This window comes from Undibacterium paludis, from assembly GCF_022568815.1.
Classification (GTDB): domain Bacteria; phylum Pseudomonadota; class Gammaproteobacteria; order Burkholderiales; family Burkholderiaceae_D; genus Undibacterium.
Genome location: NZ_JAKZHX010000009.1, coordinates 115343 through 173013, shown reverse-complemented (window position 1 = coordinate 173013; position 57671 = coordinate 115343). Strand labels below are relative to the sequence as shown.

At 51.6% G+C, this 57671-nt stretch carries 54 protein-coding genes and 4 tRNA genes (2 of these 58 running past the window's edge); 45 read left to right on the top strand and 13 right to left on the bottom strand.

Annotation, left to right across the window (positions count from 1 at the left end; all coding sequences use genetic code 11):
• A protein-coding gene (locus LZ463_RS16600) for an acyl-CoA thioesterase (RefSeq protein ID WP_241456927.1) crosses the window boundary here: on the top strand, positions 1-74 show its end. It extends 373 nt beyond the left edge of the window; only the last 74 of its 447 coding nucleotides appear in the window; the start codon falls outside the window, past its left edge; its stop codon occupies positions 72-74.
• Between the two features lie 44 nt (positions 75-118).
• Here LZ463_RS16600 and LZ463_RS16595 read toward each other — a convergent pair whose 3' ends face one another.
• Entirely contained in the window at positions 119-679 is a 561-nt protein-coding gene (locus tag LZ463_RS16595; protein ID WP_241456926.1) for a LuxR C-terminal-related transcriptional regulator, read from the bottom strand.
• A 174-nt stretch (positions 680-853) separates the two neighbouring features.
• Between LZ463_RS16595 and LZ463_RS16590 the strand changes: the two genes are divergently transcribed.
• Both LZ463_RS16590 and LZ463_RS16585 read left to right on the top strand, forming a co-directional pair.
• The gene (locus LZ463_RS16590) at positions 854-1555 is read left to right on the top strand and encodes a CoA transferase subunit A (protein ID WP_241456925.1); all 702 of its coding nucleotides are present in this window, start codon (positions 854-856) and stop codon (positions 1553-1555) included.
• A gap of 18 nt (positions 1556-1573) precedes the next feature.
• The gene (locus LZ463_RS16585) at positions 1574-2215 is read left to right on the top strand and encodes a CoA transferase subunit B (RefSeq protein WP_241456924.1); all 642 of its coding nucleotides are present in this window, start codon (positions 1574-1576) and stop codon (positions 2213-2215) included.
• A gap of 102 nt (positions 2216-2317) precedes the next feature.
• Here LZ463_RS16585 and LZ463_RS16580 read toward each other — a convergent pair whose 3' ends face one another.
• Complete coding sequence (locus tag LZ463_RS16580) at positions 2318-2842, bottom strand: DUF3617 domain-containing protein (protein WP_241456923.1); 525 nt, start codon at positions 2840-2842, stop codon at positions 2318-2320.
• A 106-nt stretch (positions 2843-2948) separates the two neighbouring features.
• Positions 2949-3740: a 3-hydroxybutyrate dehydrogenase gene (locus LZ463_RS16575; RefSeq protein WP_241456922.1), complete on the bottom strand. Its 792-nt coding sequence runs from the start codon at positions 3738-3740 to the stop codon at positions 2949-2951.
• Between the two features lie 190 nt (positions 3741-3930).
• Between LZ463_RS16575 and LZ463_RS16570 the strand changes: the two genes are divergently transcribed.
• From LZ463_RS16570 to LZ463_RS16560, 3 genes are read left to right on the top strand one after another with little or no spacing between them, the layout of a single operon-like run.
• Positions 3931-4794 carry an alpha/beta fold hydrolase gene (locus tag LZ463_RS16570; RefSeq protein WP_241456921.1) on the top strand — a complete coding sequence of 288 codons (864 nt, stop codon included), beginning with the start codon at positions 3931-3933 and terminating at the stop codon, positions 4792-4794.
• Between the two features lie 13 nt (positions 4795-4807).
• The gene (locus tag LZ463_RS16565; RefSeq protein ID WP_241456920.1) at positions 4808-5158 is read left to right on the top strand and encodes a RidA family protein; all 351 of its coding nucleotides are present in this window, start codon (positions 4808-4810) and stop codon (positions 5156-5158) included.
• A gap of 5 nt (positions 5159-5163) precedes the next feature.
• Entirely contained in the window at positions 5164-7401 is a 2238-nt protein-coding gene (locus tag LZ463_RS16560; RefSeq protein WP_241456919.1) for a RelA/SpoT family protein, read from the top strand.
• Between the two features lie 78 nt (positions 7402-7479).
• Here LZ463_RS16560 and LZ463_RS16555 read toward each other — a convergent pair whose 3' ends face one another.
• Entirely contained in the window at positions 7480-8415 is a 936-nt protein-coding gene (locus LZ463_RS16555) for a cation diffusion facilitator family transporter (protein WP_241456918.1), read from the bottom strand.
• Between the two features lie 190 nt (positions 8416-8605).
• Here LZ463_RS16555 and LZ463_RS16550 point away from each other — a divergent pair.
• The 9 genes from LZ463_RS16550 (at position 8606) to LZ463_RS16510 (ending at position 16692) form a co-directional block, all read left to right on the top strand.
• Positions 8606-8682: transfer RNA gene (locus tag LZ463_RS16550), tRNA-Val, on the top strand.
• Between the two features lie 227 nt (positions 8683-8909).
• The gene (gene thrS / locus LZ463_RS16545) at positions 8910-10817 is read left to right on the top strand and encodes a threonine--tRNA ligase (protein ID WP_241456917.1); all 1908 of its coding nucleotides are present in this window, start codon (positions 8910-8912) and stop codon (positions 10815-10817) included.
• A 53-nt stretch (positions 10818-10870) separates the two neighbouring features.
• Positions 10871-11407 carry a translation initiation factor IF-3 gene (gene infC, locus LZ463_RS16540; protein ID WP_241456916.1) on the top strand — a complete coding sequence of 179 codons (537 nt, stop codon included), beginning with the start codon at positions 10871-10873 and terminating at the stop codon, positions 11405-11407.
• Between the two features lie 201 nt (positions 11408-11608).
• Positions 11609-11806, top strand: a complete 198-nt coding sequence (gene rpmI / locus LZ463_RS16535) for a 50S ribosomal protein L35 (RefSeq protein WP_162020098.1) — start codon at positions 11609-11611, stop codon at positions 11804-11806.
• Between the two features lie 27 nt (positions 11807-11833).
• Complete coding sequence (rplT, locus tag LZ463_RS16530; RefSeq protein ID WP_162020099.1) at positions 11834-12193, top strand: 50S ribosomal protein L20; 360 nt, start codon at positions 11834-11836, stop codon at positions 12191-12193.
• 130 nt (positions 12194-12323) lie between these two features.
• Entirely contained in the window at positions 12324-13340 is a 1017-nt protein-coding gene (pheS, locus tag LZ463_RS16525) for a phenylalanine--tRNA ligase subunit alpha (protein ID WP_241456915.1), read from the top strand.
• A 76-nt stretch (positions 13341-13416) separates the two neighbouring features.
• Entirely contained in the window at positions 13417-15843 is a 2427-nt protein-coding gene (pheT, locus tag LZ463_RS16520; protein WP_241456914.1) for a phenylalanine--tRNA ligase subunit beta, read from the top strand.
• 112 nt (positions 15844-15955) lie between these two features.
• Positions 15956-16309, top strand: coding sequence for an integration host factor subunit alpha (locus LZ463_RS16515; RefSeq protein WP_489686128.1), 354 nt, complete (start codon positions 15956-15958; stop codon positions 16307-16309).
• 8 nt (positions 16310-16317) lie between these two features.
• Positions 16318-16692, top strand: coding sequence for a MerR family transcriptional regulator (locus LZ463_RS16510; protein WP_241456912.1), 375 nt, complete (start codon positions 16318-16320; stop codon positions 16690-16692).
• Between the two features lie 121 nt (positions 16693-16813).
• Here LZ463_RS16510 and LZ463_RS29230 read toward each other — a convergent pair whose 3' ends face one another.
• Entirely contained in the window at positions 16814-18802 is a 1989-nt protein-coding gene (locus LZ463_RS29230) for a methyl-accepting chemotaxis protein (RefSeq protein ID WP_241456911.1), read from the bottom strand.
• Positions 18803-19125: 323 nt separating this feature from the next.
• On the opposite strand from LZ463_RS29230, the gene LZ463_RS16500 reads away from it, so the two are divergent.
• From LZ463_RS16500 to LZ463_RS16380, 25 genes are all read left to right on the top strand, one after another.
• Entirely contained in the window at positions 19126-19749 is a 624-nt protein-coding gene (locus LZ463_RS16500; RefSeq protein ID WP_241456910.1) for a CerR family C-terminal domain-containing protein, read from the top strand.
• Between the two features lie 25 nt (positions 19750-19774).
• A complete protein-coding gene (locus tag LZ463_RS16495) occupies positions 19775-21223 on the top strand; it encodes an efflux transporter outer membrane subunit (RefSeq protein ID WP_241456909.1) in 1449 nt (482 codons plus the stop codon).
• A gap of 31 nt (positions 21224-21254) precedes the next feature.
• Positions 21255-22472 carry an efflux RND transporter periplasmic adaptor subunit gene (locus LZ463_RS16490; protein WP_241456908.1) on the top strand — a complete coding sequence of 406 codons (1218 nt, stop codon included), beginning with the start codon at positions 21255-21257 and terminating at the stop codon, positions 22470-22472.
• A 9-nt stretch (positions 22473-22481) separates the two neighbouring features.
• Complete coding sequence (locus LZ463_RS16485) at positions 22482-25625, top strand: efflux RND transporter permease subunit (RefSeq protein ID WP_241456907.1); 3144 nt, start codon at positions 22482-22484, stop codon at positions 25623-25625.
• A 340-nt stretch (positions 25626-25965) separates the two neighbouring features.
• Complete coding sequence (locus tag LZ463_RS16480) at positions 25966-26703, top strand: beta-ketoacyl synthase chain length factor (protein WP_241456906.1); 738 nt, start codon at positions 25966-25968, stop codon at positions 26701-26703.
• Positions 26663-27469: a lysophospholipid acyltransferase family protein gene (locus LZ463_RS16475; protein ID WP_489686126.1), complete on the top strand. Its 807-nt coding sequence runs from the start codon at positions 26663-26665 to the stop codon at positions 27467-27469. The genes LZ463_RS16480 and LZ463_RS16475 overlap by 41 nt, the downstream gene beginning before the upstream one ends.
• Positions 27462-27716, top strand: coding sequence for a phosphopantetheine-binding protein (locus LZ463_RS16470; RefSeq protein WP_241456905.1), 255 nt, complete (start codon positions 27462-27464; stop codon positions 27714-27716). Before LZ463_RS16475 ends, LZ463_RS16470 begins: the two co-directional genes overlap by 8 nt.
• A gap of 29 nt (positions 27717-27745) precedes the next feature.
• Positions 27746-28000, top strand: coding sequence for an acyl carrier protein (locus tag LZ463_RS16465; RefSeq protein WP_241456904.1), 255 nt, complete (start codon positions 27746-27748; stop codon positions 27998-28000).
• An 11-nt stretch (positions 28001-28011) separates the two neighbouring features.
• A complete protein-coding gene (locus LZ463_RS16460) occupies positions 28012-28551 on the top strand; it encodes a COG4648 family protein (RefSeq protein ID WP_241456903.1) in 540 nt (179 codons plus the stop codon).
• Complete coding sequence (locus tag LZ463_RS16455) at positions 28544-30295, top strand: ApeI family dehydratase (protein WP_241456902.1); 1752 nt, start codon at positions 28544-28546, stop codon at positions 30293-30295. Before LZ463_RS16460 ends, LZ463_RS16455 begins: the two co-directional genes overlap by 8 nt.
• Entirely contained in the window at positions 30289-31368 is a 1080-nt protein-coding gene (locus LZ463_RS16450) for a class I SAM-dependent methyltransferase (RefSeq protein WP_241456901.1), read from the top strand. The genes LZ463_RS16455 and LZ463_RS16450 overlap by 7 nt, the downstream gene beginning before the upstream one ends.
• Positions 31369-31389: 21 nt before the next feature.
• Complete coding sequence (locus tag LZ463_RS16445; protein ID WP_241457058.1) at positions 31390-32121, top strand: glycosyltransferase family 2 protein; 732 nt, start codon at positions 31390-31392, stop codon at positions 32119-32121.
• Positions 32121-33101 carry a lysophospholipid acyltransferase family protein gene (locus LZ463_RS16440; RefSeq protein WP_241456900.1) on the top strand — a complete coding sequence of 327 codons (981 nt, stop codon included), beginning with the start codon at positions 32121-32123 and terminating at the stop codon, positions 33099-33101. The genes LZ463_RS16445 and LZ463_RS16440 overlap by 1 nt, the downstream gene beginning before the upstream one ends.
• Positions 33088-34644, top strand: a complete 1557-nt coding sequence (locus LZ463_RS16435; protein WP_241456899.1) for an HAL/PAL/TAL family ammonia-lyase — start codon at positions 33088-33090, stop codon at positions 34642-34644. Before LZ463_RS16440 ends, LZ463_RS16435 begins: the two co-directional genes overlap by 14 nt.
• Positions 34637-35071, top strand: coding sequence for an acyl-CoA thioesterase (locus tag LZ463_RS16430; protein ID WP_241456898.1), 435 nt, complete (start codon positions 34637-34639; stop codon positions 35069-35071). Before LZ463_RS16435 ends, LZ463_RS16430 begins: the two co-directional genes overlap by 8 nt.
• Positions 35068-35682 carry an outer membrane lipoprotein carrier protein LolA gene (locus LZ463_RS16425; RefSeq protein WP_241456897.1) on the top strand — a complete coding sequence of 205 codons (615 nt, stop codon included), beginning with the start codon at positions 35068-35070 and terminating at the stop codon, positions 35680-35682. The genes LZ463_RS16430 and LZ463_RS16425 overlap by 4 nt, the downstream gene beginning before the upstream one ends.
• 30 nt (positions 35683-35712) lie before the next feature.
• The gene (locus tag LZ463_RS16420) at positions 35713-38112 is read left to right on the top strand and encodes an MMPL family transporter (RefSeq protein ID WP_241456896.1); all 2400 of its coding nucleotides are present in this window, start codon (positions 35713-35715) and stop codon (positions 38110-38112) included.
• The gene (locus LZ463_RS16415; RefSeq protein ID WP_241456895.1) at positions 38096-38647 is read left to right on the top strand and encodes a DUF3261 domain-containing protein; all 552 of its coding nucleotides are present in this window, start codon (positions 38096-38098) and stop codon (positions 38645-38647) included. Before LZ463_RS16420 ends, LZ463_RS16415 begins: the two co-directional genes overlap by 17 nt.
• A 9-nt stretch (positions 38648-38656) precedes the next feature.
• On the top strand, positions 38657-39850 hold the full coding sequence (locus LZ463_RS16410) for a beta-ketoacyl-ACP synthase (protein ID WP_241456894.1): 1194 nt from the start codon (positions 38657-38659) through the stop codon (positions 39848-39850).
• A complete protein-coding gene (locus LZ463_RS16405) occupies positions 39847-40308 on the top strand; it encodes a hotdog family protein (protein WP_347176276.1) in 462 nt (153 codons plus the stop codon). Before LZ463_RS16410 ends, LZ463_RS16405 begins: the two co-directional genes overlap by 4 nt.
• 2 nt (positions 40309-40310) lie before the next feature.
• Positions 40311-41036 (top strand): 3-ketoacyl-ACP reductase FabG2, encoded by a 726-nt coding sequence (locus tag LZ463_RS16400; RefSeq protein ID WP_241456893.1) that lies wholly within the window; start codon positions 40311-40313, stop codon positions 41034-41036.
• Positions 41033-42271: a beta-ketoacyl-ACP synthase gene (locus LZ463_RS16395; RefSeq protein ID WP_241456892.1), complete on the top strand. Its 1239-nt coding sequence runs from the start codon at positions 41033-41035 to the stop codon at positions 42269-42271. Before LZ463_RS16400 ends, LZ463_RS16395 begins: the two co-directional genes overlap by 4 nt.
• Before the next feature lie 39 nt (positions 42272-42310).
• Positions 42311-42757, top strand: a complete 447-nt coding sequence (locus tag LZ463_RS16390; protein ID WP_241456891.1) for an excinuclease ATPase subunit — start codon at positions 42311-42313, stop codon at positions 42755-42757.
• A 106-nt stretch (positions 42758-42863) separates the two neighbouring features.
• Entirely contained in the window at positions 42864-43475 is a 612-nt protein-coding gene (locus tag LZ463_RS16385; RefSeq protein ID WP_241456890.1) for a hypothetical protein, read from the top strand.
• Between the two features lie 24 nt (positions 43476-43499).
• The gene (locus tag LZ463_RS16380; protein WP_241456889.1) at positions 43500-44141 is read left to right on the top strand and encodes a 4'-phosphopantetheinyl transferase family protein; all 642 of its coding nucleotides are present in this window, start codon (positions 43500-43502) and stop codon (positions 44139-44141) included.
• On the opposite strand, the gene LZ463_RS16375 is transcribed toward LZ463_RS16380, so the two are convergent.
• The 5 genes from LZ463_RS16375 to LZ463_RS16355 all read right to left on the bottom strand — a co-directional run bounded on the left by LZ463_RS16375 (position 44100) and on the right by LZ463_RS16355 (position 47317).
• Positions 44100-44951 carry a polysaccharide deacetylase family protein gene (locus tag LZ463_RS16375; RefSeq protein WP_241456888.1) on the bottom strand — a complete coding sequence of 284 codons (852 nt, stop codon included), beginning with the start codon at positions 44949-44951 and terminating at the stop codon, positions 44100-44102. The genes LZ463_RS16380 and LZ463_RS16375 overlap by 42 nt on opposite strands.
• A gap of 568 nt (positions 44952-45519) precedes the next feature.
• A tRNA-Asn gene (locus LZ463_RS16370) sits at positions 45520-45595 on the bottom strand.
• Positions 45596-45785: 190 nt separating this feature from the next.
• Positions 45786-45861, bottom strand: a tRNA-Asn gene (locus LZ463_RS16365).
• A 105-nt stretch (positions 45862-45966) separates the two neighbouring features.
• Positions 45967-46042, bottom strand: a tRNA-Asn gene (locus tag LZ463_RS16360).
• A gap of 60 nt (positions 46043-46102) precedes the next feature.
• Positions 46103-47317, bottom strand: a complete 1215-nt coding sequence (locus tag LZ463_RS16355; RefSeq protein WP_241456887.1) for an amino acid aminotransferase — start codon at positions 47315-47317, stop codon at positions 46103-46105.
• 98 nt (positions 47318-47415) lie between these two features.
• On the opposite strand from LZ463_RS16355, the gene uvrB reads away from it, so the two are divergent.
• The 3 genes from uvrB to LZ463_RS16340 all read left to right on the top strand — a co-directional run bounded on the left by uvrB (position 47416) and on the right by LZ463_RS16340 (position 50735).
• Positions 47416-49521 carry an excinuclease ABC subunit UvrB gene (uvrB, locus tag LZ463_RS16350; RefSeq protein WP_241456886.1) on the top strand — a complete coding sequence of 702 codons (2106 nt, stop codon included), beginning with the start codon at positions 47416-47418 and terminating at the stop codon, positions 49519-49521.
• Between the two features lie 16 nt (positions 49522-49537).
• Positions 49538-50155 (top strand): hypothetical protein, encoded by a 618-nt coding sequence (locus tag LZ463_RS16345; protein ID WP_241456885.1) that lies wholly within the window; start codon positions 49538-49540, stop codon positions 50153-50155.
• A gap of 94 nt (positions 50156-50249) precedes the next feature.
• On the top strand, positions 50250-50735 hold the full coding sequence (locus tag LZ463_RS16340) for a hypothetical protein (protein ID WP_241456884.1): 486 nt from the start codon (positions 50250-50252) through the stop codon (positions 50733-50735).
• A 361-nt stretch (positions 50736-51096) separates the two neighbouring features.
• Here LZ463_RS16340 and LZ463_RS16335 read toward each other — a convergent pair whose 3' ends face one another.
• Complete coding sequence (locus LZ463_RS16335; protein ID WP_241456883.1) at positions 51097-52410, bottom strand: GGDEF domain-containing protein; 1314 nt, start codon at positions 52408-52410, stop codon at positions 51097-51099.
• A gap of 299 nt (positions 52411-52709) precedes the next feature.
• Between LZ463_RS16335 and LZ463_RS16330 the strand changes: the two genes are divergently transcribed.
• Both LZ463_RS16330 and LZ463_RS16325 read left to right on the top strand, forming a co-directional pair.
• The gene (locus LZ463_RS16330; protein ID WP_241456882.1) at positions 52710-53291 is read left to right on the top strand and encodes a DJ-1/PfpI family protein; all 582 of its coding nucleotides are present in this window, start codon (positions 52710-52712) and stop codon (positions 53289-53291) included.
• Between the two features lie 71 nt (positions 53292-53362).
• Positions 53363-53707, top strand: coding sequence for a ribbon-helix-helix domain-containing protein (locus LZ463_RS16325; RefSeq protein ID WP_241456881.1), 345 nt, complete (start codon positions 53363-53365; stop codon positions 53705-53707).
• 62 nt (positions 53708-53769) lie between these two features.
• Here LZ463_RS16325 and cphA read toward each other — a convergent pair whose 3' ends face one another.
• The gene (gene cphA, locus LZ463_RS16320; RefSeq protein ID WP_241456880.1) at positions 53770-56340 is read right to left on the bottom strand and encodes a cyanophycin synthetase; all 2571 of its coding nucleotides are present in this window, start codon (positions 56338-56340) and stop codon (positions 53770-53772) included.
• Between the two features lie 160 nt (positions 56341-56500).
• On the bottom strand, positions 56501-57671 hold the 3' portion of the coding sequence (locus LZ463_RS16315; RefSeq protein WP_241456879.1) for a cyanophycin synthetase. The gene runs 1007 nt beyond the window's last position; only the last 1171 of its 2178 coding nucleotides appear in the window; its start codon lies beyond the right edge, outside the window — the gene reads right to left on this strand; its stop codon occupies positions 56501-56503.

The following is a 57671-nucleotide window of genomic DNA, read 5'->3' as shown; positions in this document are numbered from 1 at the left end:
GCAAGTCAGTCACTTTACCCGAAGCCATCAAGCAAAAACTGAATGAGCTGAAAGCGGCCAAACGCAAGAATTGAGGGCGGTAACAGGGTACTGGTGGGGCAGTAAGGGGGGCAAGGCGTCAGCGCATGATCCCCAGCAGCTTGTGGACCAGTTCGCTGGAGGTGGCTGAGTTGAATTTGCGCATCAGCTTTGCCCTGTGCATTTCCACTGTCCTGGGGCTGAGGTTGATCTGGCGTGCGATCAGCTTGCTGGTCTTGCCCTCGACCAGGAGAGCGGCAATTTCGCGTTCCCTGGGGGTCAGTTCGGCACTGACCGGACGTTTGGCGCTCAGGTCTTCAAAAGTCCAGATGCCGGCAGCATGAGGGTCGTCTTTGGACAGGCCGCGCCCGGAAACGTGGCACCAGAATAATTCCTGGTTAGCGCGTTTCATGATGCGTTCGTCCGAGTAATAGCCTTTGGCGTTCATGATGGGGGTAATGCGTGCTCCGGTGCGTTCAAATTCATCCGGACTGGGATAAAGCACCAGAAAAGACTGCCCAAGCAATTCGTCTTTTTTATAACCAAACATCTTGGCCAGGTCATTATTGCAAGCCTGGATGATGCGATTCTGCGACACGCACATGCCCACAGGGGCATGCTGGAATATGGATTCAAAATCTATGGGCTGTACAGCATTCATTTCCGTGATCCGCTGATAGGTTTGCACGCAGTTGACAATAAAGGCGTATTTTTACGGTATTGCGCAGTATAACGCAGCATCATATCCTGTAAGGCTAGAGATGAGTTCGGCAAGCACCGGCTTTTTAAAACCAGTGGCTTGCATAACATATTTAAAACCAAGGAAGGGGACAAGATGGACAAGGTTTATCCTGACGCAGCTAGTGCGCTGGCCGATATCATGAAAGATGGCCAGACCATAGCCGTGGGTGGTTTTGGCTTGTGCGGCATACCTGAGGCACTGATCGCAGCCTTGCGCGACTCCGGTGTGAAGAACCTCACTGCAATCTCAAACAATGCCGGTGTTGACGGTTTTGGCCTGGGGCAGTTGCTGACAACCCGCCAGATCAAGAAAATGATTTCCTCCTATGTTGGTGAGAACAAGGAATTCGAACGTCAATACCTGTCTGGCGAACTGGAACTGGAATTTACGCCACAAGGTACGCTGGCTGAAAAACTGCGCGCCGGCGGCGCCGGTATACCGGCATTTTTTACCAAGACTGGTGTCGGCACCATTGTTGCCGAAGGCAAGGAAATCCGTGAATTTGACGGCCAGAAATACGTGATGGAGCGTTCACTGGTGTCCGATGTGTCGCTGGTCAAGGCCTGGAAGGCTGATAAGGCCGGTAATCTGGTCTACCGCAAGACTGCGCGCAATTTCAATCCCAATGTCGCCATGGCAGGCAAGATTACGGTTGCCGAAGTCGAAGTGCTGGTCGAAACCGGTGAACTTGATCCGGATGAAGTCCATACACCAGGTATTTTCGTGCAGCGCATCGTTGTCAATGCCACACCCGAAAAACGCATAGAACAGCGCACCGTACGCCCATCGAATTAAGACAGCAGGAGACAAGACATGGCATGGAATCGTGATGAAATGGCTGCGCGCGCAGCACAGGAATTGCAAGACGGGTTTTACGTTAATCTGGGCATAGGCTTGCCAACCCTGGTGGCTAATCATGTGCCGGCAGGTATGGAAGTCTGGCTGCAGTCAGAAAATGGCCTGCTCGGAATAGGCCCTTTCCCGACCGAAGAAGAAGTTGATCCTGACATGATCAATGCAGGCAAGCAAACGGTAACGACTTTGCCTGGCTCGTCGATATTCAGCTCGGCTGATTCTTTCGCCATGATACGCGGTGGCAAGATCAACCTGGCTATTCTGGGTGCGATGCAGGTCAGCGAGTTTGGTGACCTGGCCAACTGGATGATTCCCGGCAAGATGGTCAAGGGCATGGGCGGAGCGATGGATCTGGTCGCCGGTGTCGGTCGTGTAGTCGTCCTGATGGAGCATGTGGCCAAGGGCGATGCGCACAAGATACTGAAAGCCTGCAATTTGCCTTTGACAGGCGTTGGCGTGGTTAACCGCATTATCACTGACCTCGGTGTCATTGATGTCACCCCGGCAGGTTTGAAACTCGTTGAGCTGGCCACAGGCGTCAGCAAGGAAGAGATTATTGCCAAGACTGAGGCAACACTGGACGTCAGCGCTATTGCCTGATGCCGCTGCCTGGCAGTAAATAGAGAAAACAACAAAAGGCCGGTGCATTCATTCACACCGGCCTTTTGTTATTGAAGACTGTCGAAACTCTCTGCCGAGGATTTATTTTTTTTGCGGCATGGGAAAAGGTTTGGTGTCACCGCAGTCGCTACCCAACCATTTGCCAGTGGTTTCCATATGCTGATTGATCGGTTTGCCGCGCGAAGTGCCGTTGAAATCATAGATTGAATTTACACTGTCTGGTGTCATGCTGCCTTTGACTGTGCCTGTGCCTTTCATGTCCGGGGATTCGCAGACTATTTCGGCTGTGTAAGTGTTGCCCGAGCGGTTAAAACTCTTGTTCTGGCAATGTTGTTCACGACCACTGGCAGGAGGCTTGTCCTGATCAACCATCTCCTTGGTAAAACAAACCTTGTGTACCATGGCGCCATTTTGCATGTCAGGCATTTTGACGCCCATCTGCTTCATTTTTTCCAATTGTTCAGGCGGGATTTTTGGCATGGCTTTCATGGCATCTGACTTGGTTGTCATCTCCCATAGTCCAGGCTTCATTTTGTCCGCTGCAGCGCAAGTGGCGGCATTCAGTAAAATTGCAGAAACCAGGATGATGCGCATAGCAGTGTGCATGGGTACTCCTTATTCATATCAAATGAGTGCTGCAACTATACCTCTGCGCAAGGGGCAGGGCCAGTGAAACACAATGCTTTGTTGTATCCTGGCCCTGGTTTGCGGGCTATTGAGCGACCCAGCCACCATCCATATTCCAGGCTACGCCACGTATCTGATCGGCTGCCGTGCTGCAAAAAAACACCGCCAGGGCACCTAATTGCTCTGGCGTGACGAACTCACCCGAAGGCTGTTTTTCAGCCAGCAGGCGTTTTTTTGCCGTTTCGTTGTCCACGTTGTCTTTTTCGGCGCGGGCATCGACCTGTTTTTGCACCAGCGGTGTCAGTACCCAGCCTGGACAGATGGCATTGCAGGTAATACCTGTTTGTGCAGTCTCCAGCGCCGTGGTCTTGGTAAAACCGACCAGTCCATGCTTGGCGGCCACGTAGGCGGATTTCTGTGCCGAGGCGACCAGGCCATGGACAGAGGCCAGATTGATGATGCGCCCCCAGTTCTTTTGCTTCATATATGGCAGAGCCAGTCGGGTAGTGTGGAAGCATGACGTCAGGTTGATGGCGATAATGGCATCCCATTTGTCGACCGGGAAGTCTTCGATATTGGCGACATGCTGTATGCCGGCATTGTTGACCAGGATGTCTACGCCGCCAAAGCTGCTGGCAAAGTCCATCATTGCTTCTATTTCAACGGCTTTGCTCATGTCGGCATTATGATAGGCGGTGCGGACGCCAAATTCTGTTTCGACAGATGTTTGCAGCTTCTGTATCTCCTGCCTGTCACCGAATCCATTGAAAATGATGTTGGCGCCCTCGGCAGCCAGTGAGCGTGCTATGCCCAGGCCTATGCCAGAGGTGGAGCCCGTAACAAGGGCTGTCTTGGTTGTGAGGGAAGCTGCTGGCATGTCGACTCCTGAATGTTGGTTTTTTGGGATAGCTGCAAAATTTACGCTTTTTTGCCTGAATCGGAATAAAATTGGCATTATTGCAAATATCGTTTTGCTTAATTAAGCCGATTCAGGGCGGATAACAATGATTTTAAGGCCAACGAACGGTAAAATGTCGTAGTAAAAATACTGTTCACAAGGATGATCTATGCAGGCCAGACGCAAAACGCTGCAATGTATCTCGCCTTCCGGCTTGCATACCATGTCGTATAAAGAGTGGGGAGATCCGCTCAATAAGAAAGTCCTGATCTGCGTCCATGGTGTCACGCGGGTGGCGGATGACTTTGATGCCCTGGCTGCTGCGCTGTGTCAGCATTACCGCGTGGTTTGCCCCGATGTGGTCGGGCGCGGTCATTCTGGCTGGTTGCGCAATCCCGTGCACTATCAGATACCGCAATATGTCAGTGATATGGTGTGCCTGCTGGCACGCCTTGATGCCGAGATCGTGCACTGGTTTGGTACCTCGATGGGCGGCCTGATAGGAATGAGTCTGGCAAGCCTGCCTGATAATCCCATCAGCAAGCTGATATTGAACGATGTCGGCCCGGTGCTCAATCCTGAGGCCTTGGCCAGGATAGGCGACTATATAGGCCAGGATGTACGTTTTGCCACATTTGCAGAAGCACAGGAATATATCAAGGCGATTTCGATCTCTTTCGGGCCACACAGTCCTGAACAGTGGGAAAAACTGGCACGTGATGTGCTACGTCAAAATGAACAGGGGCAATGGGTGCGACACTATGACCTTGGCCTTGCAGTGCCAATCAAAGCCAGTACGCCGGAAATGGCGCTGGCGGCCCAGAGTTATCTTTGGGCGGCATATGACGCCATACAATGTCCAACCTTGCTGGTACGTGGTAGCGAGTCTGATCTGCTGACAGCCCAATCCGCACACGAAATGAGCCAGCGCGGCCCCAAAGCGAAACTGGTTGAGTTTGCCGGGGTAGGGCATGCGCCGACTTTTGTGCAAGCGGAGCAGATTGCTGTGGCAGTTGATTTTTTGTTGAACTAAATTTGAGTGAAAAATGAGTATCCAGAGATTTCATGTAGGTCCACGTTTATCTGAAACGGCCATTTTCAATAAAGTCGTCTATCTGGCGGGGCAAATCCCGGATGACGCAACGCAATCAATAGAGGGGCAGACGCAGCAAGTGCTCGCCCATGTTGACCGTTTGCTGGCCGAAGCCGGTAGTGATAAAACACGCATATTGAGTTGCCAGATTTTTCTGAAAGATATCAGCATGATTGCTGCCATGAACACCGTCTGGGACGCCTGGGTGGCCAACGGCAATTCCCCGCCACGGGCAACAGTGGAAGCAAAGCTGGCCAATCCTGAATGGTTGATAGAGATCGTTGTTACTGCAGCCCAGAAATAACAGATATGGTTTCAATCTCGACTACTGCATCAGAATCGGCTCTGCTCGAGGGTTTGTCCGACGCCGATGCCGAACGCGTCATGGAGGCGCTTGAGTATGTCACGCCTCTGTATGCGAACAAAAACGTCGTTACCGAGCAAAATGCCCTGCAGTTTGTCAGCGGCGTGGTGTCTACACTGGCCATGCTGCGTACCGATGTTGATACTCGCATTGCCGCTATTCTGTTTGAACTGCCGGAGCTCAATCCTATTGCTGCCGAACAGATAGAAATTCGCTTTGGCAAGGAAATCGCCGACCTGGTCAGTGGCATACGCCGCCTGATGAAATTGCGGGAGGCGGCATTGACTCAGCATGATGTCGGGCGGGGTAAGGACGCCGCTGAAAAAGCCGCCAGTCAGATGGAAACCCTGCGCAAGATGGTGCTGGCCATGGCCACGGATATGCGCGTGGTGCTGGTGCGCCTGGCTTCACGTGTCACCACTCTCAGGTATTTTGCTGAATGCAAGCGTGAAGATGGGGCAGCACAGCAATACGCCAGCGAAACCATGGACTTGTACGCGCCGCTGGCAAACCGCCTTGGGGTCTGGCAACTGAAATGGGAGCTGGAAGACCTGTCTTTCCGGTTTCTGGAGCCGCAGCAATACAAGCGTATTGCCAAGATGCTTGAAGAGAAACGGCTGGAGCGCGAAAGCTTTGTCGTCAACGCCATCGCCAGGTTGAATACAGAATTGCAGGCCGCCGGCGTCAAGGCTGAAGTGTCGGGTCGACCCAAGCATATCTATAGCATCTGGAAGAAGATGAAAGGCAAGTCAGTCGATTTTGATGAGTTGTATGACGTGCGTGCCTTCCGTGTCATTGTTGACGACATCAAGGATTGCTATACCGTTCTCGGTATCGTCCATAACGCCTGGGTGCCGATACCGAAAGAATTCGACGACTATATTTCACGCCCAAAACCAAATGGTTATAAGTCCCTGCACACCGTTGTGGTCGTGGAGGATGGCAGGCCGCTGGAAGTGCAGATACGTACACGTGAAATGCATCAATTTGCCGAATATGGCGTGGCAGCGCACTGGCGCTACAAGGAGTCGGGCGGCTCGAATTTTTCAGCACAGGAATACGATGAGAAAATTGCCTGGTTGCGCCAACTGCTAGCCTGGAAAACCGATGTGACCGACGTGGTTGTCGAGCATGAAGAATTGCAGCGTGAATGGGTGGAAAAACTCAAGGCTGCCAGCCTAGATGACAGGATTTATGTCCTGACGCCGCAGGCGCGTGTCATCGAATTGCCGTGCGGCTCAACGCCGGTTGATTTTGCCTATCACTTGCACACTGACGTTGGACACCGCTGCCGTGGTGCGCGGGTCGACAATGTCATGGTGCCATTGAATACGCCGCTGAAGAATGGACAAACGGTAGAAATCATTACCTTGAAGGTAGGCTCTTCGCAGGCAGGACCTTCGCGCGATTGGCTGACGCCTGACTATTCGGCCAGTACCCGCACGCGTACAAAAATCCGTGCCTGGTTCAATGCCATCGATCAGGAAGAAACCCTGTCGAATGGCCGCGCCATGGTTGAAAAAACTTTACAGCGCGAAGGTAAAACGGCCGTTAACCTGGAGGAGCTGGCGCGCAAACTCGGTTTTGCTGACGTCAATGATTTATTCCTGTCTGTTGGCAAAGAGGAATTCAGTCTTCGGCAAATTGAAACTGTCTTGCGTGAGAACCCGGTAGAGCCGGAACCGGATGAGGCCAGCTTCACCAATAAAAGCCGTGCTTCCAGTGTCACTCAGGGCGCCAAGTCCGGCGTGCTGGTGGTTGGTACGGATGGCTTGATGACCCAGCTTGCGCGTTGCTGCAAACCGGCACCGCCTGATGATATCGTTGGTTTTGTCACGCGTGGCAAGGGGGTCTCTATTCATCGTCTCAGTTGCAAGAATTTTGCCGAGATGCGTAACAAGGCGCCGGAACGGGTGATACAAACCACCTGGGGTGATCACGGCAAGGATACGGTTTACCCCGTCGATATCTTTGTGCTTGCCCAGGATAGGCAGGGTTTGCTGCGGGATATTTCTGAAGTTTTTTCACGCGAAAAAATCAATGTGATAGGTGTCAATACCCAGAGTGCAAAATCACAGGCACGCATGTCTTTTACCGTGGAGATCGGTGGTACCACCCAATTGCAGAAAGCGCTGACTGTGCTGCATGAAGTCAGTGGCGTTCTGGAAGTGCGCAGAAATTAACCGGCAGTACGATCCGGGAGTTAAAACGTGTGGCATGCCTGCTGGTTAATTCATCAGGCATGCCTGATTTATTCTGATTTATTCGGCAAACTCTTCCAGTTCTGCCACTTCGGCCTGCAGGGTAATATGATCGATTCCATGCTTCTCAAGTAGCATGGCTTTAACACTTTCCAGTATGCGAGGCCAGGCGCTGATGTCTTCAATCTCAAGATGGCCTATCAGTGCGGGATAGCCTGGGGACATTTCCCATACGTGTAAATCGTGGACTGAAAGTACGCCGCTGATGTTTTCCAGGTCATTGCCAATCTGTATATAGTCTATATGATGAGGTACGCCCTCCATCAAAAAGTGATACGACTCTTTCAGTACGCCGAACGTCGATTTCAAGATCAGCAGGGATACAAAGATGGAGAGCAGGGGATCGATCTGCATCCAGCCTGTCTTGTAAATCACTGCGCCTGAAGCAATTGCGGCAATCGAGCCCAGCAAATCGCCCATGACGTGTACCAGGGCAGCCTTGGTGTTGACACTCTCCTTGTCGTGCGACAAAACCCAGGCGACGACTATATTGATGGCCAGGCCTATGCCTGCTACCAGCATGACAGTGCCACCTTGTACGACTTCAGGACTGGAAAAACGTTGTATTGCTTCTTTGACGATCCAGCCTATGACAGCCAGCATCAGCAAGCCATTGACGAAGGCGGCCAACGCTTCTGCCCGGCCAAAGCCGAAAGAATTTTTTGCCGTAGGCGGACGTTTGGCGATGATCTGTGCCATCAGCGCGAGTCCCAGCGCTGCTGCGTCCGTCACCATGTGACCAGCATCGGAAATCAGGGTCAGTGAATTCGACAGGAAGCCAAACAAGACCTCCACACCGGCAAAAATCAGGGTCAGGCCCAGTGCCCAGGCTAGTACTTTCTGACTGCGATTCTCAAAATAATGCTTGTGCTCAGCATCGCCATGGCGGTGATCGTGCAGGTGGTTGCTGTTCTTCTCGCGGGCTTGATGGGACATATTTTTGCTATCAATATTAATTCCCTATAGTGTAGCCGATGATGCATGACCCCATGTTCCCGCATGTTCAAAGCGTGCCTTGAAGGCCAAGGCACGCAAGAGAAAATATCCGATTTTTTGGGGGTAATGAATTTTTTTGCTCGCGGGGACTAGCAATTCCTGTAAAGGCTCTGCTATACTCTTGTTTCTTAGGCGCGTAGCTCAGCTGGTTAGAGCACTACCTTGACATGGTAGGGGTCGTTGGTTCGAGTCCAATCGTGCCTACCAACGGATTTAAAACAATTAAAATATTATAGTTAAGAGCGAGAAAGGCATCTTTGGTTATGACACCGCGAACTACCACGAAACTGGTTTGGGAGCGACTCTAGTCGAGGATATTTTTCGTTTGTAAAAAACTGAGAAAGCACGGCTAGCCGTGCTTTTTTTTCGTCTGCGTTTTTTAAACATAATTTTAGTCTCAATTCTTTCGTATTTTTCCCGCTTTGGAGAATGACATGGTTTCAGTAAAACTTCCTGATGGTTCGCAACGACAATTCGATGCGCCGGTAACGGTGGCGCAGGTTGCTGCCAGCATTGGTGCTGGCCTGGCAAAAGCTGCCCTGGCCGGGCGTGTCAATGGCAAGCTGGTTGATACTTCTTTCCTCATTGAATCTGATTCTGATCTGGCTATCGTGACTGACAAGGATGCAGATGGCCTGGATGTGATCCGTCATTCGACTGCCCATTTGCTGGCGTATGCGGTTAAAGAATTGTATCCGGATGCGCAGGTGACCATTGGGCCTGTGATCGAAAATGGCTTTTACTATGACTTTTCTTACAAGCGTCCATTTACACCAGATGACCTGGTGGCGATAGAGAAGAAAATGGCTGAACTGGCGAAAAAAGACGAACCGGTTACCCGCAAGGTCTTGCCGCGTGATGAAGCTGTTACCTATTTCAAATCCATAGGTGAAGCCTACAAGGCGGAAATCATAGAGTCGATTCCTGCTGATCAGGATGTTTCCCTGTATACAGAAGGTAACTTTACCGACCTGTGCCGCGGCCCGCACGTGCCATCCACGGGCAAGCTCAAAGTATTCAAACTCATGAAGCTGGCCGGTGCCTACTGGCGCGGTGATTCCAAGAACGAGATGCTGCAACGCGTCTATGGTACTGCTTTTGCCAAAAAAGAAGACCAGGAAGCTTACCTGCACATGCTGGAAGAGGCTGAGAAGCGCGACCATCGCAAACTTGGCAAGGCGCTCGACCTGTTCCACTTCCAGGACGAGGCTCCTGGTCTGGTGTTCTGGCATGCCAAAGGCTGGACTATCTGGCAACAGGTGGAGCAGCACATGCGCAAGGTGTATCAGGAATGTGGTTATCAAGAGGTGAAGGGGCCGCAGATTCTCGATAGAAGTCTGTGGGGTAAGACTGGTCACTGGGATAACTATAAAGACAATATGTTTGTCACTGAGTCCGAGAGCCGTGAATACGCCCTGAAGCCGATGAACTGCCCTGGACATGTACAGATTTTTAATTCCGGTATGAAGAGTTACCGTGACCTGCCTTTGCGTTTTGGTGAGTTTGGCCAATGTCACCGCAATGAGCCATCCGGCGCCTTGCACGGCATCATGCGTGTGCGTGGCTTTACCCAGGATGATGGTCATATCTTCTGTACAGAAGAGCAAATCCAGGATGAGGTCATGGCTTTTCATCCGCAGGCGATGAAGGTTTATACAGATTTTGGTTTTGACAAGATTGCCATCAAACTAGCCTTGCGCCCTGAAAATCGTATTGGCAGTGACGAAATCTGGGATACGGCCGAAGAAACCCTGCGTACTGCGCTGCGTTCTTGTGGTGTGGAATGGGAGGAACTGCCGGGTGAGGGTGCCTTCTATGGCCCGAAGATTGAATATCACCTGAAAGACAGTCTGGGCCGTCCATGGCAGGTTGGCACCATGCAGGTCGATTTCTTCATGCCGGGTCGTTTGGGTGCGGAATATGTTGCAGATGACAACAGTCGCAAAGTGCCTATCATGTTGCACAGGGCGATTGTCGGTTCCATGGAGCGTTTTATCGGTATCTTGATAGAAAATCATGCTGGTGCCTTGCCTTTGTGGCTGGCTCCTGTGCAAGTTTCTGTGCTGAATATTTCTGAATCCCAGGCCGAATACAGCAAATCTGTTGCGGAAATCCTGAAGAAACAAGGGTTTAGGGTAAATACTGATTTGCGTAATGAGAAAATTACCTATAAAATACGCGAGCATTCCATTCAAAAACTGCCCTACATCATTGTTGTAGGTGATAAAGAGAGGGATGCCAATACAGTGGCTGTGCGTACGCGTGGCAATCTGGATCTGGGGGTAATGCCTCTGGACGCCTTTATAGCTCGTTTGAAAAACGAAGTTGAAACCAAGGTTTGACAGATTAGCAGCGACCCTGTTTTAGCAGGGTAGCGCAGCTTTTATTATTATTTTTGAAGGAAACTGCAATAGCTACTGACAAGTCACATCGCATCAACGGTGAAATTACAGCGCCAGAAGTGCGCTTATCCGGCGTTGATAACGAGCCACTGGGCATCGTAAAACTGGGTGAGGCCTTTCGTTTAGCCGAAGAGGCCAATGTTGATTTGGTGGAAATAGCGCCGACGGCGCAGCCGCCAGTTTGCCGTCTGATGGATTACGGCAAGTTCAAATACCAGGAGCAGAAAAAAGCTCACGAAGCCAAGCTGAAGCAAAAAGTCATTCTGGTCAAGGAGGTTAAATTCCGCCCGGGTACGGATGATGGTGATTACAATATCAAATTGCGTAATCTGATCAAGTTCCTGGAAGATGGCGACAAGACCAAGATCACTCTGCGCTTCCGCGGTCGTGAAATGGCTCACCAGGAAATTGGTATGCGCATGCTGGAACGCTTGAAGATGGATCTTGATCCATACGGTCAGGTCGAGCAGTTTCCGAAGATGGAAGGTCGTCAGATGATCATGATTCTGGCGCCGAAGAAGAAGAAATAAGCCAGTTAGAATCTGTTTCCGGCCTCAGGTCGTAAACGGATTCCAGGCAAGATTTGTGAGGTTCGCGTGTGCGCGGGCATTACGATAGACCCATCATAAAGACGGGTCACAATAAGTGAGAAGTAGGCATCCAAGAGTAGCGATCGTTGCTGCCACCTACCATCATATAAAAGTGGAGCTGTCCAGAGGACAGATAGTGCTATGCCAAAAATGAAGACGAAAAGCAGCGCCAAAAAGCGCTTTCGCGTTCGCCCAGGTGGTACCGTTAAACGCGGTCAAGCTTTCAAACGTCACATCCTGACCAAGAAAACTACCAAGAACAAACGTCAATTGCGCGGTGCCGTAGGTGTTCATGACACCAACATGGTTTCCGTCATGCGCATGATGCCAACCGCTTAACCTCATACTCATATTTAAGGAGTTATTATGCCTAGAGTAAAACGTGGGGTTACAGCTCGTGCCCGTCATAAAAAAGTTCTGAACCTTGCCAAAGGTTACCGTGGTCGTCGCAGTAAGGTATTCCGTATTGCCAAGCAAGCAGTTATGCGCGCTGGTCAATATGCATACCGTGATCGCCGCAACAAGAAACGTGTATTCCGTGCATTGTGGATCACACGTATCAATGCAGCGACACGTCAACATGGTATGACTTACAGCGTGTTTATGAACGGCCTGAAAAAAGCCGCGATTGAACTCGACCGTAAGGTACTGGCTGACATGGCCGTGACTGACAAACCAGCATTTGCTGCGATTGTTAATCAGGTCAAAGCTAACCTGGCTGCTTAATTCAAGCGGACGGTAAGTCTAGCGACTGGTGCAAGCCGGTTGCAAATATCAAGCGGGGCAGAGGTTCAATCCTATGCCCCGTTTTGTTTTCAGATCATTATTTCAGCTTCATGGTAAGCGGGAACAAGGCATGAACCCTTTAGATCAAATCGTCAGCCAGGCACGTGCTGATTTTCTGGCAGCCAATGATGCTGCCGCATTAGAGAACGCGAAAGCGCTCTACCTTGGTAAGAGTGGTCAGATTACTGAACAGATGAAAAGTCTGGGCAAATTGCCACCGGAGGAAAAGAAAGTTCAGGGCGCAGTCATCAATGCTGCCAAAATGCAGATTGAAGAAGCCTTGACTGAAAGGCGTGAAGCACTGGCCAATGCACAAATGCAGGCTCGCCTGAATGCAGAGGCGATTGACGTCAGTTTGCCTGGCCGCGGCCGCGGTGTTGGTGGCATACACCCTGTCATGCGTACCTGGCAGCGTGTGGAAGAAATCTTCCGCTCCATCGGTTTTGACGTGGCAGATGGCCCCGAAATCGAAACGGACTGGACCAATTTTACGGCTCTGAACAGCCCGGAAAACCATCCAGCGCGTTCCATGCAGGACACCTTTTATGTCGATGGTAAAGATAGCCAGGGCAAACAATTATTGCTGCGCACTCACACCAGCCCCATGCAGGTACGTTATGCGCGCATGAACAAACCGCCGATCAAGGTCATCGCACCTGGCCGTACTTATCGCGTCGACAGCGATGCCACGCACTCCCCGATGTTTCATCAGGTTGAGGGCTTGTGGATTGCTGAAGACATCAGTTTTGCTGACCTCAAGGGCGTGTATCTGAACTTCGTCAAAGCCTTCTTTGAGACGGATGATTTGCAGGTGCGTTTCCGCCCCTCTTATTTCCCGTTCACTGAGCCTTCGGCAGAAATCGATATCGCCTTCGGTAGCGGGCCATTGAAAGGTCGCTGGCTGGAAGTATCAGGTTCTGGCCAGGTGCACCCTAGCGTGGTGCGCAATATGGGCCTGGACCCGGAAAAATACATAGGCTTCGCCTTTGGTTCCGGCCTGGAGCGCTTGACCATGCTGCGTTACGGCGTCAACGATTTACGCCTGTTTTATGAGGGTGACCTGCGCTTCCTGAAGCAATTCAACTAATCAAATAGCTGATAGCGTATCCCCGAATTTTTGAGTGGCGCATTGCGCCCTGCATCCAACATTAAACGGCTGAATTATGCAATTTTCTGAAAACTGGCTACGTACCATGGTTGATCCGAAGATGACTTCGGATGAGTTGTCCCATCTGCTGACCATGTCGGGACTGGAAGTCGAAGAGGTGGAGCCGGTTGCTCCACCATTTAACAATGTCGTCGTCGCGGAAATCCGCGAAATCGCCAAACATCCTGATGCTGACAAGCTCAATGTCTGCCAGGTTGATGTAGGCACAGGCAGCTTGCTCAACATCGTCTGTGGCGCACCGAATGTGCGGGTAGGCATGAAGGTGCCATGCGCCATGGTTGGTGCCATCCTGCCTCCTGGTCCAGATGGCAAACCATTTGAAATCAAGGTGGGCAAACTGCGTGGGGTAGAGTCCTACGGCATGCTGTGTTCCGCCCGTGAATTGAAATTGTCGGAAGACCATGGCGGCCTGATGGATCTGCCTTCGGACGCACCGGTTGGTCAGAATTTTCGCGATTATTATCAGCTCAATGATCTTAAATTCACGATCAAACTCACACCAAACAAGGCCGATTGCCTGTCTGTGCTTGGCGTTGCGCGTGAAGTGTCGGCATTGACGGGCACACCCCTGCAATTGCCTGAAATCCTTACCCAGCAAGTGAGCTTGCAAGAGGTTTTGCCGGTCAAGATTTCTGCGCCGGATTTGTGCGGCCGTTTTTGTGGTCGTGTCATTCGTGGCGTTAATGCCCGTGCCGCCACACCAGACTGGATGAAACAAAGGTTGGAGCGTAGCGGTCAGCGCCCGATTTCGGCCCTGGTGGATATATCCAACTATGTGATGCTGGAACTTGGTCGTCCTTCCCATGTGTTTGATCTCGATAAAATCCATGGCAACATGGAAGTACGTTGGGGTAAAGCTGGCGAATCACTGAAGCTGCTCAATGGTAATACGGTTGAAGTCGATGATTGGGTAGGCGTGATTTCTGACGATAAAGAAATCGAATCCCTGGCTGGCATCATGGGAGGGGATTCTACGTCCGTCACGCTCGATACACAGAATATTTATCTGGAAGCCGCTTTCTGGTGGCCGCAGGCGATACAAGGCCGTGCCCGTCGTTTCAATTTCTCAACCGATGCTGCGCACAGGTTTGAGCGTGGTGTTGATTTTGAATCCATCGTCGAGCATATAGAGCGTATCAGCGCCCTGATCGTTGAAATTTGTGGTGGCAGCAACCAGGTCAAGCTGGGTCCGGTAGATGACCAGATCGTCAACCTGCCACAGCGCCCCCCAGTCAAGCTGCGTACTGCACGTGCGGTGAAAGTCATCGGCGTGGCGCTTGATGATGCGCAGATAGCCGATATCTTCACTCGCTTGGGTTTGCAGTTTACTCAGCAGCCAGGGGAGTTCCTGGTGACGCCTCCTTCTTATCGCTTCGATATGGAAATCGAAGAGGACTTGATTGAGGAAGTCGCACGCGTATATGGCTTCGAAAACATCCCGACCTTGCCGCCAGTGGCTGCCAGTGCAATGCTGATCGCACCGGAAAACCAGCGATCACTGTTTGCCATTCGCAGGCTGGTTGCTGATCAGGACTATCAGGAAGTTGTCAACTACAGCTTCGTCGAAGAAGCCTGGGAAAAAGATTTTGCCGGTAATGACAAGCCTGTACGTCTGTTGAATCCTATCGCCAGCCAGATGAGTGTCATGCGCACCAATCTGATAGGCAGCCTCGTTGCCAATGCTCGCTATAACTTGAACCGCAAGCTCAACCGTGTGCGAATTTTTGAAATTGGCGCCGTGTATCTGCAAGATGACAGTGTACAGGATGGTCCACTAGCCGTAGCTGGTTACCATCAACCCAAGCGTCTGGCGGCGCTGGCCTATGGCCCGGTGGCAGAGGAACAGTGGGGGCAGGATACCCGTAATGTTGATTTCTTTGATGTCAAAGCTGACCTGGAAGCCCTGTTTGCGCCTGGCAGTTTGCGTTTTGTAAAAAATGAGCATCCGGCCTTGCATCCGGGTCGCAGCGCCATCGTAGAATTTGATGGTAAGGCAATAGGTTTTATCGGTGAGCTGCATCCACGTCTGCAACAAAAATATGATCTGCCTTTGGCTCCGGTCGTATTTGAACTGGAAGTCGTCGCGTTGCAGCAAGTGGATATCCCTGTTTACCAGGAAATTTCCAAATTCCAGGCAGTGACCAGGGATCTTGCGCTGGTTGTCAAACAGACAGTTTTGGTGCAGAATTTGCTGGACGTTTTCAAGCGCGAGACACAGGAAAACGAAGCGTGTAAAATTGTGCAAGCTATTGTTTTGTTTGATGAATATCGCGGTAAAGGCCTGGAAGCTGATGAGAAAAGCCTTGCTTTCCGCTTTAGCTTGCAAGATACTCAAAGTACCCTGCAAGATGATAAGGTTGAGGCAGCAATGAATGCCTTGGTGCAAGCAGCAAGTCAACAGTTTGCTGCCAAGTTGCGTTGATATTGTCTGGATTTGCCGGATATTGTAGATTTAATCGAGAAGAGTTTTGAACATGAATGATGTAATTTCCGCCGAGTTCCAGTCAGTGCTGGATGCTGACCTGAACCGGGCCATGCAGGAAGCCAGGGCACGTTCACAGGCGGAAAAAGAATTGCCTACCTTGACCAAGGCAGAGCTGGCTGAGCTTTTGTTTGAACATGTGGGTTTGAACAAGCGGGAAGCCAAAGACATGGTAGAGACTTTTTTCGATGAAATCCGTGATGCACTGGAAAGGGGCGAGGCCGTCAAGTTATCCGGCTTTGGTAATTTTCAGTTGCGTGACAAGCCGCAACGCCCTGGTCGCAACCCTAAAACTGGCGAAGAAATTCCTATTACTGCCCGTCGTGTCGTAACTTTCCATGCCAGCCAAAAACTTAAAGGCATGGTGGACGATGTTGGTAGTCAACCTCTTGCTCATGCTGCCTGATACTTTCCATGACAGAAATCAAGATTGAGTCCTTTGTATTGCCGCCGATTCCCGCTAAACGCTACTTCACGATAGGTGAGGTTGGTGAATTATGTGGCGTCAAGCCACATGTGCTGCGCTATTGGGAGCAGGAATTTTCGCAACTGAAGCCGGTAAAACGACGCGGTAATCGCCGTTATTATCAGCATCATGAGGTTCTGCTGATACGCCGTATCCGCGAACTGTTATATGAGCAGGGCTTTACCATCAATGGTGCTCGCAACAAACTCAATGTCAATGGTGGTCCGGTAGACAGTGCTACTATCGACCCGATTGATGAGCCAATTAGCCTTCATCAGATTCGTGATGAACTGCAAGACGTATTGGTACTGCTGAAAGTCTGAGTTGCGCAACAATCTCGGGCAGCATCAGTCACTTGAAAACCATCGGACCTGAAATCCGGTGGTTTTTTTATGCTTGATCCATGTATCAGTGCAGCCTGACTCCGGGTATTGAAATACTGCGCTATGCCGCCCGCTTTTGTGAGCGCGGCACTGGCAGGGCAGCGATGGCCTCATGCTGGCTGATCAGTTGCAGATGCTGCATTTCGTTGCTGACAGTTGTAGTCTTGAAGACGCTGACCGCAGCGCCAAGTGAGACAGCCTGCTCTTCCAGTTTTGCGGTTGACTCACTCGCCATTTCGACCAGCCTGGTATTGTCCTGAGTGATCTGGTCGATATCTGATATCGCCAGATTGACATCGGCAATCCCGGCGCTTTGTTCCTGGCTGGCCTGGGCTATCTGCCTGATCAATTCAGTGACGATGTCGACATTATCCGCTATGCCACGCATGGTTTCACCCGCCGTGTTGATCATGGTGCAGCCAGTTGCCACGGCTTCGCCTGAGGTGACGATCAATCCCTTGATTTCCTTCGCGGCATTTGCACTGCGCTGCGCCAGGTTGCGTACTTCGGAGGCAACCACGGCAAAGCCGCGACCCTCCTGACCTGCCCTGGCGGCTTCTACAGCCGCATTCAGAGCGAGGATATTGGTCTGGAAGGCGATGCCATCCATGACGCCGATAATTTCGGTAATCTTTTTGGCGCTGCTGCTGACTGTCTGCATGGCCAGTATGGTCTTGTCCATGACTGCCAAACCATGTTGTACGCGTTCTGCCGAGCTGTGTATCAAGGTGTTTGCCTGTGCCAGATTACCAGCATTTTCAGTGATGGTTGCTGCCAGCTCATCAATGGCGCCGGCAGTTTGCTGCAACGACGCTGCCTGACTCTCTGTGCGGCTGGCCAGGTCGGTATTTTCATCATGAATTTCCCTGGCGATCCCATCGACGGTCTGGGCGCTATGGCGTATGTTGTTGACCAGTTTGCTCAATTCATGGTTCATGCCACCTACTGCATTGATTAATTGCGCCATTTCATCTTTGCCCTTACTGCGTACCCGGTTTTGCAAATTGCCGGCTGCTGTTTCTGCTACGGCTTGTGACAAGACTTGCAAGTCGCTGCTCAGGGCTTGATAAATGGCGATCAGAAAATAGCTTGCCAGGGCGAGCAAGGCAATAATCATTGCCGACAAGCGCCAGACACGTTCAGTGATTCTGACGATATCCAGTTCCAGGTTCTGGTTGATCAGATGTGCTATTGCGTTCTTGCTTTGTGTCAGTTGCAGGAGTGTTTCGTTACCAGCATCAAAAAAACTGCTGCCCGTACCCTGATTGACGGAAGCCAGTACCTCATCTTGTGAGCGGGCCAGGAATTTTTGCGCTATGCCCAGGCGGTTTTGCGCATCGTTGCTGACATCCGCGTAATCCTTGCCATAATGATTCATGCCTTGCAAAACCTGGATCAGTTCGGACAAATTATGTCTGACCAGCAAATGCAGTGAGTTGAGCATGACATCTTCGCCAGCCTCAAATAATCCTGTGTCGATATAAGAAGCGCCACGACCGGCAATGACAGCTATTTTTTCTTCCAGTTGTGGCAGGGTAGAGAGGTAAATATTGGCCAGCTGATGTGTTTTCAATTCTGTGTCGAGTGCCAGTTTGGAACTATTGGCAATTTTCATGATCTCATTGTCTATTGCTGTGATCAGCTTGCCATGCTCAGTAAAGCTTTCAGGTGCTTTAAGCAGGGACTGCCTGGTTTTCAGGCCACTCCATAGATCCTTGATTCCTTTCTGGTATCCGGGTTTCGTCAGTAATTGTTCTATCTTGTCCTGATTCTCGTTGATGAGTTTGGTCGATTGCTTGTTGCCCATGAGAAGCATGTGCTGCAAAGAGCGCTGCTTTTGTGTCAGTGTGCGCAAATCATTGTGCATACTGATCATCGTGAGGGCATTTTGTTTTGATTCGATTTGCATTACATCCTGGCGCAAGTCCTGGAATAGCAGGGCCAGCAGTGCGAGCAGCGGGATGGCGAATGCCAAGGCGACAAAACTGAATTTATGCGCGATTTTGACATTACGTAATAGTTTGATGGCGGGCGAAGTAAGGAAGTTCACTTTGATGGTCCGGGGAGTTTGAAAAGCGATTTTCGTGAAGACTAAACTGCCAATATGACTTTGCTGTGACCTTGAAGCAAACTTGAGGGGATAAATTCATTTGCAAGTGACAGGCTCCATGGAAAGGCGCGTGTTGATCGAATATTTTCCTGGGATGCAGTTGCTGGCCATAAATCAAACGTTTGTTAGTTAAATCAAACGTTTGATTTATGTGTTAGTATCCGCAAATGAAAAATTCCAGCCAGCCAAAAAAAGGGAGAAATCCCGACCAGCCAAAAGCGCCAGCCACAAGCCATGAGGGTAAGATCTTGAGGATTGATGGCATGGAGGCGCGTACGCGCCTGCTTGACAGTGCATTGAACCTGTTTGCAGAGCGCGGATACGCCAAGACATCCACAAGGGAAATTGCCAGGGTCGCCAATGTGAATATTTCCGCCATCAGCTATTATTTTGGTGATAAGGCCGGTCTGTACCGTGCGGTTTTTAATGACCCGCGTACCAATCCCAATGTTGATCCTGCCATTTTTGAGCAGGATGAACTTGATTTGCGTTTGGCATTGACGAGCCTGATTTGCACTTTTACAGATTCGCTCAAGCAGGGCGAGATAATGGAAACCTGCATGAAACTGCATTTTCGCGAAATGCTGGAGCCCACTGGCCTGTGGGTGGAAGAAATCGACAGTGCCATCAAGCCGGCACATCAGGGTATGACAAGGCTTTTATGTCGTTATCTTGAGATTCCCAGGGCCGATGACGATGTGCATCGCCTGGCATTTTCCATCACGGGACTTGCCATTTCACTGATGATTAGCGGCGATGTGATGATGGCAATCAGGCCGGGGTTGATTGCCAAGCCCAGGGCTATTGATCAGTACGCAGCACGTATGGTGGATTATGCCTTGGCCATGTGCGAAGACGAAAAAAAACGGCGACACCCTGTTTCTTGAAAATTTACATACCGTGGACAGCTATATGACTATACGACGCTTTCTTCTTGTTTCAGGCTCTGCTGTTATGCTGGCAGCCTGTGCTACCGCTTACCCTCCCGCGCAGAGTACGGCGACATTGCCGGCGCAATGGCAAGAGGCCTTACCGAACACGGAAAAAAATGTCGAGCTGCGCAAATGGTGGCAGCTACATGGCGATGCCACCTTGCTTGAATTAATAGAAGCAGCTCAATCGGCCAGTCCGACAATTGCACAAGCCTGGTCGCGCATAGAAACGGCGAGGGCGGCACGGGTTGCCACTGGCGCCGCCTTGCTACCATCTGTTGACGCCGTGGCCAATGCCAGTCGTGGCAAAAACCAGCCTGGTGTCGCCGCTGCCACTACCGCCCAGGCTGGCTTGCAGACATCCTGGGAAATTGATGTATTTGGTGCGAACCAGGCCAGCAACCGGGCAGCCCAGGCCGATCTGGAAGGCAGTCAGGCGCTTTGGCATGACGCCAGGATATCTGTTGCCGCCGAAGTTGCGCAATTATACTTTTCGGTTCTCAGTTGCCAGCAAGTAGCAGAACTGAGCTTGCAGGACGCGAAATCAAGGGCTGAGACAGCACGCCTGACCGAGCTCAGTGCACAGGCGGGCATGTCGGCCAATGTCAATGTTACGCTGGCACGCGCCAGTGCGGCAGAGGGGAATAGCCGGGCAATACAGCAGGCGGCGCAGTGTGACCTGGACATCAAGGGACTGGTGGCGCTGACGGCAAAACCTGAACCTGAGCTCCGGCAAAAACTGGCCGCCGCCAGTGAAACTTCGAAGAATCTGTTGCCCCTGGGTGTCAGTTCCATTCCTGCTCAATTGCTGGTGCAGCGACCTGATGTGTACGCTGCCGAGAAAGAGGTGACTGCGGCCAGTGCCCAGGTTGGTGCGGCAGAGGCAAGGCGCTATCCTCGCCTGAGCCTGAGCGGCTCCATTGGCACCATGCGCTACAGCAGCATGGGTAGCGATACCAGGACTGACACCTGGTCAGTAGGCCCGTTGGCACTGAGTCTGCCCCTGTTCAATGGTGGCCAGACCAGCGCCAACATAGAAGCAGCCAAAGCCCGCTATGTGGCTGCCAGCAGTAATTTCCATGCCAAAGTCAGGCAGGCGGTACGTGAGGTGGAAGAAGCCATGGTCAACCTCAATAGTACGGATGCGCGCCGCCTTGATTCTGACATGTCGGCGCGTGGCTATCAGCAGGTCTTGCACGCAACGGCTGCGCGCTACGAAAAGGGTATGGCCAGCCTGTTTGAGCTTGAGGATGCCAGGCGTACTGCCTTTGCTTCACAGTCTGCCCTGATTTCCTTGCAACTGGAAAGAAATCGTGCCTGGATCGCGCTTTACCGCGCCCTCGGTGGTGGCTGGAATGCGGCAGAGCAAGACAGCAGTCCTGCAAGGATGTCTTCTGTAAACCTGCCGGCTGGCAAATCAAAATCCTGAATCGACATCATTGATAGAAAGCGTACTCGACATGATCAAACTCATTTCACGCAAACCAATTTCATTTGGCTTGAGCCTGGCCGGTGTCATTGTTGCCGGGGTCGGTAGTCTCTGGGCGACCAGTGCATCCAATGCCGCCGATGCTCCAGCAAAAGCAAGTAGCAGTACAACGGCCTCGTCAGCACCGGCTGCTACCACCAAACCTGCCTTGACGGTGACCACGATTAAGGCCAGCGCTGGCAACCTGGCCATCAAGCTGGCTGCAAATGGTGGTGTCGCTGCCTGGCAGGAAGCTTTGATCGGTTCAGAAGCAAACGGTTTGCGCATACAGGAACTGCACGCCAATATTGGCGATACCGTGCAACGTGGCCAATTACTCGCCACTTTCGCCAGTGAAACCGTCAAGGCCGATCTGGCCCAGGCTCAGGCAAGCCTGGCGGAAGCCCAGGCCAATCTGGCAGATGCGGCCGCCAATGCAGAACGTACCCGCGCCCTGCAATCCAGTGGTACCTTGAGTGCCCAGCAAGTTGGTCAATACCTGACTGCAGAGCAGACTGCCAAAGCCAGGGTAGAAGCGGCCAGGGCCAATCTTGAAGCCCAGCAATTGCGCATGCGCCATACCAGGGTGGTAGCGCCGGATGCCGGTATTATCACTGCACGCCAGGCTACCCTGGGGGCGGTGGTCGGTAATGGTGCAGAACTGTTCCGCATGATACGTCAGGGCCGCCTGGAGTGGCGCGCAGAAGTGACCGCCAGTGAAATGACCAGGGTGGTTCCGGGAACTGAGGCGCTGGTCACTGCACCCGATGGCACGCAATGGAAAGGCAAGGTGAGGGTCGTATCACCAACAGTCGATGCGCAGACCAGGATGGGCCTGGTCTATGTGGACCTGATGCCTGATGCCGCTGCAGCAAGCAAGCAAACCAAAGCAGCAACACCGGCATTCAAGCCTGGCATGTATGCCAAGGGGGAATTCATCCTCGGCAGCTCGCAGGCGCTGAGCATACCGCAGCAGGCCGTCGTCGTGCGTGATGGTTTCAGCTATGCTTTCCGTCTCAATCCTGACGGGCGTGTAACACAGATCAAACTGCAGACCGGTCGTCGTGTGGCTACCCCACAAGGCGACATGGTCGAGGTCGTCTCAGGTCTGAATGCGGACAGTACTATCGTTGCCAGTGGCGCCGGTTTTCTCAATGATGGTGATGCCGTGAAAGTGGTGGCGGCAACAGCACGGCCAGTCAAAAACTAAGGGGCTGATGTGAATTTTTCTTCCCTATCAATCAAGAACCCGATACCGGCAATCATGTTGTTTGTATTGCTGACGCTGGCGGGGATACTGTCATTCAAGGCAACCATTGTGCAGGATTTTCCTGACATTGAATTGCCTATCGTTACAGTCAGTGCGCCCTTGTCTGGAGCTGCGCCAGCGCAGCTTGAAACCGAGGTCGCCCGCAAGATAGAAGATGCGGTTGCATCCCTGCAGGGCGTTAAAAACGTTTATACCAAAGTGCTGGATGGTGATGTTGAAGTGACGGTCGAGTTTGTGCTGGAAAAAGTCATTTCTGACGCCGTCAATGAGGTACGTGATGCGGTGGCAACGGTACGTGCCGATTTGCCCAGCGAAATGCGCGACCCTACCGTGACCAAGGCTTCGACTGCCGGTCGTGTCATCATGACCTATACTGTGGAAGCTGCCGAAGACGATAAAGACAGCAAGCCTGTCGCCGGTGAAAGCAGCAAGCCAGATGTGCAGGACCTTAGCTGGTTTGTCGATAACACCGTATCAAAACGTTTACGTGCCGTGCCCGGTGTGGGGGCAGTCAGGCGTATGGGCGGTGTCAGCCGTGAAGTAAGGGTGGAGCTGGATACTGCCAAGATGGCTGCCTTGAATGTCGCTGCGGTTGATGTTTCGCGCCGTTTGAAACTGGTGCAGCAGGAAGCGCCGGGTGGTCGTGGAGATGTCAGCGGTGCCGAACAATCGGTGCGTACGATCGCTACGGTCAAGACGGCAGTTGAACTGGCAGCGATGGACGTGCCTTTGCCGGATGGCCGGCATATACGCCTTGATCAGGTGGCGCGCGTGCTTGATACGGTCAGCGAACCTCGCTCCGTTGCCACCCTCGATGGCAAGCCTGTTGTCGGTTTCGAGGTTTTTCGTACCAAGGGCGCCAGTGAAGTTGATGTTGCAACCGGTTCGCGTGCAGCAGTGGCCGAGTTGCAGGCAGCACATCCAAACATGAAATTCCATCAGGCGATAGACAACGCCCAGCCGGTGGAAGAAAACTTCGACGGCTCGATGGATTTACTGTACGAAGGCGCCTTGCTGGCCATTCTGGTTGTCTGGTGGTTCTTGCGTGACTGGCGTGCGACGCTGGTGGCTGCTGCTGCCTTGCCGCTGTCGGTGATACCGACCTTCCTCGGCCTCAAGTATTTTGGTTATACACTCAATACGGTGACCCTGTTGTCACTGGCGCTGGTGGTTGGTGTGTTGGTCGATGATGCAATTGTGGAGATAGAAAATATCGCCCGCCATTTGTACATGGGTAAAACGCCGATGGAAGCCGCAACCGAGGCTGCCGATGAAATCGGTATGGCCGTTATCGCCACCACATTTGCGCTGGTAGCCGTGTTCTTGCCAACCGCATTCATGGGCGGTGTCCCGGGTCTGTTCTTCAAGCAGTTCGGCTGGACAGCGGTGATTGCGATCCTGGCTTCGCTGGTTGTTGCCCGTTTGCTGACACCGATGATGGCCGCTTACATCATGAAATCGGTCAAGCCCTCAGAAAAAGCTGACAGCGGCCACGGTGGAAAAGATGGCTGGATTATGACGCGTTACATGAAAACCATGCAATGGTGTTTGCGTCATCGCCTGACCACCATGATCGCTGCGACCGTGTTTTTCTTTAGTTCAATTGCCCTGGTCGGTTTGCTGCCAACCGGTTTTGTGCCAGCAGCTGACCGTGCACAGACCCAGGTCAATATAGAGCTTCCACCCGGTAGCACATTGGCTGAAACCCGGGCAACTGCCGAGCAGGCCAGGCTGGCAATCATGAAGGATAAAAACATCATCAGCGTGTTCAGCTCAATTGGTGGTGGTTCCAGTGGCGACGCTTTCGCGCCCGGGGCGGCGGCAGAAGCAAGACGGGCAGTGTTGACGGTGGTCGCTGTACACAGGAATAAGCGCAAGGATTCTATTGCCGATATTGATGCCAAAATCCGTAACGAGGTGGCAGATATTTCTGGTGCCAGGTTCACCGTGGGCCCACCGGATAATGGCGTCAAGATGCAACTGGTCTTGCAAAGTGAAGATTCTCTGGCGCTTGTCGAGGCTGCACAAAAAGTCGAGAGGGAATTGCGTACCCTGAAGGGGGTAGGTAATGTCAGTTCCAGTGCTTCATTGGTGCGCCCCGAAATCATTGTGCGTCCAGATGTGGCCAGGGCGGCTGACCTGGGGGTGACAGCCTCTGCCATAGGTGAAACCGTGCGTGTGGCCACTGCGGGTGATTATGACCAGGCTTTGCCCAAGCTGAACCTGTCGCAGCGTCAGGTGCCGATTCGGGTAAAACTGCCGGACAGCTTCAGGGCCGACCTGGCGGAGATAGAGCGGCTGACTGTGCCTGGCAAGAATGGCCCTGTCATGCTAGGCAGCATTGCCAGCGTCACCATGGAATCAGGTCCAGCACAGATCGACAGGCTCAATCGCAAACGTAATGTGACCCTTGATGTGGAGCTTGGTAACCGTCAGCTGGGCGAGGTCAATGAAGAAGCCCGTGCCTTGCCCAGCATGAAAAACCTGCCGCCATCGGTCAGTATTGCCGAACTTGGCGATGCGCAAGAGATGCAGGCCCTGTTTGCCAGCTTTGGTATTGCCATGCTGATTGGCGTGTTGTGCATCTATGGTGTGCTAGTCCTGTTGTTCAAGGACTTTTTGCAACCGGTTACCATCCTGGCTGCTTTGCCTCTGAGTATAGGTGGTGCTTTCGTGGCCTTGCTGGTGACGGGGCGTGCCTTGTCCATGCCGTCCATGATAGGTTTGATCATGTTGATGGGTATCGTCACCAAGAACTCGATCTTGCTGGTGGATTATGCCGTCCTGGCAAGGCAGGCGGGTATGAGCCGTTTCGATGCCCTGGTTGACGCCTGTCACAAGCGTAGCCGACCCATCATCATGACCACTATCGCCATGGGTGCAGGCATGATGCCGCTGGCCCTGGGATGGGGAGCTGACCCCAGCTTCCGTTCACCGATGGCGATTGCCGTGATCGGTGGGTTGATCACGTCCACCTTGTTGAGCTTGCTGGTAGTCCCTGCCGTGTTTACTTATATTGATGATTTTGAAAAGTTGCTGATCAAAATCAAAAATAAACTGCAGGGCAGGTCGGGTATATTGGCCGGCCATTAATGTTGCATTTTTGATGCTTTGTATCAGATGTTTGCTGTCTGAGTAAAAAATTAATCAAGCATTTATCTAAAAAGCCCGGTTGCATACATATGCAGCCGGGCTTTTTCACTTTATGATCACGTCGTGTGAAAGTGTTTTGATGTCAAATATGCTTGCATTTAGGTAATTTTAATAGCCTTAGCCTGCAATTTGGGTCGAAATCAGAGGGTTTCGCTCAATGGATAAGATTGTGGACTGCAATACTGGTTGTTATAATGCCGGGTTAATTGTTACAAATTGTATAAAGTGGATTTTGCAAAGTTAAATAGCTGTGCTGACGAATTGATTGGAAGATAAAGCCATGGCTATGAACAGGGTTAGTTTTTCAATCGCCAGTCATGCCGCATGGGCACCTGGAGTTGCGACGGAGCAATCCTGGCGTGAGTGGGCACGAGCACCATTCGCATTTTCTGCAGATGCAGAACCATCTGTGTCGGCGATGCCGCCGATGTTGCGCAGGCGAGCAGGTTTTTTGGGAAAAATGGCGCTGGAAGTTGCCTATCAGGTAATGGACGGGCGCACTGATATTCCCACCATATTTTGCTCCCGCCACGGCGAAGTCGCTCGTTCGGTCGATTTGTTGACGCAAATGCTGGACGGGGAATCCCTCTCACCTACCGGTTTTGGCCTTGCCGTGCATAATGCCAGTGCAGGTTTGTTTTCGATTGCCAGGAAAGATCAGGCAAATCATCTGGCACTGGCTGCAGGTGCCAGTAGTGTGGAGCATGCCGTGATTGAGGCTTGTTCTTTATTGGCTGACGGCGAGCCCATGGTCTTGCTGGTCAGCTATGATCAGGCATTGCCTGCGGTATTTAAACCTTTTGAGGATGTCAGTGAGCAAGCTTGGGCCTGGGCCTGGCTGATGGTGCCGGCAGAAGGCGAAGTGATTACCCTGGAGTGGAGGCAGGCGGAGGCAGTCGTGCCAGAGCAGGCAGGATTGCCAGGTGGTCTGGACATACTACGTTTCCAGCTTGGATCAGATGTCAGTTTGCAGAGACATGTCGCAAACAAACAATGGTTATGGTCGCGCCATGCTTGAGGGCATGAACCGTTATTGGCGCGTTTTTGCAACAGGTTTGAGTTTTGCTACCTTTGGCCTGGGTGGTGTGCTGTTGTGGGCGCTAGTGTTCCCTGTACTGAATCTTTTGGTGTTGCAGCAAGAGCGCCGCACCGAATGGGCGCGTGTGATCATCAGGCGTTCTTTTCGGGGCTTCGTTGGTCTGATGAAAGGGCTGGGCGTATTGCGTTATGAATTGATCGGGCTGGAAAGGCTGGAGCGAGGGGGCTTGCTTATACTGGCAAATCACCCGACATTGATTGATACGGTATTTTTGATGGCTTTTGTGAAGCGCGCAGACTGCATAGTAAAAAGCCACCTGTGGAACAACCCTTTCACACGAGGACCAGTGCGTGCCGCGAGCTATATCAGTAATGCGCAAGGGACTGAACTGCTGGACGCTTGCATCACATCCCTGCGTGCTGGAAATAATTTAATTGTATTTCCAGAAGGAACACGTACACCGGCGAATGGTGCCATCACCTTGAAACGTGGGGCTGCCAATATTGCAGTGCGCGGTGCGTGTGCAGTGACGCCTGTTGTCATCAGTTGTGTGCCACCGACCCTGGGAAAAGGGGATAAATGGTGGCGAGTGCCTGAGCGCTTTGTGCAATTCAGGATAGAGGTAAAGGAAGATATCCCTTTCCAGCAGTTTGTCGCCGCCGGCCGCTCTGAAGTCATGGCTGCCAGGGATTTGACAGATTATTTGCAGCAATATTTTACCAAGGAAAATCAACACCATGCTTGAGCAAGAAGTAAAAGAACTAATCATCGAAGTGCTGCAACTTGAAGACATGACTCCAGCAGATATCGACAGTGCTGCACCACTATTTGTTGAAGGTTTGGGTCTGGATTCCATTGACGCGCTTGAACTGGGTGTGGCGCTGCAAAAACGATATGGTATTTCACTGTCGGCAGATTCCGAGGACACGCGTCGTCATTTTTCATCAGTAAATGCGCTTGCTGCGTTGATTGAAACAAATAGAAAGAAGTAAGGGAGCGAGCAATGGTTGTGGTAAGTGCAATGAGCAGGGAAGAGTTATATACCTGGGTGGCAGATCTGTTGGCAGAAATGTTTGAACTCGACAGGGCTTCGCTGACACTGGAGTCAAATTTGTATGCCGATCTTGATATCGACAGCATTGATGCGGTCGACCTGGCGGTGAAACTCAAGCAAATGACAGGCATGCGTCTGCAGCCTGAAGTATTCAAACAGATTCGTACGATCGGCGATGTCGTCGACGCCCTGGTCAACCTGAAGGCGGAGCAATCAGCATAATTCGGCCTGTATTGACCGTGCTGGCGGTCATCCTCACGGTTTTATATCCGCTCGTGATCTGGTTTGGTCAGGGGCAGGTAGAGCCACGCTGGTTGGCTGGTCTGTTGCTGCTGGCTGCCGCAACCAGGATACCCACGTTTAAAGTAAGTCGCGTAGCGCGCTGGTCCATGGTTTGTGCACTGTTGCTGGCGGCTTGCGCCTTGTGGGCCAATGCCTTGCTGCCTTTGAAATTGTATCCGGTATTGGTCAATGCCGCATTGCTGGCAGTTTTTGGTTATAGCCTGCTGGTGCCGCCATCCATGGTTGAGCGTTTCGCCCGTTTGCGTGAACCGGAATTACCTGATGCCGCAATTACCTATACCCGTCGTGTTACCCAGGTCTGGTGCGTGTTCTTTATCATCAATGGCAGCATTGCTTTCGCAACCGCCCTATGGGCGACACCGGCGATCTGGTCACTTTACACGGGCGTTATTTCCTATATTTTAATGGGCCTGTTATTCGCCATAGAATATCTGGTGCGCCTGCGTTTTAAACGAATTCATCATGTCTGATTTTTATCCTGACCCTTGCCTGGCACTGGCAACGCGCGCAGCTGATGCCGCAATAGGTCGCGACATCAATGGCATCGTCAGCAAGACCGCTTTCATCCAACGCCTGGCTGCCTGGCATGCGCTTATAGACACCTTGCCCGGCCAGCAACTGGCCCTGTATCTGGATGATAGTCTGGAGTTTGCCGCTGCTTTGCTGGCAGCCTGGCAGGCCAAAAAAACGGTCTGGCTGACGGCCGATACCTTGCCGGCCACCTGCCTGGCTCTGTCAACATCAGTCAGCGGTTTCCTTGGTGATTTCCCTGCAGAACATGCGCCTCTGGTTGCCGGAACAGCGGCTGGCAATGTTGATGCCTTGCTGGACTTTGCTCCGCTTGACCCCGACTTCATCGGACTGGTGGTGCATACATCGGGCAGTACCGGGCAGCCACAGGCCATACCAAAAAAAATTTCACAACTCATCAGCGAAGTGCGTAGTCTGGAGCAAACTTTTTCAGCACGACTTGCTGATGCCGAAGTCATCGCTACCGTATCGCACCAGCATATCTATGGCTTGCTGTTCAAAGTCTTGTGGCCTTTATCTGCCGGACGCCTTATTCATGCCCGCAGCCTGAATTTCCCCGAGCAACTGCACGCATTATTGTTACAGCATGCTTGTGTCCTGATCGGCAGTCCGGCACACCTGAAGCGTTTGCCTGAACATCTTGACTGGGCTGCATGCAGGGCTAATGTGCGGGCCATATTTTCATCTGGCGGCCCCCTGACGGCAGAAACTGCATTTGCGATCGGGTCCATGCTGGGGCAGGTGCCTGTGGAAGTCTATGGCAGTTCAGAAACCGGTGGCATTGCATGGCGGCAAAGACAGCATGGTTACCCGGAAGTCTGGGATGCCCTGCCAGACGTGAATATGCGTATTGCAGGTAAGGACGGTGTGCTGGAAGTGCAATCACCACACTTGCCAGATGCCAGCTGGTTGCAAATGGCAGACCGGGCGCAACTGACCGGGGACGGGCGCCTGATGTTGCTGGGACGCAGCGACCGTATCGTGAAGATAGAAGAAAAACGTATTTCGCTCGACGCCATGGAACAGAGTCTGCTGGCAACGGGTCTGGTCAGTGAGGCCAGGGTGATTGCTGATGACGGAGCCGGGGGGCAGCGCCAGAGGCTAAGCGCCTTTATTGTCTTGACAGAGCAGGGCCGTATTCATCTTGATGCAGAAGGCAAGAGCGCATGCAACCAGCGCTTGCGTACTCATTTAAGCAAAGTGGTTGAAGCAGTTGCCCTGCCGCGTCGCTGGCGCTATCTGGATCAGATGCCAGTCAATTCCCAGGGTAAAACAACGCATGCGCAACTGTTGGCCCTGCTTGACAAAGAGCAGGAAGAGGCTCGCCCGCGCTTGCCGCAACAGCGTCTGCTTGAGCAAACTGCAACACGCATCCTGTTCGAGCTTGTGGTTCCGGCGTCGCTGTTTTATTTTGATGGTCATTTTGATGTGGCGCCGATCCTGCCTGGCGTGGTCCAGGTAGATTGGGCCATCAGATTCGCCCGCGAGCATTTTGCTTTGCCACCCGTTTTTTCAGCGATTCATGCGCTCAAGTTTCAACATGTTATCAATGCCGAAGCACCTGTCATGCTGGAGCTGGTGCACGACGTAGCCAAAGGCAGTTTGCAGTTCCGTTATTTTTCCGATGCCGGGCAGCATGCCGGTGGTCGTATTTTATTTGTTCATGAAAAGCCCACATGCTAGATAAGAAATTTTCTCCTGAGCGCCAGAGCGCCTTCGCTGCCCGTTTTGAGGCGCAAAAAATTGCCTTTGGACCAGTCGTCTTTCAGTGCGTGCGTTATGCATGGAAGCGTGGCATGTTGCAGGCATTGTCGGATGCAGGTGGTACCGGGCTCACGGTAAAAGAATTGGCTGCAAACGGGCCCTGGACAGAGTATGCGCTGAAAGTCGTATTGGAAACCTGCCTGTCTGCCGGCGTGGTTTACCTGAGCAATGGCGCCTATGTGCTCGATAAGGCCGGTTACTGCGTACTGACCGACTCCATCACCCAGATCAATCTCGATTTTACGCACGATGTCTGTTATGAAGGCCTGTTCAAGCTTGACGAATCACTGGACCAGCAAAAGCCAGTAGGCCTGAACGCCCTTGGTGAATGGCCCACCCTGTACCAGGGCTTGTCACAACTGCCTGAACCGGCAAAAACCAGCTGGTTTGCCTTTGATCATTACTATTCCGATACGTCCTTCCCCAGTATCATGCCTGACGTGCTTGCTACCGCACCGCGCAAGGTCATGGATATAGGAGCAAATACCGGCAAATTCAGCAAAGCCGTACTCAACTATTCCCCAGCAGTTGAAATGCATCTGGTGGATTTGCCACGTCAGCTTGATGTGGCCAAAGAAAACCTGAAAGAGGCGGGTCTGGCAGAGCGCGCTCATTTTCATGCGCGAGATTTGCTTGATGCGGAGTCAGCCTTGCCGGCAGGGATGGACCTGATCTGGATGAGTCAGTTCCTCAGCTGTTTCTCTGAGCCTGCCATCGCCAGCATCTTGCAGCGTGCCGCTGACGCATTGTCGTCGACCGGACAATTGCTGATCATGGACACGTTCTGGGATCGTCAGCGTTACGATATCGCCGCTTATTGCCTGATCAATACTTCACCGTATTTTACGGCCATGGCCAGCGGTAACAGCAAAATCTATGAAAGCGGTGACTACATACGCATGGCTGAAGCAGCAGGATTGCGTTTACTGACCGCGCGCGACGACATCGGTTATTGCCATTCGCTATTGCGTTTTGCCAGGGCAGAGGGTTAACACGTGTTCAAACCCTGCGTCATGATCCCTGTCTACAACCATGAGCATGCGATTGCCGCCGTGTTGCAGGCAGTGCTCGCCCACGATGTCGATTGCCTGTTGGTTGATGACGGTAGTTCAGATACCTGTGCCAGGGTGCTTGACAGCCTGGCGACAGCGAACCCGCAGCGTGTCAGCCTGTTCAGGCATGCAGTGAACCAGGGTAAAGGGGCAGCGGTTCTGACAGGGTTTGTTCAGGCAGCGCAGGCTGGCTATACGCATTTGTTGCAGATAGATGCAGACGGGCAGCATTGTGTTGCCGACATTCCGCAATTCCTGTCACAGGCGCAGGCAAGGCCAGATGCAGTGATAGCAGGTTATCCGGTCTATGATGAAAGCGTACCCGCATTACGTCTTTATGCACGCTACCTGACCCATGTCTGGGTGTGGATCAATACCTTGTCATTGGCCATACGCGATTCCATGTGCGGTTTCAGGGTTTATCCTGTCGCTGCTGTCATTGCACTGATGAACAGGCAGGCGATAGGCCGTCGTATGAATTTCGATACCGATATACTGGTCAGGTTGTATTGGGCTGGGCTGGCAGTTGTGAATGTCCCTACCCGTGTTGGTTATCCGGTTGACGGTGTCTCTCATTTCCGTGTGTGGCGTGACAATGCACTGATCAGCCTGATGCACACCAAACTTTTTTTCGGCATGTTGATACGCATGCCAGGTCTATTGGCGCGTCACTGGCGTGGAGCGGGTAAGTGATGAGCAAAGCAGACGGCAGCAGTGGTCGCCATGATCATCATGATCGCTGGCACTGGGCCAGCTTGAATGAAGTCAGTTTTGTTGCCGGCATGCATCTGCTGTTCTGGGTTTTTCGCATTTTTGGGCGCTGGCCATTTCGCCTGTTTTTGTACCCGGTGCTGGCCTGGTATGTATTGACAAAAAAAGTAGCCAGGAAAGCTTCGCTCGATTATCTGGCGCGTGTGCAGGCCTATACGCCGGTCAGTCTGGGTTGGCCCGGTGTCATGAAGCACTTTGCCGCTTTTGCCGAAAATATCCTCGACAAGATGTTGTTGTGGGGAGGCTTGTTTGATGCCAGCAAGGTTGAGTATTCTGGACAGCAGCAAATGCATGGGCAATTGCAGACAGGGCGAGGGGCGCTGCTGATCTGTTCTCATTTGGGTAACCTGGAAATGTGTCGTGTCTTGTCGCGCCGCTATCCGGAAGTAAAGTTGACGATATTGGTCCATACCAAACATGCGCAGGCTTTCAATCGCATGCTGGCACAACTCGATCCTGGCAGTCAGATGAACTTGCTGCAGGTAACAGAAATGACGCCTGCTACAGCGATGCTGCTGGCAGAAAGAATTGAGGCCGGTGGTTTTGTCGTGATAGCCGGTGATCGTATCCCGGTAGCAGTACAGCCACGCGTGGCTTACGCCAATTTTCTAGGGCAAAAGGCGGCGTTCCCTGTTGGCCCTTTTGTCATGGCGGGTATCTTGCAATGCCCGGTGTATTTATTGTTTTCCTTGCAGATGGATGGCAGGCCACAAGTCTGTTTTGAAATGTTGCGCGAATCCGTCAGATTACCACGACGTGAACGCGACCAGGCCTTACAGGCGCTGGTGGCAGAGTATGCGGCGCGCCTTGAACATTACACAGTACGTGCCCCGTTGCAATGGTTTAATTTTTACGATTTTTGGCATTTACCCTATTTGGAAGAAACTGATGCAACACCTTGATCAGAAACCCGGGCAGCGCAGCGTGCAGTTCGACCGCGCCAGGCTCAGCATAGAAGATATCATTGATATTGCCCATGAAAGAGCCACGGCAAAACTGTCAGATGACCCGGCGTTTCGCGCCCTTATCGCCCGTGGGGCTGACTTTCTCGATCGTCTGCTGCGCGAGGACGGTACTATTTATGGTGTGACTACCGGTTATGGTGATTCCTGCACCGTGACGGTTCCGGCTGATCTGGTGGAAGAGCTGCCACATCACCTGTACACTTATCATGGCTGTGGTCTTGGTGCATACCTGAGCCCGGCCCAGACCCGTGCCGTACTGGCAGTGCGGCTGGCTTCACTGTCCAAAGGGTTTTCGGGCGTCAGTGTGGAGCTGCTGGAACAGATAGGCCGTTTGCTTGATGCCGGTCTGCTACCGCTGATTCCCTCGGAAGGTTCGGTCGGGGCCAGTGGGGACCTTACCCCCTTGTCGTATCTGGCTGCCGTCATGTGCGGTGAACGTGAAGTCTTGCGTGATGGCGTGCAGATACCTGCTGCGCAGGCATTGCAAGAGGCTGGTATCAAGCCCTTGAAGTTACGCCCCAAAGAAGGTTTGGCCATCATGAATGGCACGGCCGTCATGACGGCCCTGGCTTGCCTGGCTTATGACAGAGCCGATTACCTGGTTAAACTGTGTACGCGGATTACTGCCATGGCTTCGGTTGCACTTGATGGTAATGCGCATCACTTTGATGAAATGCTGTTTTCAGTGAAACCGCATGCCGGCATGCAAACTGTTGCTGCCTGGTTGCGCCAGGATTTGCCCGCAGGTGTTGCCGAGCGCAATGGCAAACGCCTGCAAGACAGGTATTCGATACGTTGCGCACCGCATGTGATAGGCGTATTGGCAGACGCTTTGCCATTTTTCCGGCAGGCGATAGAAAACGAACTGAACAGCGCCAATGATAATCCGATTATCGATGCAGAGAATGAGCGTGTGTTGCATGGAGGCCATTTCTATGGCGGGCACATTGCCTTTGCCATGGATGGCATGAAGAACGCTGTCGCCAATCTGGCCGATCTGCTGGACAGGCAAATGGCTTTGCTGGTCGATAGTCGTTACAACCATGGCCTGCCGGCTAACTTATCGGGCATGCAAGGGCCGCGAGCAGCCATCAATCATGGTCTCAAGGCTTTACAGATCAGTGCTTCAGCATGGACCGCGGAGGCATTGAAACTGACCATGCCCGCTTCGGTTTTTTCACGTTCCACTGAATGTCATAACCAGGACAAGGTGAGCATGGGCACGATAGCCGCCCGTGATTGCCTGCGTGTGCTGGAGTTGACTGAACAAGTGGTTGCCGCACTGCTTATCACGGTGCGTCAGGGGGTATGGTTGCGTGTACAACAAAATCCTGAACTGACGTTGACGCCAGCTTTGATGGATATGCTGGAGACACTGGGGACGGACATCCCTCCAGTACAGGAAGACCGGCGCCTGGAACCAGACTTGCGGTTACTGCTGGAGCGGATACATCAACAACATTGGAATCTCTATGCGTAAAGCAAAAAGCCCGGGCCGCTGGTTTGCCGAAGTCGACATGCAGGTACAGTTCTTCGACCTGGACCCGATGGAAATCGTCTGGCATGGCAACTATGTCAAATACCTGGAGGTGGCGCGTTGCGCCTTGCTGGACCAGATTGCTTACAACTATGTGCAGATGAAAGAATCTGGCTATGCCTGGCCGGTCATCGACATGCAGTTGCGTTATATTGCGCCAGCCAGTTTTGGGCAGCGTTTGAAGCTGCGTGCAGAAATTGTTGAGTGGGAAAATCGTCTCAAAATCGATTACCTGATCAGCGATGCCGCTAGCGGCAAACGTCTCAATCGCGCCAGCACTACCCAGGTTGCCGTGGAAATTGCCAGTGGTGAAATGTGCTTCGTCTCGCCACAGGTGTTGTTCGAAAAATTAGGAGTCGCCGCACCATGAAACGTTTTCTGACCTGCCTGTTGTCCCTGAACCTGCTTGTGGTTTCTGTGACTGGCTATGCGGCTAACTCGCCTGTAGCAAAAATCCAGGCCATGCTGGCCAAACCCGCCATACTCTGCGGTCGCTTTGATCAAACCAAGCAATTGCAGGGCATGAAGAAGCCACTGGCGTCGAATGGTCGCTTTTGTGTGCTCAATGGCAAGGGTGTCATGTGGCGCACCTTGCAACCTTTCCCGAATACCTTGCGCCTGACCCGTGATGAAATCGTGCATATGCAGGGTGACCGCGTGGCCATGCGCCTGGATGCGCAAAAAGAACCAACCGTGCGCATGATTAACAGTGTACTGTTCTCCCTGTTGTCAGGTGATCTGGGCAAGCTCGAAAGCCTGTTTGAAGTAGACGGCAATGCCGATGCCAACAGCTGGAAAGTGGCGCTGAAAGCGCGTGAGCCGGCCCTGGCCAAGGCTATAGGCGCCATTTCACTGGATGGCGCAGCCTATGTAAAAAACATACATATCAATGAAGCCAGCGGCGATACGACAGCGATCATTTTTTCTGACATTAAAACTGGTGAAACAGCGATCACAGCCGAAGAACTGGCTCTGTTCTGATCTGATACTGAGCTGATCAAAAAAGATTGCATGAGCGAAAAAATTAATAAGCAAAGCGTCATACCGCGTGCCCTGGCTATTGTCTGGGCATTGGTCGTATGCTTGCTGCTTGCGCATAATGCCTATTTGTGGCTTGGCAAGCGTATTACGCCTAACACCGACATTCTTGCCTTGTTACCGGTACAAGAGCGTGACCCTGTCCTGCAACAGTCGTTTGCGCACATGGTTGATAGTGCGCAGCAAAGAGTGGTTGTACTTGTTGGCGCCACTGACTGGGAGCAGGCAGTGCGTGCCGCAGATGCGTATCAAAAAATTTTGGTCACGCGTCCTGATTTGCTCAAACTGACCAGTGTCAGTGATCAGGCGCAGAATGACTGGCTGAGCACTTTCCAGAAACAGAGCCTGGGTTTGCTGAGTCGCCAGCAAGAGCAGCAATTGCGTACAGAAGCACCGCAATACTGGACAGATATCGCCCTGGCAAAAATGTATAGTGCATTTTCCGGCCCCAAGCTTGGATCGTTTCAGGATGACCCATTCGGCCTGTTCAGTACCTGGGTACAGGAAAGGGCGCAAGAAACACCGGTGCGCCCGCGCGACGGCAAGTTATTCGTGTCAAATGCAGAGCGTCAATATGTCTTGCTGCCGCTTGGCCTGGTCCCTCCGGCGTTTTCATTGAGTGCGCAAGAAGCCGTCTTGCCTCTGCTGGAACGGGCCGGTGCCGCGGCAAGGCAGGTCAGCCCATCAGTCGAGATCATCCGTGCCGGTGTCATTTTGCATGCGGCAGCAGCCGGGCAGCAGGCCAACTCTGAAGTTTCCACCATCGGTGTTGGCTCGCTGATAGGTATCATCTTGCTGATGTGGCTGAGTTTTCACTCCCTCAAACCAATCACCCTCATACTCTTGTCCATAGGCATAGGTTTTCTTGGTGCCGTATCCGTCTGTTACTTGTTGTTTGGCGACATCCACTTATTGACCCTGGTGTTTGGCGCCAGTCTGATCGGTGTGGCACAGGATTATGGCATCTATTTCCTGTGTAATCGCCTCAGTGCAGACAAGAGCCTGGACTCCCACCAATTGCTCAAACGGCTCTTGCCTGGTTTGAGTCTGACCTTGCTGGCAGCCGTAATCGGTTATCTGGGGCTGGGCCTGACACCTTTCCCGGGCTTGCGTCATATGGCGGCATTTTCGGCACTGGGTCTGTTGTTCGCCTGGTGCACAGTGATTTGCTGGTTCCCGCAGTTGATCAGTGCCGGTAGTTTGCGAAGCGGCCGGTTGGTGTCTGCATATGGCTCTGTTTTGCTGCACTGGCCACGTTTGCTCCTCAATCGCCAGGGTCTGCTCATCATTCTCGTATTCACCGTACTGGTTGGTGCAGGTGTTTCACGTCTTGGTGTCAATGACGACATACGTCTGTTGCAAACACCGCCCAAGCACCTGGTCAATGATCAGATCAAGCTGGGTAAATTGCTGGATGCTCCTACGCCGGTACAATACTTTCTAGTGCGCGGGCCTAGTGCAGAAATTGTATTGCAAAGAGAAGAAGCCCTGAAGCACAAGCTCGACGGTTTTATTGCCGACCACACCATTAGCGGTTACCAGGCTTTGTCCAACTGGATACCGTCAGCACAGACCGTGGCTGAGCGCAGGAAACTGATTGATGAAAAGCTCTTGTCCGAGGGGACGGCCCTGTCACTGCTGGCTGGCAAGCTTGATGAAGATCCAGCATGGGCTGCGAAGATACGCCAGCACTTGCTGGGTCTGGATAGTCGCATGACGGTGAATGCCTTCCTGCAAACATCAGCCGGTGATCCATGGCGGCACTTATGGCTTGGGCAAATAGGTACTGAGCATGCCAGCATCGTTGCCTTGCGCGGACTCAATTATGCCAACAATGGCTTGCAGCGCCTGGCGCAGGCCAGTGAGGGTTTGCAAGGTGTGCAATGGGTTGACAAGGTCAGCGAAATTTCCAGCGTATTGGGTCGCTATCGTGCCTATATGGGCTGGGTGCTGGGCGCTGCCTATCTGCTGGTGTTTGCCTTGCTGCTGCCACGTTATCGCCGCCATGCGTGGCGGGTATTGCTGCCGACACTGACAGCCAGCATGGCTACCCTGGGTTTGCTGGGACTGGCCGGGCAAAGCCTGCAATTGTTTCATGTACTGGCCCTGATGCTCTTGCTTGGTGTTGGCGTGGATTACGGTATCTTCATGCAGGAACATCCTGACCGGCGCAATGCCACACCCTGGCTGGCAGTCGGCTTGTCCGCTGCGAATACCATACTCTCATTTGGTCTGCTGGGGCTCAGTAATACGCCGGCTTTGCGGGCTTTTGGTCTGACCATGCTGATCGGCATTGCGATGGTCTGGCTGATTGTTCCCTGTTTTACCAGTTCAGAAGTGGATTCGCAAACCGATTATGCTAAAACCAACTAAATTCATATTGCTTGCCGTGCTGCTGGCAACGCTGGGTGCTTGCGCCAGTTCACAGAAAACGCCGCCGCAGGCCAGGCTGGGCCTGATGCTGGCACCGGCTGCACTGGGTGGCTCATTCAATGTACAACAGCATCTGAAAGTGGAAAGAAATGGCAAGATAGACGAACTTGATGCCGCACTGGAAGTTGAACCAGACCACCTGGAACTGGTTGGACTGGCTTTTGGGCAGCGTGTATTGAGTCTCAGTTATGATGGGCAGCAACTGAAATCATGGCGGCATGTGATGTTGCCGGCACAAGTCAGGGCCGAAGACGTACTGGAAGACATGCAATTGTGTCTGTGGCCGCTAGAAGCCATTGCTGCAGCCCTGCCCGCAGGTTGGCGCATAGAAGAACAGGGGCTGCACAGAAAGCTCTATCTGAATGACGACCTGATCACCACCATCGATTACACTGGCTTGCCACGCTGGAGTGGCACAGTCACTTTGAATAATTTGCGTTATAGCTACCGACTGACCATACAGTCAGCACCTTGAAGTATTTTTATGAGAATGTTTTTAAATCACTGCGGTATTGTATGCGCCCTGGGTGATAATCGGCATGACGTCAGTCGACGCTTGCTCAATGAAGCGCAGAGTGGCTTGCTGGAGACAGATGCATGGTCCCCGGGCAAGGTATTGCCTGTCGGCCAGGTCCGGACCGACTTGCCAGGCGTGGCGCATTTGCCGCTGACCATGCGCAGTCGTAATAACCAGCTTGCCCTGGCTGCACTGGAACAGATTCGGCCAGCATTGGTAGAGGCCATTGCCCGTTTTGGTGCAGACCGTGTCGGTATTGTGGTGGGCACCAGTACTTCAGGTATTGCCAGTACAGAAAATGCGCTGCAACATCTGCGGCAGCATGGGGCATTGCCGGCAAGCTTTCACTATGCGCAGCAGGAAATGTGTTCGCCAGCGGACATGCTGGCGCATGAATTGGGCATTACCGGCCCCGCCTATGTGCATTCCAGCGCCTGCTCTTCCAGTGCCAAAGCCATGGCAAGTGCGGCCCGCCTGATCAGGATGGGCTTGTGTGATGTGGTGTTGACAGGTGGCGTAGATAGTCTGTGTGCATTTACCATTGCCGGTTTTTCGGCCCTGGAATCTGTCAGCAGCACCGTTTGCAATCCGCTCAGCGCCAATCGCAATGGTATCAATATTGGCGAGGGAGCCGCTTTATTTGTCATGAGCGCAGAGCCGGAACAGCCAGGCTCCGTGGCTTTGTGCGGCTGGGGGGAGGCCTCTGACGGACACCATATGTCAGCGCCTGATCCCGCTGGCGGCGGCGCCAGACTGGCTATTGCACAGGCCTTGCAGCGAGCAGGTATTTCTGCCGCAGAAATCGACTACATCAATATGCATGGCACAGCCACTGTACAAAATGATGCGATGGAATCCCGCGTGATACGCGATATGTTTGGCGCATCCGTGGCTGTCAGTTCGACCAAACCCTTTACCGGTCATGCCCTGGGTGCCGCAGCGGCCATAGAGGCTGCCCTGTGCTGGCTTGCCATGCAGGATGACAACCCGCTGGGCAAGCTGCCGCCACATTTGTGGGACCAGGTCAGGGATGAACAATTGCCAGACCTGGTCACCGTCAGTAAAAAGCAGCAACTGGGCCGCCCCTTGCAATGGGCGCTAAGTAATTCCTTTGCCTTTGGTGGTTCGAATGCAAGCCTGGTATTGGGGAGGGCGATATGAGTCAGATGTATTTGCCAGCCGTTCGTGATGTAGTGCCACACAGTGGTGAGATGGTGCTGCTTGACCGCCTGCTTGCTGTCGATGACGAGACTCTGTGTGCAGAGGTGAGGATAGAATCCGGCACACTGTTTTGCGATGCCAATGGAGTTGGTTCCTGGGTCGGTATTGAGTATATGGCTCAGGCGATTGCTGCACATGCCGGTTACCTGGCAACGATCAAGGGGGAGCCTGTAAAAGTAGGTTTTTTGCTGGGTTCGCGCCGTTATGAGGCCAGCGTGCCGCTATTTGCCTTGGGTAGCGTATTGCATATCCATGTGCTGCGCGCCATGCAGGGCGACAATGGCCTGGGGGCGTTTGAATGCCGTATTGAGGACAGTACATCCAGGACCGTATTGGCAAATGCGACGGTGACGGTATTCCAGCCCGATAATGTTAAAGATTTTCTGCAACGGAGTTAGTAATGAGTATGAGTGTGTTGGTGACAGGATCATCGCGCGGCATAGGCAAGGCAATTGCATTGCGCCTGGCGCGTGATGGTTACGATATTGTCTTGCATTGCCGCAGTCAGCGTGCAGAAACTGACGTGCTTGCGCAGGAGATCGCCGGCATGGGGCGTCAGGTCAGGGTATTGCAGTTTGATATCAGCGCACGTGAGCAGGCGGCAGCCATATTGACGGCGGATATTGAGGAGCATGGCTGCTACTATGGCGTGGTATGCAATGCCGGTGTGGCGCGTGATAATGCTTTTCCGGCCATGTCGGGTGAAGACTGGGATATTGTTCTGGAGACTAATCTCGATGGTTTTTACAATGTACTCAATCCTCTGGTCATGCCCATGGTGCAAAGGCGCAAGCCAGGGCGTATCATCACTCTGGCTTCGGTATCTGGCCTGATCGGCAATCGCGGCCAGGTGAATTACAGCGCAGCAAAAGCCGGCATCATCGGCGCGACCAAGGCGTTGGCCATCGAACTGGCCAAACGCGCCATTACGGTCAACTGTGTGGCCCCGGGCCTGATAGAGACTGACATGATAAGTGAAGTACCAATGGAAGAAGCATTAAAAATGATACCGGCCCGCCGTGTGGGCAAGCCCGAAGAAGTGGCCGCTGTCGTCAGTTTTCTCATGCATGCAGATGCTGCGTATGTGACGCGCCAGGTTATATCGGTCAATGGAGGCATGGCATGAGCAAGATCAATCGCCGCGTGGTTGTGACAGGCATGGCTGGCATCAGCCCGCTGGGCAATGACTGGACCAGCATACGCCGGCAATTGGGGGAGTACCGCAATGCCATCGTCCCTATGGATGACTGGCAAGACTATGATGGACTCAATACCAAACTTGGTGCCCCGGCAGCGCCGTTTGAGCTGAATGAAAAATATCATCGCAAAGCCACCCGCAGCATGGGCCGGGTGGCGCTGATGGCGACACGCGCCAGTGAAATGGCGCTGGCACATGCCGGTTTGCTCGATCATACCTTGCTGACGAGCGGGCAGATGGGCATCTCTTTTGGTTCTTCTGCCGGCACACCAAGCGCCATTGGTGATTTCGGGCGCATGATGGAAGAGCGCACCACCAAGGGCATCAATGCGACGACCTATATAAAGATGATGGCGCATACTGCGCCAGTCAACATCGGTGTGTTTTTTGGCTTGACTGGGCGCGTGATTACGACATCATCAGCCTGTACATCAGGCAGCCAGGGTATAGGTTACGCATATGAAGCAATCCGTAGTGGCAAGCAGATCGCCATGATAGCCGGCGGTGCAGAAGAATTATGTGCGACCGAAGCGGCGGTATTCGACACTCTGTTCGCCACCAGTGTCAAAAATGATACACCTGAAGTCACGCCGCGTCCGTTTGATGCCGGTCGCGATGGCCTGGTGATAGGTGAAGGCGCGGGTTGCCTGATACTCGAAGAACTTGAGCACGCAGTGGCGCGTGGCGCAACCATACATGCAGAACTGGTCGGATTTGGCACCAATAGTGACGGTTGTCATGTGACACAGCCCAATGCCGAAACCATGAAGATCGCCATGCAACTGGCACTGGCAGATGCAGGACTGCAGCCTGGCGATATTGGTTATGTCAATGCCCACGGTACCGGCACCCAGCAGGGCGATATTGCCGAGAGCCAGGCAACGGCAGAAGTCTTCGGCCAGCGTACGCCCATCAGTTCCCTGAAAAGCTATATGGGTCATACGCTGGGGGCCTGTGGCGCACTGGAGGCCTGGATCAGCATAGAAATGATGCGCGAAGGCTGGTTTGCACCGACGATCAATTTGCAGGAGCTGGACCCGCAATGCGCAGAGCTTGATTACATCAGGGACGAGGGCAGGGCGATAACTTGTGCGTATGTGATGTCGAATAATTTTGCGTTTGGCGGAATAAACACTTCGCTGATTTTTAAAAAATATAGCTGACTTGCATGTTGATAGCGTTTTTTAGCCTGGAGATAGAACATGAAAAAATTAATTCGTACCGCAATTGCGCTGATCACACTGGTTAATTTAACGATGCCGGTTATTGCTGCTGACAATATAGTGATGTTGCCTATCGCGACAGCGATGACAAGCAATAATGCTCCATATAGATTAGGCGATAAGGTGAAATACTATTTTGGCACACAAGCCACGCCACCTGTATCCAGGAAAATCATTAACGATCAAACAAATAAAAAAACAAATGCCTTGAACAAGACTACTGAGCAGGCTTGCAACTGGGTTTTTCTATCTGCTATGTTGCAACTGAAAAAACGCGCTGAAAATTTGGGTGCAAATGCCGTGATTAATATCGTCAGTAATTATGATGATGTCGAAAAATCAAGCGAAACAGAATTTGAGTGCCACATTAATGCTTTGATGGCTGGTGTTGTTCTCAAGGCAGATTTTGTCAAGATTGATGAATAAGTAAAGAACATGAAAATTTTTATTCATCCATATCTCATCTCAGGTGATACTGAAGTGATGTAATGAATTGTGTGAGTCGATGATTGTTTAATATTGGAGAAACTATATGAGTATATGGAAAGAAATGCTACCCGTGATGATGACGGCAGTCCTTTTACTGTCCGGATGTGCTTCAAAAAAACAGCCTGAAATTGCTTCTTTCACTTTCCCAGAGATAGGTACTATTGCGACAAAAGGCATCGGGGAAAGTTTATTGACACAGGGGATGGGGCAATTGGAGCCATCACTTGTTATTGCTCAAAATGAGATGATTGGTTCTATTCCTTTGCTTAAAGGTGAGTATCCATTTGAGGCAGAAAATAAAACGCGCATTAAGTTTGTCAAAGATAAAGTAGAAGTTTATCTTTATAAGGCTGAAAATAAAATTTGCTTTAGCAAAGAGCAATGTGCAGATATCAAATATTCACTCATTAACAAGCTTGCAAGAAAATCAGCAAATGCTTTCCAACAAACTTTGCTTTATAACGGAAAAATAGGTAATCGAATTACTCTTGCGTATAGGGAGTTTTCTAATAATCTGGCGCGCCCAGCATTTAACAATGAAGTAACCTACGATTTAGACGAGTCGTCAATTTTAGGCTATAAAGGCGCACGCATAGAAATAGTAAAGGCGACAAATACTGAAATTACTTATAAGATTTTGTCAGGCTTTGATTAAGCTTGTTGAGCGTAAGAGTGCTTGATGATGTCAATCGCTAAAGTGTGGCTCGTGGATAGTTCTTCTATAAAAGATCGGGAGCTAACTTGCTACACTTCTTGGCTTGCACCAACCGAATTGCGGCGCTATCGGTGTTTTGTCAGACCCGAGCGTCAGCGGCAATTTTTGATTGGACGAGTTTTGCTTCGTCAAAGGCTTAGTCAATTACTGGAAGTGCCGGTTGACGTACTGCAATTGACTGAACGCCCTGGCAATGCACCGCAGCTTGATTTTCCAGCCTTTCCAGATATTGGCTTCAGCCTTTCGCATAGTGGTAACTGGATTGGTTGTGCTTTGAGTAGCAACAACAAGTTGGGTTTGGATATCGAATTGCTAAACCCTGACCGGGACTTCTCAGCACTGGCATTGCATGCATTTGATGCTGAAGAGAGTGTCTGGATAAACCAGCAGGATGCGGACAATCGCATGCATGCTTTTTATCAGCTATGGACAAAAAAAGAAGCGCAAATCAAGCTGAATTTGCCATGTGCACAATGCTTGCAGCTACCGCATCATGCCTTGTCCATCACTTTGTGTAGCGACAGGCAATTTGTATCGCCACCTCTACTTTTGCAAGTAGGCCTGTCAGCGGAACAGACTCCAGAACCAGTTCCATATCCCCGGTAACTCTGGTGCGTTATTGCTGTCTTTCACTACTCTTGCCAAAGCAGCGCGTTCAAGCTCATCAGCAGCATCATAAAAAGGCTTTTCGCTGACTTGTACATTCAATTCCCCGGCCACGTCCAGAAGTATTCCCAGATACTCCTCCAGATGATTGGCTGTGTAAGGATTGATGTCATGGAAAGTGACCACAATCGGGGTCACGCCATCTACCACCGGCAAGGTATTCTGGCACCAGCGCGGGCGCATGGCCGCCAGTAATTTGCGCATATTTCGGCGTTTGGTCAGGCTGAAATTGATGCCATAGATAATGCCATCATTGGCGCTTAAATCTGTCAATAGCATCTGCAAGCCATGCTGCTGATAGACGTCCAGCGTCAGCGCGTCATAACTCCAGAATGGCGGACGTACCAGTTTTGGGGCGACTCCGGTAATGCTGGTCAGGTCAGCAATGCCGAGTTCAAGCGAAGCTTTCAAATCCTGTTCGCCAAGATAACGATGATTGGAATGTCGCGGCGTTGCCGTATGAAAAGCCAGCAAATGACCTTCTTCGACTTCGCGCTTCAGCAAGGTCCGGCCATATTCTGTACCGCCACCATTGACAGCTCTTGTTTGCGTAAAAAAAACCGCTTTGATGCCATTCTGGTGGGGGTTTTTTGACAGGATGCTTAATACTTTTTCGGTAGGGTTGTCCGGCCTGACTGCACTGGGCCCGTCATCAAATGTCAGCAGATAGCGGATGGGTGCCGGATTGCCGTCACAAGTATCATCTGCCGTTGCTGCATTGGACTGGCCGGCTACTGATAAAGCAAGCATGCAAAATACTGCCAGATATCTTTGAAGAAGGATAAGCAAAATCGGTAAGCGTTGATTGAACCAAGGCCGATATTGTATCTGCCCTGACAGAAATTTTCTGTAGATAATCAAGGCCGATGCCGACATCAAGATAAACGTGTACTTTTCATGAAGCAGGCAAACAAGTATTGAAAGGCTATGGGATCATGACTGGATGGCAAGAATCCAGATATTTTTGCACTGAAAATTCCAAGGCAGTGACTCGGTGTCAGTGGGGCAGGTTTTTTTGTATATGACGCGCTGTCAGTGGCGATGATCATAGGGGATGGGAAAGTGCTTTAGCGTGGAAAGCAAAGCACTGACCCAACAGTCTGTTGAAAGACCGGGTATGACTAACAAGGGGGAAGCGTACGTTTTTCTGTGACCGGGGTTGTACTTAAACCGGTAAATGATTTTGCCAGGCTTGTCTGACTTCTACGCCGCGTACATAAAACTTCAGAAGCAATGGCAAGTTTTTAGAATTACACTGACTGACTTGAGGGAAAAAAAAGAGTTACTGGCACGTGCAAGTAACTCTGTTCTCTCAATTTGGCTCCCCGACCTGGACTCGAACCAGGGACCTGCGGATTAACAGTCCGTCGCTCTACCGACTGAGCTATCAGGGAATAGAAGATATGATGATCTTCGTAAAACTCTTTTTAAATCTTTTTGCAGTGATTTTTTATTAAGTTCACCACTTACTTCAAATTCTTATTTGTTACTGCATCAACTTATCCCGCTGTTTACCTGTAACCAGGTGAATCCGGCGGAAAAAAAAGAGTTACTGGCGTTGGCAAGTAACTCTATTTACTAATTTGGCTCCCCGACCTGGACTCGAACCAGGGACCTGCGGATTAACAGTCCGTCGCTCTACCGACTGAGCTATCAGGGAATAGAAGATATGATGATCTTCGTAAAACTTTGTAAGCACTTTGATGTGCCGTAAAACCAGCTCGCAGTGATTTTTTGCTAAGTTCACTACTTACTTTGAATTCTGTGGCTCCCCGACCTGGACTCGAACCAGGGACCTGCGGATTAACAGTCCGTCGCTCTACCGACTGAGCTATCAGGGAACAGAGACAAAGATTATATGCTCCGCCCCTGAAGTTGTCAACTCTATTGCCACAAGCGAATTACAGGGTCTTCGCAATCGCCGCGATGACATTGTCAATATTTTTGCTATTGAGGGCCGCTACACAGATACGGCCGGTATCAACGGCATAGATAGAGTTATTGTCACGCAATTGGCCTACCTGTTCTTTCGTCAGGCCAGAATATGAGAACATGCCGCGCTGCTGGATGACGAAGTCAAAGTTGTGAGCAGGGGCTTGTTCTTTGAGCTTGTTGACAAAAGCTGCGCGCATTTCGCGTATGCGTACGCGCATGCCTGCCAGTTCTTCTTCCCACAACTGACGCAGTTCCGGGGTCGCCAGTACCGTTGCCACCACCTGGCCGCCATGAGTAGGAGGGTTGGAATAGTTGGTGCGGATCACGCGCTTGAGTTGCGACATGATGCGTGCAGCTTCTTCTGCACTCGACGCTGCTATGCTCAGCGCGCCGACACGCTCGCCGTACAGGGAGAAAGATTTGGAAAAAGAGTTGGAGACGAACAGGGCGCCGCCGGCTTCTGCAAAACGACGTACGACCTTACCATCAGCTTCTATGCCATCACCAAAGCCCTGGTAAGCCATGTCAAGGAAAGGGATCAGGCCCCGCTGCGTGACAACTTCAATGACCTGTGTCCATTGCTCGTCAGTCAGATCTGCACCGGTAGGGTTATGGCAGCATGCGTGCAGCAGGACGATGGCGCCAGGTGCCATGTTTTTTAATGCATCCAGCATACCGGCAAAATTGACGCCACGTGTTGCTGCATCATAATACGGATAAGAATTGACCTTGAAACCGGCTGACTCAAACAGGGCGCGATGGTTTTCCCAGCTTGGGTCGCTGATCCAGACTTCAGAATTTGGCGTGAAACGCTGCAAGAAGTCAGCACCCAGCTTCAATGCACCCGTGCCACCTATGGCTTGTGCAGTAATGGCGCGCTTCTCTTTGACGACATCGCTGTCAGCGCCAAACACCAGTTCCTGTACTGCCTTGTCATAGGCAGCCAGGCCTTCGATGGGCAGGTAAGTGCGAGGCGAGAATTTTTCCATCAAAATGGCTTCGGCCTTTTTGACACATTCCAGCAAGGGTACTTTGCCATTGTCGTCATAATAAACACCAACACCAAGGTTGACCTTGGCAGGATTCTGGTCAGCATTAAAGGCTTCGGTGATACCCAGGATAGGGTCGCGCGGCGCCATTTCTATGGCAGAAAACAGGGGGGAAGAAGCGGAAGCAGTCATCGTGATAATATTGAAATAGTTGTCGTTGCCGACAATAAAGGTTGGAATGAGGCAGATTGCAAAGTACAGCCACCTATTTTAGCAAAGGTAATAGCATCATGGCGGTCGCACCGGTTAATTCAACAGCTTCGTCCGAACAGTTGGACGAGGCAAAATTCATCAGCTTTCCTGATTCACCTTATCAGTTATACCAGTTGTTCCAGCCTGCCGGCGATCAGCCGACGGCAATATCGCAATTGGTCGAGGGAATCAATGATGGCTTGTTTTTTCAGACACTGCTGGGTGTGACGGGGTCGGGTAAGACCTATACGATGGCGAACGTGATCGCCAGGACCGGTAGGCCGGCAATCATCTTTGCACCTAATAAAACCCTGGCTGCACAGTTGTATAGTGAGTTCAGAGAATTCTTTCCACGCAATGCGGTGGAGTATTTTGTCAGTTATTACGATTACTATCAACCAGAAGCCTATGTGCCGCAACGTGACTTGTTCATTGAGAAAGATTCTGCCATCAATGAGCACATAGAACAGATGCGCCTGTCCTGCACCAAATCACTGATGGAAAGACGTGACGTGATCATCGTGGCAACGGTGTCTGCCATCTATGGTATCGGTAACCCCAATGAATATCACAAGATGATTTTGACCTTGCGCGCCAGGGACAAGGTCAGTCAGCGCGACATCATTGCCCGTTTGATACAAATGCAATACAAGCGTAATGAGGTCGACTTTGGTCGCGGCACTTTCCGCGTCCGTGGTGACACCATAGACATTTTCCCCGCTGAACATGCTGAACTGGCCGTGCGCGTGGAAATGTTTGATGATGAAATCGAAAACCTGCAATTGTTTGACCCATTGACGGGCCGTATCAAGCAAAAGATACCGCGTTTTACCGTCTACCCTGGTTCGCATTATGTGACGCCGCGTGAAACGGTCCTGCGGGCGATAGAAACCATCAAGGAGGAATTACGTGAGCGTCTTGATTTTTTCCGCCGTGAAAACAAACTGATAGAAGAACAGCGCATAGAGCAGCGCACCCGCTTTGACCTGGAAATGATGGCCGAGATCGGCTTCACTAAGGGGATTGAAAATTACTCACGTCATTTGAGCGGCGCCAAGGCCGGCGACCCGCCACCTACCCTGGTTGATTATTTGCCGTCTGACGCCCTGATGTTTCTGGACGAATCGCATGTGCTGACCGGCCAGTTGAATGGCATGTACAACGGCGACAGGGCGCGCAAGACCAATCTGGTTGATTACGGCTTTCGCCTGCCTTCGGCACTGGATAATCGCCCGTTGAAGTTTGCTGAGTTCGAAAGCAAATTGCGCCAGACCGTGTTTGTATCAGCCACGCCAGGTGATTATGAAGACCAGCATGCTGACCAGACGGTGGAGCAGGTGGTCAGGCCGACCGGCCTGGTTGACCCTGAAATAGAAGTGCGGCCAGCCCTGACCCAGGTCGATGACTTGATGAATCAGATCATAGAAAGGGTGAAAAAGAATGAGCGTGTATTGGTCACTACGTTGACCAAGCGCATGTCAGAACAGTTGACAGAATTCCTTAACGAAAATGGCATCAAGGTGCGCTACCTGCACAGTGATATAGATACGGTAGAGCGGGTAGAGATCATCCGTGACCTGCGTCTGGGCACTTTTGATGTACTGGTTGGTATTAACCTCTTGCGCGAGGGCCTGGATATACCTGAAGTTTCTCTGGTTGCGATTCTGGATGCGGATAAAGAAGGCTTCCTGCGTTCAGAACGCAGTCTGATACAGACCATAGGACGTGCTGCCCGTAATTTGAATGGCAAAGCCATCCTGTATGCCGACAAGGTGACTGATTCCATGCGTCGCGCCATGGGTGAAACTGAACGTCGTCGCAACAAGCAACTGGCTTTCAATGCCGCGAATAACATCACACCAACCGGTATCAGCAAACAGATCAAGGACATCATCGATGGTGTCTATAATCCGCAGGAAGCCAAGGAAGAGCTGGCAGTAGCACAAGAACAGGCACGTTATGAAGTCATGAGCGAGAAACAGATCAGCCGTGAAATCAAGCGCCTGGAAAAACTCATGCTCGATCATGCGAAGAATCTGGAGTTTGAGAAAGCTGCCCAGGTCAGGGATCAGTTAGCGCATGTTAAACAGCAATTGTTTGGGGCGGGTGGGCATGATACCTTGGGTGCTGTTGTCGACAACTAAATATTAGGGAATCAAGATGTACAAATACAGGCATGAATCTGAAAGCAAAGTGCTTAGATCCTATGCTCAGGCATTAGAAGTGCCGAAGTTTATTAAAGTATCTGTAGCACTTGGTGCGCTTCTAGGTGTGATACTTTTTCTGATCCTTGCATTTGATATGGTAAAGCAGCGCTGGGAACCATGGAGCCCTTTCTGGGAAGAATTGCCGTTCAAAGTGATGCTAATGGGTGCGTTTTTTTTGTTTTTTAGTATGCTTTTATCAACTGCAAGAAAATGGGCGGCTGGGAGAGTTTTTTCTTTGGGGGCAGGCTTTGGGCTGCTTTTCCTTGGAGGCGGTTACTTTTTAGCCTTGCCGTTTTTTATGACTGTAAATACTTATTTTGATACTTCACCGGCTCAGTCAATTTCTGCGCAAATCATAAAAAAGATAGCTACAGAACACGAAGGCAGTCGGGGCGGAAAATATGTTGTGAAGTCATGGCTGGTTAAGGTCGCTCCTGAAAAAGAGCTGCGTAAGATAAATGTACCTGATCACTGGTCTGAGCAAACAGAATCAGGCGATAAACTAATTATCAATGTACGTGGTGGTTTATTTGGTATTTCATATATCGATGCAATACAAAAGGTACAATGACTTGGTGATATTTATCAGTAATTAAGTTGGACTGATTTCATCAAAATGTTCTGTCGGTGACTAACGTCAATTGGATTGTCAGATAGGGCTTTGGATGGGCATTAGTAATTCAGAATTTCAGGCGTTGTTTTTGTTTCCATTCATCGCGTCGCTGATTTTGTTGATTTGCATGATTGTTCAAGGTCAAGGTGGTAAGGCAGTTTTATCGTTTTTGATTACTTCCATTTTGATGTTTGTTGTCAGTTCGAGTCTTCCTAATGGTGTGGGCCTTATTCTTTGTTTATTACTTGGGCCTTGGACAATGTGTATCGTCATGTTCGTCACCTTTTTAATACAGAGAAAAAAAACACAAAACCTTGATCCGGAAAATAAAAATGATCCAAATTATGGCTTCACCAGGCGTACGTTAGATCCATGCATGTTCTATGACCAGGATGGCAGCTTGCTTACTGAGGAACAGTCCTTGAATCACTTGCTTGCACTTGATGCCAATGCCTGCGACGATTTTTTTAAGTTCAATTGGCTACCCACGTGCAAAAAAAAGCGAGTCGCTCGAACAGGCGAGGCAGCGCTGCGTTGATGCTTATAAAAAAGAACGTATAAAAAGCTAGAACTGATCCTTGGTGTTATACGCTTATGATGAAGCTGCGTGAATTTCGACCTGTTCACCCTTGGAGAAAGCCTTTTCTGCGCATGTGCAGGGCAGAGTGAAAGCGCCAATTGAATAGGGTATTGACAATTGAGTCCTGTAACGCAAAGACCAAACCCTTTTCGCAGTGGGGTTGGAGAAATCTGTGTCTATGCATCAGTTCGAAGGTTGGGTTGGCAAGCCCGACATTTGGCGGTCAGTAACATGGACGTTTGTTGTGGTCCATTGTTGGGCTGATAAACCGTAGCACAATCTACGATATTGGGCCCATTCTCACGGACCACAAATTGTATTATTTCCTGCTAACACAAACCTGATTCCGGCCACTCTGTTTTGCCTGATACAGCATCGCATCTGCCTGCAGGAACATGGTATTTTCGGTATTCCAGGTAGGGAAGTCGGCTATTCCACCACTGAAACTAAAGTTTTTGTTTTCACCTTGTTTGACCTCAAAGTCAATTCTGCCAAAGGCTTCGCGCATGGCGTCGAGTTTTTGTTTGCCTTGTGCTGGTTCGCAGTCCCAGAAAAGCACGACAAATTCTTCGCCGCCAAAACGGCTTAGCAGGTCATGTTCACCCATTTGTGCAGACAAGACCAAAGATAATCGCTTGATGACGATGTCGCCAAAATAGTGGCCCCAGGTATCATTGATGTTTTTGAACTTGTCGATGTCTATGATGCCGTAGGTCAGAGGTTTGTTTTCCCGGCTGGCGCGGCGTATCCATTCCTGAGCTTTTTTCTGGAAGCCGACTTTATTGAGCAGACCCGTTGCTCTGTCACGGCTGATCAAGTCCTTGCTGGCGCGTATTTTATTGATGCGATTCAATAGCTGGCGCGTCAGCACATCGGCATCATTGGGCATAAAGATTTCATCGAAGCCGCTGTCCAGGGCGCGGCGTGTCAGAGCCGCGTCTTGCCGGTCTTGAAGTAAAATGATCTCACGACCTATATCAAATTCTATGTTTTTCTTCAGCACGCGGACGACAGCCTCGGTTTGCAGGTATTGTGCTTCGTCAATGAGGACAAGATCAGGTTGCGCCTCTTTGACACGTACATGCAGAGTGTGTCCGTCCTGATATTGCAGCAGCTGGACTTTATTGTCGGATAGCAGGCCAATGTCGAAGACGGGCTTTTCACCCAGGTAGATGACGGTATTGGAATCGCCGCGTTTGTTCCTGGCAAAGATATTGAACAGTTTATCTACCAGTACTTCATTCGTGATTGGTTTCTCTGCATAGGCGAGGCAGTTGCTGTCGACTAATTTCTGCTGCAAAAGGAAACGCTCGCCCTGGCGTACGGTTTGCAGATAGATATAACTTCTGTCAGTCGGCAGGCGCTGCAACAGGTCGCTCAGAAACATGGTTTGCCGACGTGTGTGTTGCATGTCATCCTGCATGTTGTACAGGACATCAAGGTCAATGACAAACAAGGTATTTTCATCCGAGTTGTGTACGGTATTGACAAAATCACTCATCTGATCAAAGAACAGGATATCGAAGTCGTACTTGTGCGCGCCCAGTAACAATTCTTTTTTATTGTCTATCATAAAAAAGGTCTGGGTCAGCATTAATACGCGATTCTTGTATAACGATCCTGTTTCCGCCATGTTGTCTCCAAACGAAATCCGGGTTGCCTGCTTTGCAAATACCTGTGTTCAGGTGATCAGGAGATTTTATACGAGTTCTGCTTGTTACCTGAACAATGTTAAGTAATTTCCCTTTGCAGCGTCGAAATTTCATGCGGGAATGCAGTCGAAATCTATTCCACTCCCGATGATGGCCTGCAACGCTCATTGTTTGGTGGCACTATCCTGCTGTGATGTGAATGTAGTAACCTGTCATTACCACCTGATATGCTTTTAGATTAACAATCAGTCTCCATTTGATTTTTTATACAGGAGACATCATGACGGCCAAAAAAATACTGATGCTGGTTGGTGATTTTGTAGAGGATTATGAGGCCATGGTGCCTTTTCAGGCTCTTTTAGCGGTGGGGCATGAGGTCCACGCAGTTTGCCCCGATAAAAAGGCTGGTGACTATGTTGCTACGGCAATACATGATTTTGAGGGCCAGCAGACATATACAGAAAAACCTGGACACCGCTTTACGATTACCCATGACTTTGCCAGTACAAATGCACAGGATTATGACGCTTTGCTGATCCCCGGGGGCCGTGCACCCGAATACCTGCGGCTTAATCCACAAATTATTTCCATAGTTCAATATTTTGCCAAGGCCAGCAAGCCAATTGCTGCCATTTGTCATGGCGCACAGATACTAGCTGCTGCAAGGGTGCTGGAAGGGGTGAAGTGCTCTGCTTACCCTGCCTGTCAGCCTGAGGTTGAAGCAGCCGGCGGGCATTATGCCAATATTGCAGTCACTGCTGCTGTGACAGACCGGAATTTTGTGACTGCGCCAGCCTGGCCTGCACACCCTGCCTGGATAGCACAATTTCTCAATCTCCTTGGTACAGAAATCAAGTTGTGAATTATTTAAGCATTCAATGATTGCCGTATAATCGTCAGGAGTAAATTTCTTGACGATTTGCGGGAGGCAAGATGTGCGAGATTTTTGTAAAAGCTGATCCGGGTTTGTATGAAAGCAAGGCACGCTCGATACGCCTGCATGGAGTGGTGACTTCAATACGTCTGGAGAAGATATTCTGGAACGTCTTGCAGGAGATTGCAGAGCGTGATGGTATGAATACCAATCAACTGATCACCAAACTCTATGATGAGCTGATGGAGTGTCGTGGACATATCGATAATTTTGCTTCATTCTTGCGGGTATGTTGCCTGCGTTACACTTCACTGATGGCAGATGGTGAAATACCGAGCGACAAGCGTTTGCCATTGTCAGGTTTGCGACTTGGCAAACCGGTTGCAAATGGCCTGCTGATTTAGAGCATGAATGCAAAATGCCAGGTAATTAACCTGGCATTTTTGTTGAGTTGTGCTGCAGGGATTTAACCTTCAGCGACGCGTCTGGCGATATGCGCCAAAGCTTCTTCTACCTGATCGATCAGGATCAGGCAAAGGTCGCCAGCTTGCAATCTGTCCATCGCCAGGTCAATGGCGATAAATTCACCGGTGATTTCATCGACGCGACTGGTTTTGCTGGCATTGCCCAAACCCTCCCGCAAGAGCGCGATCACTTCGCCATCGGCGCGTCCACGCTGGCATTGGTCCTGGTACAGGACTACATCATCAAAGGATTCACCGAGGATTTCAGTCTGCTGCCGTATGTCCTGATCGCGCCTGTCACCCGCGCCGCTGATGACGACAGAGCGGCGTTTGGCTGGCATGGTTTCAACTGCGCGTACCAGTGCCAGTATCGCATCAGGATTATGGCCGTAGTCTGCAATCAGTGTAGCGCCGCGGAAGTTGAAGACATTGAAGCGGCCCGGCGCATTATCAGCCTCGTTGGCGAAGGTCTTCAGGCCTACACTTATGTGGTCCCAAGCGATATTGATGGCCCAGGCCGCGGCGACAGATGCCATCACGTTTTCAACCTGGAAGCCTATGCTGCCATTGCGGGTAATAGGGATTTCCGTCAAGGGAATGCTGTGACGGAACTTGCCTTCAGCTGCAATCAGGTGACCATCTTCAATAAACACCACGCGCTTGCCCTGTGCCCTGTGGGTTGCCATGATGGGATGCTGGTTGTCTGCCGCAAAGAAAATGACAGCGGAAGGGCAGTTGCTGGCCATGGCGGCAACAATAGGGTCTGCTGCATTGAGTACGGCGTATCCGTTATCAGCAACGTTCTGGACAATCACGCGTTTCAAGACCGCAAGATCTTCAACTGTAGTGATATAGTTCAGGCCCAGATGGTCACCGGAACCGATATTGGTAACAACAGCCACCTGGCAACGGTCATAAGCCAGACCTTCGCGCAGTACGCCGCCACGGGCTGTCTCAAACACTGCGGCATCTACATCGGGATGTGACAGTACATTGCGGGCACTGCGCGGGCCGCTGCAGTCGCCACTGTCGATCTGGCGCCCGGCGACATATACGCCATCCGTATTGGTCATGCCGGTACGCAAGCCACTGGCTGTCAGCAAATGCGCGATCAGGCGTACAGTCGTGGTTTTGCCATTGGTGCCGGTGACAGCAATAATCGGTATGCGGCCGTCTTCACCTTCTTCAAACATGGATGAAATGATGGCCTCGCCAACCTGACGCCCCTTGCCAAAAGAAGGGGACAAGTGCATGCGCAAGCCGGGGGCAGCATTGACTTCTACGATGCCGCCGTTTTGTTCTTCAATCGGTTTCAGCACGCTGTCGCATACCAGGTCGACGCCACAAATATCCAGGCCCACCATTTGTGCCGCTGCTACAGCGCGTGCTGCAACTTCAGGATGCACATCATCGGTCACGTCGGTTGCTGCGCCGCCGGTGGACAGGTTGGCATTATTACGCAAGACCACGCGTTGTCCTTTGGGCGGGATGGAGTCAGCAACGAAGCCTTGCTTGGCCAGGCTGGCCAGGGCAATGTCGTCGAAACGTATCTTGGTCAACGAGGTCGAGTGCCCACTGCCACGACGCGGGTCTTTATTGACCTGGTCAACCAGTTCCCTTACGGTTTTCTTGCCATCGCCAACCACTTGCGGCGGGTCTCGGCGTGCTGCGGCCACCAGTTTGTTGCCCACCACCAGCAGACGGAAGTCATTGCCGGGCAAGAATCGTTCAACCAGGATGTCGTCACGGAATTCACTGGCCGCGATAAAGCCGGCATCAAGCTGCTCACGTGTGGTGACATTGACGGTGACCCCTTTGCCCTGATTGCCATCCTTGGGCTTGACGACGACTGGTAAGCCAATTTCCAGTGCTGCTTTCCAGGCGTCATCTGCATCGTAGACTGAACGGCCCAGCGGTACGGGCACACCTGCCGCATGCAGCAGCTTCTTGGTCAGTTCTTTGTCCTGTGCAATGGCTTCAGCAATGGCGCTGGTGCCGTCCATTTCAGCGGCCTGTATCTTGCGTTGGCGGCTACCCCAGCCAAACGTGACCAGGCTGCCGTCGGTCAGGCGGCGGAAAGGGATATTACGGGCGAGAGCGGCATTGACGATGGAGCCGGTCGAAGGGCCGAGGCGCACATCTTCATCAAGCTCACGCAATTGTTCAAGCGCTGCTGCCAGATCAAACGTCTGGCTCTTCAGCGCTGCGTTAATCAGTTTGTCTGCCAGTTCCACGGCCAGACGTCCTACTGCTTCTTCCGAATATTCAACGACAACCTGGAAGATGCCTGCTTCTACGGTTTGCGTGGTACGACTGAAGGTCACAGGGCAACCGGCTTCTGCCTGGAGGCCCAAGACGGTCAATTCAAAAACGTGGGCCATCGGAATGGCATCGTCGTGACCGGTTGGCTGCAATACGCTCAACTCTGGGAACAGGGCGCGCAAGCGGTCTTCAAAACCATCCAGGCCGGCAATTGACAGCTCTTCATTTGTGCAGGCAACAATCGCTTCAACTGCCGTGTGGTGGCTCCAGAGATTGGGACCGCGCAGGGCACGGATGCGTGATACTTCCATAAAACTTAGTCCTGTTGAAAAAGGCGTCAAACGAAGATGTGGGGGGAGGAGCTCAGGTCTTCCAAATTCCCGATTTCACATCGTCAAGTAAATAACAAATTCCAAGAAAATACAGATCAATCGCAGACCAGTTTGTCAGGTCTGGTACTTAGTAATCAGCTCAGTAAGTTGCTTTCTGGCTGGAGTCAAAAGACCTGAGTCCTGCCGCAATCAATTCCGGTGCAATATTCAGCGCCCAGCCAGCCGCGACCGCAGCGAGTACGATTTCTGGTTGTGCTGCTTTGGCCGGTTTCAATGAGCTCAGTGGCAATAGGGCTGCTTCATTGTCACCTTCAGCCAGGACAATGTGGGCATCACGCAAAAACACCACACGTTCACCGAGCGCACGATGATTGACTATCGCTTCTAGCAATGGATCCAGTCCATAGAAAATGACTTTGCCGTCACACAGCTCCGCCAGGTCCACGACAGCTTCTTCTGCAGCGTTCAGGACGGCGACGCCATCGGGCAGGATCACATCAACCTGGGTGCGCATTATCTTGCGCATCTGTTCAGGGCTGTCGATATAGTGAGGCGCGAGTTCCTCGTGACCATGCAGGTCAGTGACGACACCGACAGCGCATTTGTCGTAAGCAAGTCCATCCGTCAATATGGCTTTGGCATTGGTTTCAAAAACAGCGGCCTGCACTGAGCGGTTGATCAGCAGGCGCTGACCAGCTTCCCAGTTGGCGCAATCCCCATCAGTGACTTTGCGTTTGTTGAGAAACAGACCTGTTGCACAGGCAACACCGGTTTCTTTACCGCTGATGTTGATCAGGGCGCCTATCAGGCGGGAAATCAGGCTGCAACCTTTGGTACCGGCAACGCCGACTATGCTGATACGACCGGTCTCTCCCTCTGCAAACAGGTGATCAATGATCGCTTTGCCAACCGGGCGGCCCGGACCATTGGCCGGTTTGATGTGGGCCAGCAAACCCGGGCTGGCATTAACTTCGATGATGGCGCCGCCTTCTTTTGACAAAGGCTTGGAAATGTCTTCGGTTACCAGGTCGACACCGGCAATGTCCAGGCCGATGATGCGCGCTGCCAGAGTGGCGGCGGCGGCGGTGTCAGGGTGGATTTGCTCGGTGACATCCAGGCCGACGTTACCGTTTGGCTGTATCAATACGCGCTGATCTTTTAAAGGTATGGAGTTGGCATCCATGCCCTGGCGCTTCAATTCCAGAATGATTTCTGCACCGGCAGCAGGGTCAAGGGCATTGAGCGGACAGTCTTCTGTCGTACCGCGGCGTGGATCAATATTGATCTGCGCATCAACCAGTTCCGTGACA

Excerpts from the sequence above, each read along its gene's own strand:
- LZ463_RS16595 (WP_241456926.1), bottom strand. The coding sequence starts at position 679 with ATGAATGCTGTACAGCCCATAGATTTTGAATCCATATTCCAGCATGCC.
- LZ463_RS16590 (WP_241456925.1), top strand. The coding sequence starts at position 854 with ATGGACAAGGTTTATCCTGACGCAGCTAGTGCGCTGGCCGATATCATG.
- LZ463_RS16585 (WP_241456924.1), top strand. The coding sequence starts at position 1,574 with ATGGCATGGAATCGTGATGAAATGGCTGCGCGCGCAGCACAGGAATTG.
- LZ463_RS16580 (WP_241456923.1), bottom strand. The coding sequence starts at position 2,842 with ATGCACACTGCTATGCGCATCATCCTGGTTTCTGCAATTTTACTGAAT.
- LZ463_RS16575 (WP_241456922.1), bottom strand. The coding sequence starts at position 3,740 with ATGCCAGCAGCTTCCCTCACAACCAAGACAGCCCTTGTTACGGGCTCC.
- LZ463_RS16570 (WP_241456921.1), top strand. The coding sequence starts at position 3,931 with ATGCAGGCCAGACGCAAAACGCTGCAATGTATCTCGCCTTCCGGCTTG.
- LZ463_RS16565 (WP_241456920.1), top strand. The coding sequence starts at position 4,808 with ATGAGTATCCAGAGATTTCATGTAGGTCCACGTTTATCTGAAACGGCC.
- LZ463_RS16560 (WP_241456919.1), top strand. The coding sequence starts at position 5,164 with ATGGTTTCAATCTCGACTACTGCATCAGAATCGGCTCTGCTCGAGGGT.
- LZ463_RS16555 (WP_241456918.1), bottom strand. The coding sequence starts at position 8,415 with ATGTCCCATCAAGCCCGCGAGAAGAACAGCAACCACCTGCACGATCAC.
- thrS (WP_241456917.1), top strand. The coding sequence starts at position 8,910 with ATGGTTTCAGTAAAACTTCCTGATGGTTCGCAACGACAATTCGATGCG.
- rpmI (WP_162020098.1), top strand. The coding sequence starts at position 11,609 with ATGCCAAAAATGAAGACGAAAAGCAGCGCCAAAAAGCGCTTTCGCGTT.
- rplT (WP_162020099.1), top strand. The coding sequence starts at position 11,834 with ATGCCTAGAGTAAAACGTGGGGTTACAGCTCGTGCCCGTCATAAAAAA.
- pheS (WP_241456915.1), top strand. The coding sequence starts at position 12,324 with ATGAACCCTTTAGATCAAATCGTCAGCCAGGCACGTGCTGATTTTCTG.
- pheT (WP_241456914.1), top strand. The coding sequence starts at position 13,417 with ATGCAATTTTCTGAAAACTGGCTACGTACCATGGTTGATCCGAAGATG.
- LZ463_RS16515 (WP_489686128.1), top strand. The coding sequence starts at position 15,956 with ATGCAGGAAGCCAGGGCACGTTCACAGGCGGAAAAAGAATTGCCTACC.
- LZ463_RS16510 (WP_241456912.1), top strand. The coding sequence starts at position 16,318 with ATGACAGAAATCAAGATTGAGTCCTTTGTATTGCCGCCGATTCCCGCT.
- LZ463_RS16500 (WP_241456910.1), top strand. The coding sequence starts at position 19,126 with ATGGAGGCGCGTACGCGCCTGCTTGACAGTGCATTGAACCTGTTTGCA.
- LZ463_RS16495 (WP_241456909.1), top strand. The coding sequence starts at position 19,775 with ATGACTATACGACGCTTTCTTCTTGTTTCAGGCTCTGCTGTTATGCTG.
- LZ463_RS16490 (WP_241456908.1), top strand. The coding sequence starts at position 21,255 with ATGATCAAACTCATTTCACGCAAACCAATTTCATTTGGCTTGAGCCTG.
- LZ463_RS16480 (WP_241456906.1), top strand. The coding sequence starts at position 25,966 with ATGGCTATGAACAGGGTTAGTTTTTCAATCGCCAGTCATGCCGCATGG.
- LZ463_RS16475 (WP_489686126.1), top strand. The coding sequence starts at position 26,663 with ATGTCGCAAACAAACAATGGTTATGGTCGCGCCATGCTTGAGGGCATG.
- LZ463_RS16470 (WP_241456905.1), top strand. The coding sequence starts at position 27,462 with ATGCTTGAGCAAGAAGTAAAAGAACTAATCATCGAAGTGCTGCAACTT.
- LZ463_RS16465 (WP_241456904.1), top strand. The coding sequence starts at position 27,746 with ATGAGCAGGGAAGAGTTATATACCTGGGTGGCAGATCTGTTGGCAGAA.
- LZ463_RS16455 (WP_241456902.1), top strand. The coding sequence starts at position 28,544 with ATGTCTGATTTTTATCCTGACCCTTGCCTGGCACTGGCAACGCGCGCA.
- LZ463_RS16450 (WP_241456901.1), top strand. The coding sequence starts at position 30,289 with ATGCTAGATAAGAAATTTTCTCCTGAGCGCCAGAGCGCCTTCGCTGCC.
- LZ463_RS16445 (WP_241457058.1), top strand. The coding sequence starts at position 31,390 with ATGATCCCTGTCTACAACCATGAGCATGCGATTGCCGCCGTGTTGCAG.
- LZ463_RS16440 (WP_241456900.1), top strand. The coding sequence starts at position 32,121 with ATGAGCAAAGCAGACGGCAGCAGTGGTCGCCATGATCATCATGATCGC.
- LZ463_RS16435 (WP_241456899.1), top strand. The coding sequence starts at position 33,088 with ATGCAACACCTTGATCAGAAACCCGGGCAGCGCAGCGTGCAGTTCGAC.
- LZ463_RS16430 (WP_241456898.1), top strand. The coding sequence starts at position 34,637 with ATGCGTAAAGCAAAAAGCCCGGGCCGCTGGTTTGCCGAAGTCGACATG.
- LZ463_RS16425 (WP_241456897.1), top strand. The coding sequence starts at position 35,068 with ATGAAACGTTTTCTGACCTGCCTGTTGTCCCTGAACCTGCTTGTGGTT.
- LZ463_RS16420 (WP_241456896.1), top strand. The coding sequence starts at position 35,713 with ATGAGCGAAAAAATTAATAAGCAAAGCGTCATACCGCGTGCCCTGGCT.
- LZ463_RS16415 (WP_241456895.1), top strand. The coding sequence starts at position 38,096 with ATGCTAAAACCAACTAAATTCATATTGCTTGCCGTGCTGCTGGCAACG.
- LZ463_RS16410 (WP_241456894.1), top strand. The coding sequence starts at position 38,657 with ATGAGAATGTTTTTAAATCACTGCGGTATTGTATGCGCCCTGGGTGAT.
- LZ463_RS16405 (WP_347176276.1), top strand. The coding sequence starts at position 39,847 with ATGAGTCAGATGTATTTGCCAGCCGTTCGTGATGTAGTGCCACACAGT.
- LZ463_RS16400 (WP_241456893.1), top strand. The coding sequence starts at position 40,311 with ATGAGTATGAGTGTGTTGGTGACAGGATCATCGCGCGGCATAGGCAAG.
- LZ463_RS16395 (WP_241456892.1), top strand. The coding sequence starts at position 41,033 with ATGAGCAAGATCAATCGCCGCGTGGTTGTGACAGGCATGGCTGGCATC.
- LZ463_RS16390 (WP_241456891.1), top strand. The coding sequence starts at position 42,311 with ATGAAAAAATTAATTCGTACCGCAATTGCGCTGATCACACTGGTTAAT.
- LZ463_RS16385 (WP_241456890.1), top strand. The coding sequence starts at position 42,864 with ATGAGTATATGGAAAGAAATGCTACCCGTGATGATGACGGCAGTCCTT.
- LZ463_RS16380 (WP_241456889.1), top strand. The coding sequence starts at position 43,500 with ATGATGTCAATCGCTAAAGTGTGGCTCGTGGATAGTTCTTCTATAAAA.
- LZ463_RS16375 (WP_241456888.1), bottom strand. The coding sequence starts at position 44,951 with ATGCTTGCTTTATCAGTAGCCGGCCAGTCCAATGCAGCAACGGCAGAT.
- LZ463_RS16355 (WP_241456887.1), bottom strand. The coding sequence starts at position 47,317 with ATGACTGCTTCCGCTTCTTCCCCCCTGTTTTCTGCCATAGAAATGGCG.
- uvrB (WP_241456886.1), top strand. The coding sequence starts at position 47,416 with ATGGCGGTCGCACCGGTTAATTCAACAGCTTCGTCCGAACAGTTGGAC.
- LZ463_RS16345 (WP_241456885.1), top strand. The coding sequence starts at position 49,538 with ATGTACAAATACAGGCATGAATCTGAAAGCAAAGTGCTTAGATCCTAT.
- LZ463_RS16340 (WP_241456884.1), top strand. The coding sequence starts at position 50,250 with ATGGGCATTAGTAATTCAGAATTTCAGGCGTTGTTTTTGTTTCCATTC.
- LZ463_RS16335 (WP_241456883.1), bottom strand. The coding sequence starts at position 52,410 with ATGGCGGAAACAGGATCGTTATACAAGAATCGCGTATTAATGCTGACC.
- LZ463_RS16330 (WP_241456882.1), top strand. The coding sequence starts at position 52,710 with ATGACGGCCAAAAAAATACTGATGCTGGTTGGTGATTTTGTAGAGGAT.
- LZ463_RS16325 (WP_241456881.1), top strand. The coding sequence starts at position 53,363 with ATGTGCGAGATTTTTGTAAAAGCTGATCCGGGTTTGTATGAAAGCAAG.
- cphA (WP_241456880.1), bottom strand. The coding sequence starts at position 56,340 with ATGGAAGTATCACGCATCCGTGCCCTGCGCGGTCCCAATCTCTGGAGC.